This is a genomic window from Sporosarcina sp. P19 (assembly GCF_002743165.1).
Taxonomy (GTDB): domain Bacteria; phylum Bacillota; class Bacilli; order Bacillales_A; family Planococcaceae; genus Sporosarcina; species Sporosarcina ureae.
In genome coordinates this window covers 1-50,294 of the sequence record NZ_PDYR01000018.1, presented here as the reverse complement: position 1 = coordinate 50,294, position 50,294 = coordinate 1, and the positions used below count along the sequence as shown (strand labels likewise).

Sequence of the window (50,294 nt, the reverse complement as noted above, 5' to 3'; positions counted from 1 at the left end):
GGATCAGCGTGCGTCTTGAGACCCTGGACAGGTGCCTTAATTTCTGCAAAGTACACAGAAATACGGCAAAGCGAACCCTTCGTTGTTCGCTTGGCTCAAGCCACGCCCCTCGGAAAGTGTGCCTTTAGGAGTGCAGGGAAACGGGGTGAGATAATTATGTCACAGCCTCTTCTTACTGTGAATCATTAGTAAGTATCTCGTTCCCAAAAACGTTGCTGGGCAATAGCGAGTAGAAAGTTGTCGTTAAACGTAGCGTTATTTTTAGCGAATACACTATCTGGTGCCTCTTTTGCGTCAGACACAGTGAAAAGAGTGTTTCCGGTTTTGGCAACGCTAATCGGTTTATAGTGTCTAAATGCCTCATTTGGTTTATGGTGCGAGGATATAAACTGAATACGTTCTACTGAAAAGGGGTGTGAGTAGATTTATAGTATACATAGCTATGTACATTGTGTTTTTTCGGTTTGTCTGGCAGTTATGTATAGAAATTTAGCTATGCTTTAATATGAATTTAAGAACGATGGTAAAAATGCCAGACACAGTGACAATTCGGTATTGTCTTCGTGTCTGGCAGTAAAAATTATCTGTTATCTATCTTCTCGGGATATATATCATGTTGAAACAGTCTTTCTTTAGCCATTTGTTCAAAATATGTCCCAGGTTTTCCGTAATTACAATACGGGTCAATCGAAATTCCACCGCGTGGGGTGAACTTGGCCCATACTTCTATATATCTTGGCTCCATTAATTTAATTAAGTCTTTCATAATAAGATTTGCACAATCTTCATGAAAACCTGGATGGTTTCTGAAACTGAACATATAGAGCTTTAACGATTTGCTTTCTACCATTTTCACATCAGGAATATATGATATATATATGGTAGCAAAGTCCGGTTGGCCAGTGATTGGACAAAGGCTAGTAAATTCAGGAATATTAAATTTAACAAAATAATCATTGCTTTGATGTTGATTCTCAAATGTTTCTAAAACGTGCGGATCATATTCGTAGTTATATTTCGTATGTTGATTTCCAAGTAAAGTTAAATTGTTTTCACCGTTAACTGGCATGTTTCATTCCCCTTTTAATGTACTTCCGAAATATTTGGTTCATATATGTTGAACTTAATGACAACTTGTCTAATTCCGCCCGCAACAATTAACTGCATCAATACTTTCGCTACCCATTGACCTAGTATGGCATAAGGAACTAATTCCCACGGGACAAATTGAAGCCCGAGTGGACCGATACCGATGATCACAAATAAACTAGAGTCTAAAAATCCGGCTACAACGCCTGAGAATAATACTCTCTTTACAAAAGGTAATTTAAAGCGTGTGTAAATTTCAGTATCTGCAGTTTCTGAAACAATAAAACTAAGCGTACTTGCAAAGACGACCCATAGTGGATCTCCTAAAGAATAACTTGTAAGAGCTGATAATAAGAGTGCGACTCCAATCAATATGTAGGTTTGATGTCTTCCAAATCTATTTTGGACCATATCTCTCATAACAAGCGTCAATCCAATAAACAAGGTACCGTAAGGAATAATTAATGGACCAAGTTCAAGTGGTGCAAATCGTGCTGTAATTACGTTGGCAAGAATGATGGATAATAAATAAATCGCAATTCGGATCATGAGACGTGTTCCCCTTGTAAGTATTTCGCTAGTCCATCATTTCTTAGCTTACAAGCAGGGCATTCTTGGCAACCATCGGCAATCACGCCGTTATAGCAAGTTAACGTGTTTTCTCTTACATACTCCAGTCGATTCATTTGATCCGCTAATTCCCAAACTTGCGCTTTGTCTTTCCACATTAAAGGCGTGATCAAATCAAATTGATAGTCCATTGCTAAATTTAATGTTGTATTTAAAGAACGAATAAACGTATCCCGACAATCAGGATATCCACTGAAATCTGTTTCGCTTACACCCGTAATAATTGCATTTGCCCCAACAGTTTTAGCATAGATTGCTGCAAACGAAAGAAATATATGATTCCGCCCTTCTACAAACGTATTGGGTACTCTTCCTTCTTCTGCTTCAATTTGCATGTCGTTTCTGGTCAAGGCGTTTGAAGTTAACTGATTAAGAACGTCCATCTGAATTATTTTTTGTTTAACACCTAAGTCTTTCGCGATTTTTGTAGCACAATCAACTTCTAACTTATGTCTTTGTCCATACAAAAACGTGACGGTTTCTACTTCGTCGAATTCTTTCATTGCCCATAACAGGCAAGTGGTAGAATCCTGTCCGCCACTAAATACTATAACTGCTTTACTCACTCTACATTCCTCCATAGTTTTGTTTTTAGAGGGGATGGTTACGAACCCTCTGTAATAATCTTAGAATCGTAACTAAATATAGCTAAGACACGTATGATTATTAGTAGTTAAAATATACACTGGAATTGTACTTTTCACAAGTAGATTGAGAATTCTGTCTATTACTGGTATATTTAATAACACGTGATACAGATGTAGCTATATTACTATTTCATAACATTTTGTATGAATGCAATAACAAGGACAACGGTTTACAAGTAGGAAATTGATTTTTAGCTATACGTGTATACTAGAAACGCATATGTATGATAATGATGTCAGCGGGACGACAGCGCTATTTCTTTCCGATTAATTCAATAGGAGATACCGGTGCCACCATCCGTAATCGCCTGGGGGTATATGGTCAGTTGCATGAGAAGCAGCAGACAAATAATGAGTAAGAAATCAATTCGGACTGGGAATAAATCGACAAAAAACTTTTCAGAACGGAGTGTGCTCGATGTACGAATTAAAAACAAAAGAAACCGATAGTAGTGTCATCGAATTTATTGAGAACATCGATCAGCTTAAAAAACGTGAAGATGCTTTTAAATTAGTAGAAATCTTTACTGAAACAACGGGTTATAAAGCAAAAATATGGGGGCCTAGTATTATAGGGTTTGGAAAATATCATTACAAATACAGTTCTGGTCATGAAGGAGATGCGCCAATCGTTGGTTTTTCTCCGCGAAGCGCGAAAATCAGTTTATATTTAACACTTGGAAATGAACAGCGTGAAAAATTATTGAAAGATTTCGGGAAACACACAACAGGTACATCGTGTATATACATCAACAAAGTAGCGGATATAGAAATAGAGATATTAAAGAGCTTAATAGAACAATCTGCATTCTTTATAAAAGAACTCTATCCAAATCAAGAATAACTAGGTAGTGGCGTATTTGTAATAGGTGTCATTGCCATTGTTCAGGCATGTTGTTTTACAAGAGAACGGGAAAGGTGGAAGGTTTCCTTGACGATAGATGAAATGAGAAATGATTTATCGATCAAAGGGAGAAATGGGATCTCATTTCTCCTGTCTGCCAGTGTGATTTGGGTAATCATTACCGTTATATTTGTGCAGTCGATAGAAATTACTCAGAAAAATATATGGATGCTTTTTTCGACAGGTTTGATGTTCCCGCTCTCAGTTGGTATTTCACATGTGTTAAAGGCCGATTGGAAATATAAACATAATGCCTTAGGAAGTCTAGGGTTATATTTGAATCTAGCACAGATTATCTATTTTCCAATCCTTTTTTGGAGCATGTTACAAAGCCCACATAATGCAATGATGATCTTTGCCATTATTACAGGGGCCCACTTTTTCGCGTATGGATGGTTGTATAATGCAAAACCTTATTATATCGCGGCTCCGGTCATTGCGATAAGCATAATGTTTTTAGGTCTGTATACAAATGTAGACAATCTATGGCTGATCCCTTTTTCTATGGTAGGGTTTTTATTGATTTTAACCATTACACTTAATATGGACTATAGAAAGACAGTGAAGCGAGTGTAAGTTGTGTTTATGTAAGTAATATCCCACGCGCAATTGGAAATCTATATCTTTTCAATAAATCATTATATTCTGAATGCTCATATTTTATAGAATATGAAAAGACAGTTCCAATTTTGGAACTGTCTTTTTGCTCGGAAACTATTGTGGATGTCATAGATTTAATTACTGTAGTTACGAGCAAATCCCTTGTACTTTGTTCAATAAAGTATCCAGGCTATGGCTGCTTTTTACAACGCTTGGATGTGTAAATCCTAAAAATCCGGCCTTCTTATACATTACTATTCTTTTTACTTCAATTCTAAATAACAAAAATTTTCTTTGGGCAGTTTTCATCATATGTATTCCTCCGCAATATATATATTACGCTTCAAATCATGTAGCTGTTTTCTTGCTAGTATGGAAGCAACTTTCTTATCATATACAACACGAAATGAAAAGTATGTCGCATTTTGACTGACTTTTATATTGTTGTTGAATTGTGACATGAATGTGTATATTAATTGATAATTCAATCAAAAAGGAAGAAATTAAAACTCTTTGAATTGGGACTAATATACATTTAACATCACAAATAAGTACTGAAGATATAAACTATTGTGTTCTATAAGGTACGGATTACTTTTTAATGTGAAAGAGGGGGCTGAACTAGTTGCGGCTTTATCAAAACATAGAAGTTTTTAAATGTAACCAAGGAATACTATATGTAATTACTTAATTGTAATTGGATAAAAATCAATAAACAAAATCAGTGATTCAGATTAAAAAAATAGATAAATAAAAAGAGATTGCCTTGAAAAATTTAAGGCAATCTCTTTTGCGTTTTAATAACCGATTGTCGAATCAGTCTCCCAATCATGCCGAGTAGCTTGTCTGTGCTGTTTCTGCAGCTGGCGGATCCGTTCTTCGTATTGAATGTTCGCCTCATAATGGTAGGTGAGTGCAATCGACATATATAATTCGTTCAGTTGTGATACCGAAAGGCCTTTTGTCTGCTTCGCTATTGCCTCAACTTGTTCTGTAGACAATATCTTTTTACGATCCAGTTTTTCCATGTATAGCTTACGAACTGCCTGTGTCGGAGATTTGATTTCATATGTGCTGTCAAAGCGGCCTGCTCGGTTGATTAGGGCAGGGTCGATACGTTCGGGGTAATTGGTCGTCCCGATGATGAATAAGCCGTCACGGACATGCACACCATCCAGGATGTTTAGAAATGTGCTTCTCATATGTTCCGGCATGGAGTCAATGTCTTCAATTACGAGAATGGCGGGTGCCAGGCGTTCGACTGTATTGAACACTTCCTGTACCGAATGACTCCCTGTAAATTCCGTGATTTGCCAGTAGACGACAGGTGCGTCGGTTGTACCAGTGATAGAACGAACGAGCGTCGTTTTGCCGTTACCGGGAGATCCATACAGCAAAATCCCTCGTTTATACGGCAGACCGTATTCTTTAAAGAAAGCGCCGCCATCTCGGAAGAATTCATCTATAGAACGGAATAGATCGTTTTTTAAATTTTCATCTAGTAGGACGTCACTACGCTCAATTTGTGTGCCAGCGCCATACGTCTTTTTTTCTATGCCTTCTTCGGTGTCCACTAAATACGTAATATTCGTTTTCATCGCTTCCCGCTGTAATTGATTCAATGCTTCGATGAAATTTTTCACGTGAGTGGCAGATGGAGCGAATACAGTGTGTTCCGACCAAGTGGAACCTGTTGCGACATAATAGCTGATATTTGCGATAGCGATTTGATGTTCTGGAAAGTATAGTAACTGATTGTCGATGGTTTCAGCGTCTTGTAGAGAAAACGCAGTAGTAGATTCGTCTTGCTGGATCTTTTGTGTCGGTAATGTGGCGTATATATGACTTAATGATTCGTAAGGCAATTGTTTGCGATGAATTAACTCAGGGAGCATGGTTTCTGTGTAAGAAGCGAATTCATCTACTTGGATAATCTGCCAATCTGCAGGTGAACGTCGCTGAAGTGAGTCTAGAATTGCTTCAATAACAACGCCATAATATTGATAATGTGTCAGCTTTTCGTACTGTGCTGACTGAAGTGGAATTAAAAAAGATGGTTTCATTAATAGAACACTCTCCTTATAAATAAGTAGATCCTCCTTTTAAAGGAGGATCTATGATAATTATTTGGTTTTGATTTTACCTGACCACTGTTTAAATCCACCGCGTAGCTGATAGATTTCTGTACAGCCTTTCTTCTTCAAGAATAACGCAGCACGGCCTGTACGGCTTGTGTTTTGATCATAAAGATATATAGGTTTATCGGGGCGGATTTCCTTATAGCGTTGTGAAAACTGTGTAAATGGAATATTACGCGCACCTAAAATATGTCCAGCATCGAAATCTTTTGGTTCGCGCACATCGATCAATTGTGCTTTGCGATATCCTTTAATAAACTCTTCTTGCGTCAGACTGGTCAATGCTTTTCCGACCCGTATGTATGTAATGACGAAATACAAAATGATCGCGAGCACAGCTGCTCCCAAAATATAATAACTCAAAAAAACTTCCCCCTTTATCAATATCTCTATTATAAAGATTATGTGGCATCAGTTCAATCCTAATGATAAAATGAAATGCGTTATTGTTTTTTTCATTGACGATTTCCTATACTATAAGTGGAGTATTAAAGATGAGGGAGAATAGATTATGACAAAAGCAGTATGGCATTATGTAGACTCTGGAAAATGTAGTCCTTCCTTCAATATGGCGCTGGATGAAGCGCTTCTTGACTTACATAGCAGAGGAGAAATCGGACCCGTTCTACGCTTTTATGAGTGGGAACCCGCTACTTTATCTATCGGGTATTTCCAACGTATTGAAAAAGATATTGATATGGAGAAAGTGCAAGAATTGGGACTCGGATTTGTCCGTAGACCAACAGGGGGCCGTGGTGTCCTGCATGAACATGAGCTTACATATAGTGTAATTGTTAGCGAGCAGTATCCCAATATGCCAGAAACCGTAACAGAAGCATACCGTGTGATTTCTGGTGGATTGCTGCAAGGTTTCCGTAATCTTGGACTTCAGGCGGAGTTCTCGATTCCAGATAAAGACATCACGGAGCAATTACGAAGCCCGAAGAGCGGTGTTTGTTTTGATGCACCGAGCTGGTATGAACTCGTCGTCGAAGGGAAGAAGGTTGCTGGCAGTGCTCAAACACGTCAAAAAGGCGTGATATTACAACACGGAGCAATTTTGATGAGCTTGGATGTCGATAAATTAACATCTATTTTCACGTATTCATCACCTGCACTGAAAGAACGTGTACGTAGAACGTTGCCAGATCGCGCAATTGCGATTGACCGATTGACGGATCGAGAGATTTCAGTGGAGGAATGCAAACAAGCCTTTTCCAAAGGATTTGAAACGTCACTCGATATTGTATTAGAACCGTTAGAATTAACACCTGAACAGCTCGCTTTGGTTCATCAGATTGAAAAAGAGAAATATGCGAATAATGACTGGAATTTTAAAAAATAAAATTGGTCCTTTTGTTTTATTTTTTTTGTCAAAATGTCGCGATATCAATGATTTACTGTTTTGGAAGAGTAAATGGCGATTGATATAATATTCAATATGTAGTAGATTATTTAATAAGACAAACACTATATATAGTGTTTGTAGCGTTATGAGGAGGATGTTACATGGTTACGATGTCGAAGCAAGGCGAACCGATGCTCGATAAACAACAGTTGAATGAGGATATTGTGCAGTTCCCTCAAGTTCACCCGGTTACGGAGGATATGAAGCTAACTCATAGTGGAGTATCTCGTCTAGTAATGATCGATCGGTATTCATTTAAAGATATGGAAAAGAAGACACTTAAAGAGGGCGATTTTGTCGTTCTAACAGTGAGAGAAGATCCAAAGTTCCCCGCTCGAGGGTTAGGGTATATTATGACCCTTGATAAAGAGAACGGAAAAGCAGATATCTGGATCGAACCAGAATATCGTTCATCAATTGATGATATGGACGAGCAGCAAAAAGGTATTATCACACGTCCCCTTGATGTGTTAGAGAAGCCACTGGAAGTGTTTTACGAGCAAATTGCGAAACGTAATGCTACCGGACTTGCTTCTGTTGAAAAGACGGAAGATAGAAAAACGCAGTCGTATAACATGTTCTATGATCAGTTAAAGGCATTGAACTTCATTCCGGCTGGTCGTGTGCTGTATGGCGCAGGATCGGATACGGATGTCACATTCTTTAACTGTTATGTGATGCCGTTTGTACCCGATTCCCGTGAAGGGATTTCCGATCACCGTAAGCAAGTGATGGAGATTATGAGTCGTGGTGGCGGTGTAGGAACAAACGGTTCGACATTGCGTCCACGCAACACATTGGCGCGTGGTGTCAACGGTAAGTCATCTGGATCGGTTTCCTGGTTGGATGATATTGCGAAGTTGACTCATTTGGTTGAGCAGGGCGGATCAAGACGTGGTAAAAAGAAGTGCCTCGTCTATAAATAAACCTCGTGAATTGCTGGGATATCTTTATCGCTTAACATCCAATAAATGTAATAGGGGTGTTACTAGTGAAAAAATATGATGCTAAAGTTGAACAGAAGTGTCAAGTTTGTGGACTCGTATTCACACATAACAAGCAAGGAAGATTCACATCGCATCTTTTATCGAATCATTACTTAAGTTTAGATGAATATTTATTAATCCATTTCTATGATGAGAATGTTTTAAAGTGTTCTTACCAGTTTTGTAATAAGTTGGTTCAATTACGAAGGGGTGTTCCGAAAAAATACTGCAGTAGGTCATGTGGTGGAAAAGGATTACCTTTAGAATGCCATATATGTTTTAAGAAGTTTGAGGCATCAAATAGAAAAACAAAAACAAGCGGTCCGAAATGTGCCAAAATCTTAAAATCCAACAGCATAATTGACTGGCATAAAACTATGACCGCTGAAGATAAATTGAAGCATTTTGAAAAAATAATTTCTAAAACGGCAAAAACTCGTAAGAAAAATGGAACACCATCATGGAATAGTGGAAAGACTGGCATCTATACAGAAGAGACAATTGAAAAAATCAGAGCAGCTACTCTAAGACAATTAGAAAACCATTCATTTCAAAAAACAAAAATTGAGAAATTGATGGAGGCGTATCTGATATCTTAGAAAGTGAATTATAAATATTCATTTATTCTAGATAGAAGACAATTTGATTTTTTCTTAAGAGATTATAATTTGATTATTGAATGCGATGGGGACTACTGGCATGCAAATCCTAAATTTTATCCAAGACCTGCAATCTGGCAATTAGAAAGAATTCAAATTGATTTGCTTAAAGATCAAATTGCTAGAAGAAATGGATATGAGATAAAACGTTTTTGGGAAGATGACATTCTAAATAATTTTGAAATAGTGAAAGACATCATAAATGACTTGTTGGCTACAACGTGACTGGAAACGGTGAGCGTGAATGCTTGAAAACAACAAGTGGTTAAAGACAATCAGCAGCCAAGCCTCTAAAGCGAATGTTATGAGGAAGGTTCAACGACCATCGAAAGCATGCAAACAGCATAAGCGAGTAGAGTAGGGTTCAAGCGAACTCGAAGTGCGAGGACACCTCTAGAAGGTGTAAGATATGGTCTGAACTCTATGGTGACATAGAGAGTTGATGTAGCGTATCAACGTAACATAATGGCTCAAATGATCATGTTATCAAACTGGCATCCGGACATTTATGAATTCATCATCTCCAAAATGCAGAATCCGCGAATTTTGCGCTATTTGATCGAAAACACAGAAGATGAAATGATTAAAAAGCTGGCCAATGAGAAATTGAATTTCAAACCTTTGACAGCACAAGAAGAAGCGATGTATCAAGGCATCACAAACTATAAACAAATCCCAGGTCAAGGTGGTTTTAACGCAGCGATTATCCGTGACGCTGAGCTAAAGCTTCAGGATGGTGGAACGTACACCGTTCATAATTCGGAATTCCTGACAGGAGCGAATATTTCTGTAACCTTAACGGATGATTTCATGAAAGCGGTGGAAGAAGACGCGGATTACGACTTACGTTTCCCGGCAGTCGAAAATTACTCACCTGAACAAATGAAGTATTATAATGAACAGTGGCATGAAGTTGGCGACGTACGCGAATGGGAACGTCAAGGTCACGAAGTTCGTGTCTATCGCACGATTAAAGCTCGCGCACTATGGGATTTAATTAATATCTGTGCTACGTATTCAGCGGAGCCAGGCATTTTCTTCATTGATAATGCGAATGACGACACGAATGCGAAAGCGTACGGACAGCAAGTTGTAGCAACGAATCCGTGTGGTGAAGTTCGCCTCACGTTAAAAATTGCGGGATGAAGCGGGAAAGCTGAGATGCCAATCCGAACCGAAGGCTAGAAGTAAATTTTTAGTCAGGGGCAACGCATACCTGGTGATCCTGATTGATATTAATCAGACTATAATCCAGGCACGAGACCGCAACACTGTGTGATTACTTTTCAAAAAGGGTGATATTAAAATTGAACAGAGGATATGCAGGTTTTTATAAAGGTTTTTATTTAAGAAGCTCTTATGAGTATGCCTATGCTGTCTATCTTGATCAATTTAATATCTCTTGGAGCTTCGAAACTCAGACGTTTGAAGTGAATGGAAAGATTTATAAACCAGATTTTTTCTTTTATGATAAAAATGGAAAACTAGAGAAGATAGTTGAAATTAAATCTCGAAATAAAAAAGAGATTGAATTGGCAAAGGAAAAATTGAATTATATTGAGGTTCAGTATCAAGTAACGACAGAATTATTTTCTTATAAAGAGTTACTAAAAATGTATGAGGATATGCCAGTATCTTTGAATTCAGTCATCGAACATTGGATTAACTCAGATAATACTTCAATCCATAAAGGCGTTTCGGGTAGTTTGAATGCTCATTTTGGATTAAAACATACTGAGGAAACAAAAAAGAGGATAGGAGAACATACCAAGAACCTTTGGAATGGAGATACTCCTGCTAAGAAAAAGATGATTGAAGGATTACGTAAATCTGGTTTATCTCAAAAAGGGAAAATTAAAACTGAACGCGAAAAGAGATACTGCGCTCTATGTTACGATGAATTTATTGTTATGGTTACTTCTAAGCAAAGTTTTTGTTGTCAACACTGCTCAGGTCAATCGGCTATTCGCATAGCAACTGATGCTTATGTTGAAAGTAGAACTACTGTACATCGGAATATTAAGCAATATATAATTCATTGGACTAATGAAAATAGTGAAATTGTGCTATTAACGCCTTTTAATAAAATAAATTCGACTATTAAACCCCTAACCGACGAGATTTATTCTCGATTTGGTGTTAAAGATATGAGGGTTATCTCAAAGGCTGTTTTCGGTGAAGATAAAGGAAGAAAAGAATTGCTAAGGTTTATGAAAAAGTTATGCAGTGAAAATGTATGCTGAACTTACAGGAAGACAACTGTAAGAACTAGAGGATAAAAAGCCTTTAGGATAACAACTGGAACAACCACTTGCACCCTATTCTGTCTGTAATTTAGCTGCTGTCAATCTTGCGGAGATGGCAGACAAAAATACGAAGACGGTTAATTTTGAAAAGTTGAGAGAGACGGTACGGACTGGTGTACGTATGCAAGATAACGTCATTGATGCTACACCGTACTTCCTTGAAGAAAATAAAGTACAAGCTCTTGGCGAACGCCGTGTAGGTCTAGGTGTTATGGGACTTGCAGATCTTCACATCTACTGTGAAAAAGAATATGGCTCGCCTGAAGGAAATCAATTAGTGGATGAAGTATTTGAAGCGATTGCGACAACGGCTTACCGCGAATCGATTGAATTGGCGAAAGAAAAAGGAAGCTTCCCGTTCCTAATTGGTAAAACGGATGAAGAAACGAAAGCATTACGCCATGCTTTCATTAATTCTGGCTTTATGAAGCGCATGCCGGAAGATATCCGCCAAGCAATTGTGGAACATGGAATTCGTAACTCGCATTTGTTGACAGTGGCGCCGACTGGATCCACTGGGACTATGGTAGGAGTTAGTACAGGGTTAGAGCCTTACTTCTCATTCACATACTACCGTAGTGGACGTCTGGGTAAATTCATTGAAGTAAAAGCAGCGATTGTAGAAGAGTATTTGCAGGCTAATCCAGATGCAGATCCGAACAACTTGCCTGAATGGTTTATTTCTTCAATGGAACTAGCACCAGAAGCGCATGCGGATGTACAATGCATCATTCAGCGCTGGATCGACAGCTCTATCTCTAAAACGGTTAACGCGCCACGTGGCTATACAGTGAAACAAGTTGAGAGTGTGTATGAGAGATTGTATAAAGGCGGAGCAAAAGGCGGTACAGTATACGTCGACGGTAGCCGTGATGCACAAGTTCTGACTCTGAAAGCGGAAGATAATATTCCGGATACAGAAGAAGTAGTCGAAGTGACAGAACAGCCGAAAGTCGTGCTCGTCAATACTATTCAAGCATTGCGTTCTACAAACGTCACGATCGGTTCAGAAGTGGGCGACACATGCCCGGTTTGCCGACAAGGTACAGTGGAAGAAATAGGTGGATGTAACACATGTACGAATTGCCAAGCGCAATTGAAGTGTGGATTATAATTAAATAGTAGGAAATGTCCCGAATGCTTATATATGCATTCGGGCTTTTTATGTATAGAAAAGTAAAAGTTTGCAACTTCTTTCGCTTGAAATTTAATGTACTCATAATAAGTAGAATTATTTTAAAAAATCTATGTTGATATAATTTTCAAACTATTATATACTAAATTAAAAATTGTTTGATTTATTAGTAATCAATCAGACAAATACATTAAGAGACGAGAAAGAAGGGATTTTATGCTAACATTTTTATCATCTATCGTCTTGCTAATTATAGGTTACCTAACGTATTCGAAAGTAGTCGAAAAGGTATTTGTGATTGATGATGCAAGAAAAACTCCCGCCTATACACAGGCTGATGGGATGGATTACGTGCCGATGAGCTGGTGGAAAGGCTGGTTGATCCAACTACTGAACATCGCAGGGTTAGGTCCGATATTCGGAGCAATCGCAGGTGCTTTATATGGACCTGTCGCATTCATTTGGATTGTGTTCGGAAGTATTTTTGCAGGAGCTGTCCATGATTACTTTTCTGGAATGTTATCACTGAAACACGGTGGTGCACAATTTCCTAAAATTGTAGGAGAGTATTTAGGCGATATCGCTAGACGTTTCATCAATGTAATTTCAATTGTGTTAATGGTTCTTGTGGCGGCTGCCTTTACTGCGGGGCCGGCACAACTTATTTCATCCATTACACCGCTATCATTTATAGTGTCTCTTCTCATTATCTTTGGTTACTTCGTATTGGCAGCCATTTTGCCGATCAATAAAATTATAGGTCGTTTATATCCAGTGTTCGGAGTGGTTTTGATTGTTATGGCAGTTGGAATTGGTGGTGCTTTGTTATTTGGCCCTGAAAAAATTCCGAATTTAACTTTGCAGAACTTACATCCTGGAGAATTGCCGATTTGGCCATTGCTAATGGTGACGATTTCTTGTGGAGCGATCTCTGGTTTCCACTGTACGCAAAGTCCGATTGTTTCCAGAACGATGAAGAAAGAGTCGGAAGGCCGTAAAGTATTTTATGGCGCAATGATCGCGGAAGGCGTCATCGCGATGGTTTGGGCTGCAGCTGGTATGACATTCTTTGGTGGCACAGCGGGATTGCAAGGTGCACTAGCTGCCGGTGGTCCAGCAGGTGCGGTGAATGAAATCTCGAGCACATTGCTTGGGTCGTTTGGTGGGATGTTAGCTATTTTAGGTGTTATTATTTTGCCGATTACAACGGGTGATACAGCCCTTCGTTCAGCTCGGATGATTTTCACTGAAGCGACATCTAAGTGGTTGAATCCTAATAAAAAATGGGTAATTCTTGCTACGACGTTGCTGTTAGGTGTACCTATGTTCTATCTATCGACGATCGATTATTCGTTCTTGTGGCGTTATGTTGGTGGAACAAATCAATTAGTAGCGGCCGTTATGCTCTGGACCGCAACGTCTTTCTTAATAAGGGAACGACGGGCGCATTGGATTGCAGGAGTTCCTGCGATGTTCATGACCGCAGTCGTCGTGACGTATTGGATGTATGCTCCTGAAGGTCTGCATCTTGACTACGCTGTATCGGTAGGCACTGGAATCGTAGTATCAGGTGCGCTCGGTGTGTTTTACGTACTGAAAGTTATTCAATCGAAACAAGTCCCGGTTATTGTAAGCGAACAATAAAAAGAAAGGGCCTTTAGCGAATACGCTAAGGGCCCTTTTTACTCAATTATAAACGTTTGTAGAAAAGTAAGAGCCACGAGCATGTACAAAAATACATTCGAGGCTCTTTGTTAATTTTATGAAAGAAGGGGTTTCGGGTCATTCGTTTCTTCTGTATCTATCGCGATTTTAGGATTCAACACACCTACTCCGTGTTCTTCCACTTCCAATAATTTTTCGAAAGAAGCAATCGCAACTTCTACCTGTTTGTCGTCAGGCTCTTTTGTTGTTAGTAATTGCAACCAAAGTCCAGGGTACCCTAGATAACGAAGTACCGGTACGTTGCGCACTGCATTCGTCAATTGTAATACTTCAAATGACACGCCGAGCACTACAGGAATCAATAAAATTCGATTGAGGACGCGCAACCAAAGTGGATCGGTTGGAACTAAGAAGTAGATGAACATTCCAACAATTACCGTAAACAAAATGAAACTACTACCACAGCGATAATGCAATCGAGATTGTGACTGTACGTTTTCTACTGTCATTTCCATATTACTTTCGTAGTTATTGATGACTTTATGCTCTGCACCGTGATATTGGAAAACACGTTTGATCAATGGTGTCATAGAAATTAATCCAATATACGTTAGCAACAAGAACAGTTTAAAGAAGCTTTCGATCATAATTTGTGCCGTTTTGCTAGGTGCTACGGATTGGAATAACTCTGCTAAGAAAACAGGAACGAGTGTAAAGACGAACTTACCAAAAATAAATGATAGCACTCCGACAGCCGCCACTCCAAGAATCATTACGAGTTTCGACGTCTCTTCTTCTTTAGCATGTTCCTCTTCTTCACCAGGCATCACGTCGTAGCGATCGCTCGCAAACGTTAAATGCTTTGAACCATTACCGGCAGATTCAATTAATGCGACGATGCCGCGAATTAAAGGAATCTTTTTTAATTTAGTGCGTACAGGATGTGATTCTCTCGGTACGTGGTAGTACTCGATCGTATCATCTTTCCGACGAATTGCTGTCACCGTATCTTTCTTTCCACCGAACATTACACCTTCTATAAGTGCTTGACCTCCGTATGCTGGAGGAGTTTTCTGTTGGCTCATAACATACCCACGCTTTCTGTCGTAAGAAACGATATTCCCATTGTACTAAAAAAAGTGAAGTTGCACCATTGAGATGTTTAAAAATGTGTAAATAACCCGACACTGGAATGGGAGGTATGGTTATGAAAATTACTACAACGCATGTCTGGACAGCTATTATGGCTGCAGTACTATCTATCATTTCACTGAAATTCCTACAGGTTTTTAAATTTATAAAATGGTCGCCGATCGGCTGGACGAAAAAGCTTCATATGTTTACGACGTTTCCTGGTTGGCTCAAGTGGGTGCTGTTAGGGGTGATCTGCTTTTTGCTATTCTTTATCCTGTACTTTATTGCGCGTTTGACGTTTAAGGTACCACCGACTCTATCTTCACTGATCGTCACAATCATTGTGATTATATTCATTGAATGGATGATCCACGTTAAAGCGGATTTGACGATGACACAATTCATTAAAAAAATATCGATACCATTTGCTTGTCTGTTCGCGATGATCTTCCGTTTTGTCATTGGTACGTCTGTCTACATGAAAAAAACGTTCGGCTAGAACAGTATTAGTATGTCCTGCTATCTCATTGTGCTAGAATAGGAAGAAAAATGAGTGGGAGGGGATTAAATGGAACTGTTGCTCTTAAATGGTCCAAACTTAAACCGGCTAGGCAAAAGAGAACCGGATATTTACGGTGCGGAGACACTTGCGGATATAGAAGGCCGAATTCAGCGTATGGCAAATGAATCGGACATCACGCTCTCATGCTTTCAATCCAATATAGAAGGCGAGCTTATCAACTACATTCACGATGCAGGCGATCGGGAAATTGACGGGATCATCTTTAATCCGGGCGCATTTACACATTACAGCATTGCGCTTCGTGACGCGATCGCTTCTATTTCCGTTCCGGTAATTGAAGTCCATATCTCAAACATACATACTCGCGAAGAGTTCCGACACACGTCAGTCATTGCGCCTGTAGCGGCAGGACAGCTTTGTGGTTTTGGAACAGCGGGCTACGATCTCGCCTTCCAAGCGTTTTTGTTACAACGAGAGGAGAGACGATCTTGAAAATAGAGAATTTAAGAAAATTATTGAAAGAACAGCAACTCGATGCATTAGTCATCACAAATCCTTACAATCGTCGCTATATGACGAACTTCACGGGATCTGCAGGGGCTGCGATTGTTTCGCAAGAAGATGCAGTGTTCATTACCGACTTCCGTTACATGGGGCAGGCCAATGACCAACTGTCTGGTTATCGTATTGTCCAGCACACAGGCACGATGATTCAGGAAGTTGCGAATCAAGTGAAAGAAATGAAGATCGAGACACTTGGCTTTGAAAAAGAAGATCTTAGCTACAGCCAGTTTGAAGTGTATAATGAACATGTAAAAGCAAAACTAGTGCCTGTCGCTGGTTTAATAGAAAAGCTACGTTTAATCAAAACACCGGAAGAAATCACAGTATTAAAGCAAGCGGCAGCAATCGCAGACGCGGCATTCGTCTATATTTGTTCGGTCATTCAAGCGGGTAAAACGGAGTTAGAAATCGCCAATGAATTGGAATTTTTCATGCGAAAACAAGGCGCGACTTCCTCTTCATTTGACATAATTGTCGCTTCTGGTGAAAGAGGGGCTTTACCACATGGGGTAGCATCTGATAAAGTGATTGAGACTGGTGATTTAGTTACAATGGATTACGGAGCCCTCTATAATGGGTATATCTCTGATATTACGAGAACAGTTGCGATCGGTGAGCCTTCTGCTAAACTTCGTGAAATTTATGAAGTCACATTACGCGCCCAAGAACTGGGTGTAGAACAGATCAAGCCTGGCATGACAGGAATCGAAGCCGACGCAATTACACGCGACTATATCAAGTCTAAAGGCTATGGTGAAGCATTTGGTCATTCAACAGGTCATGGGATCGGCATGGAAGTTCACGAAGCTCCAGCCTTATCGTTCCGCTCTAAAACAGTGCTAGAACCGAATATGGCAGTAACAGTGGAACCGGGAATCTATCTTCCTGGTATAGGCGGCGTGCGTATTGAAGATGATATACTGATCACAGAAACAGGTAATGAACGTTTGACAAAGTCTACTAAAGAACTGCTTATTTTATAATCGCTTAAAATTGGAGGAATACGAATGATTTCAGTAAACGAATTTCGTACAGGACTAACAATCGAAGTTGATGGTGACATTTGGCGTGTTATGGATTTCCAACACGTAAAACCAGGTAAAGGTGCAGCATTCGTTCGTTCGAAACTGCGTAATCTTCGCTCAGGAAACGTCAATGAAAAGACATTCCGTGCGGGAGAAAAAGTAGAGAAAGCACAAATTGACAACCGTAAAATGCAGTATTTATATGCTGACGGAGATATGCACGTATTTATGGATAACGAATCATACGAGCAGATCGAACTATCTGAAAAGCAACTTGAATATGAACTGAAGTTCTTGAAAGAGAACATGGAAGTGCATGTTATCACGTATAAAGAAGAAGTACTGGGCGTTGAATTGCCTGTAACAGTTACGCTTGAAGTGGCTGAAACAGAGCCTGGGATTAAAGGCGACACAGCTAGTGGCGGTTCTAAGCCAGCTAAGATGGAAACTGGCGTTGTCGTACAGGTGCCATTCTTTGTTAACCAAGGTGACATGTTGATCATCAACACAGAAGAAGCGGAATACGTTTCCCGCGCATAATGAAATACGTATCAAGGGTGTCCCAGAAATGGGGCATCTTTTTTTGCGTGGAATTAAGTTTAAGGTCAAAAGCACATTCTTTAGACAAAGTAAGTTAGTGGAGAGTACGAGGGGGTTGAAGCGCCAGTTGGGAATGCTTTCCTTGGAAGCACATCTTTGCCCTTGAAATCCCCACACCAACTCCTCCCTAGCTCTTTCAATCCACAATGTCTTCTATACTTTTACATTTTTGCATATCTCCGACCCAAGCTTCATAGAGTGGACTATGGAGGAGGCGTAGCGGGATGGAACTGAATGATTTATTGCGCATCGCCGGCGTCGGATTGGTGATAGGGGTACTTCACGTGTTCTTCGAGCAAACAGGCAAGAAGGAGTTCTCATTTTTCCTATTTTTCTTAGCATACCTGTACATCTCGATCGAGTTGCTGATGTTCCTCAGAATATTCTTCACAGAGATCACGGAATTCTTTAGCTGGCTATCCATGGCGATGTAAATGGCAATTCTCTTTCAATTATTTGTCGTGTATCTCTTGCTACTTTTGCTTTCATTTGCTGCACCTGCCCTGCATCCTATTCTGTATACCGCACTATTCTTACTGGTCACGGTGTACGTACTGTTCACGGTCCTTGTACCTTTCGGGTCGACATTGTTAGCGTTGACGGATAAGTTACCGTCGCCTTATGCCACACTGCTAGTGGTGAGTGCAGGTCTGTATTATGTAGCGGAGGTTCTGTCGCTTCAAATGAAAGACGAGGGGTACGGGGCATACGGGCAGCTGTTTCAGACCAGCATGAAAGTAGTCATTATGACATTGTGGCTGCCGTATATCACGCAATTGATCGAGACGATTCACGCGTTCATTCCCTGGTGAACGAATCCTAACATTAATGAATGGACGAGGCATCTATGCTGAATTTTCTGCAGGAAAGTATTGCGGGTATCATCGGACCATTTTTCTTGTTGCTCATTATGTTGCTCATTGCTTCTCTTGTCGATTTCTTTCTTCCAGCGTTTCAAAAGTGGACGAGGTTTCTGTTGCTTATCCTCATTTTAGTGTTGTTAATTGAACCGGCTAGGGAAAGTTTCGAACAGATCCAAGTCATCACACATACGATTGCTTCTTTATTCCTTGGTATGTACCCGTTAATTGCGGCGATGATTTTGGCATCCGGTGCAACGTTTGGCGTCTTGAATTTCCAACCCGCTATGTTGTTATTTGCGCAAGGGGCTGTCGTTTTTGCAGATAAGTTCCTGTTGCCAGTGCTATTGACGGCGCTATTGTTCGACATCTTTACGCGGTTGGTGCCGGAAATTGCTTTCACGAGAATGGCGGATTTATTGCGTACGTCATTGCTTGCGTTTGTTTCTGCCATGGTTGCAGCGTATTCCATTTTCATTACAGCGGGTGGTGCGTTGTCTTGGACGATGAACGGAGCTTTGAATGAACCGTTAAAAGAGCTGATTAAGAATAATATTCCTGTCATTGGTTCATTGTTGACCGATACACTTGGATCGATCGGCCGTTATTCTTCCGGTGCCACGGCTTATATGAGTATTTGGCTGCTCGTATCCATCTGGACGGTTGCGCTATTGCCGGCGGTTAGGATTCTATGTATTGCCTTTTTATTCAGGTGGACGGCGGCAATCATCGAACCGTTTTCGCAAAAGGAAGTATGCGGGTTACTGGACGATATTGGCCGTACGTTGTTTGTGTTATGTGCCATTTCGTTTTTGCTGACATTCGCTTTCATCTATACGACGATTTTCATTGTGACGTTCATTAAACTCATGACGTTCGGGAAATGAGGCGAGTGTATGGAAGTATTTTTATTGGGACTGGCAAATTTGGTAGTCCTTGCTCTAATTATTCAATTGCTAGCGAGCTATGAGATGGAAAGACTGTTTATTCCTTTGTGTAAAGTAGCGATTGGCATATGGATTTTGCAATATATTCTACAATTCGCGAGTCATAAGTTACTGTGACGCTACATATTATGCAAATGTAGAATTCGTTTTAGTCAATTCACGTTGAGATGGTGATGGAACTATGGAAAAGCCCACAGGGAAACCCCGATTGATCATGATCGGTTTGATGGTTATGGTGTTTAGCATTTTATACATCACCAGTACGGCGAATGTAGGAGGGGAGAAACAGAAAAAAGAAGAGAAGCGCATGTTGTCAACACTTGAAGAAACACTTGAACAAATGGAAGGGCTAGGAAATGTGAAGGTTTATTTTCATTACGATGAAAAGGAAGAAGAGAGCCCATTAGCCAATTATTTCTCCGCTTCATCCGCTGGGAAGAGCCAATCACCTTTGCAGGGGTTGCTCGTCGTAGCGGAAGGAGCAGAGGATCCGGCTGTGCGAAACGGACTTTCACAACTCTTAGCTAACGTCCTACAATTGCCTGAACATCGTATCGTCATCGTGGAAATGAAGAAAAGGGGGAATCAACATGAAAGCCAATAAACGAACAGTTTGGTTTTTAACATTACTCAGTCTAGTCGCAGTGATTTCAATCTACTACGTGAAGAAGGAAGCACCGATGCCGTTTGACGGAATTGCGATCTTCACGAAAGAAACAAAGGACGCAACGAATCTACTCGAAAAGGAAGGCAAGTCGGAGGAAGTGAAGCCGGTCTTTGCTGAATCGTATATTTTCCAGGATATGCGTATGGAAGTGCGTAACGAACGCAGTGAGACGGTGCAACAGTTGACAGAAAAAATGACTTCTTCTGATTTCTCCGCTGAAGAGAAAAATGAAATTTTTAATGAAATTGCTGATTTACGAAAAGTAAGTTCCACAGAAGCGTTGATGGAGATGCAAATCGCAGCACTTGGTTATCCTGAGGTGTTTGTACGTGGAGATGGCGATCGTGTCAACGTCACTGTATTATCGAATGAAAGCCACTCACCGAAAATGGCGGATGAAATAACACAGTATGTCATGTCGAGTTGGGAAGGCGCGCAAACTGTCAAAGTAGATTTTGCAGAAACAAAAGAATAACGATAAAAGGAAGTCCATGTGGCTTCCTTTTTTTACGTAGAAAAATTAAACGTAGGAATAGTTATAGGATTTCATTCATATTTTACGCTAATGGGTAAACTTGATAATACTTGAGGGTAACACATTGGCGTTTTTTTGAATAAATTGTCACAAAATTTGCAAACAAACAGTATCTTTCAAGAATAATAGAATAATTTGTGTCTTTGCTATTCCATATTTACTGTAAAACGACTATCATAGAATATGGTAGCAAGAAAAATTAGTTAGGAGAATCAGATATGTTGAAAATTCAAGAAATCAGAGAAATTATTAAGCTGATCGATCAATCATCCATCCAGAAGTTCTCATTGGAATCAGATGGTGGCAAGATTAAACTAGAGAAAAATGACGGACAGGCCGTGACAACGGTTACAGAAACACCACAAACACCACAAGCAGCACCGACTCCAGTTCAAGCGCCAGCTCCAGTAGCACCTGCGGCGGTAGCAGCTCCAGCTCCAACAGCGGTACCAGAAGCTCCAGCAGCTGAAGTGGTGACTGACGAAACACTACACAAAATTACTTCCCCTATGGTTGGAACATATTATAAGGCTTCATCACCGGACGCAGAAGCATACGTTAAAAAAGGTGATAAAGTGACAGCTGAATCCATCGTTTGTATCGTAGAAGCAATGAAACTATTCAATGAAATTGAATCAGAAGTGAATGGTGAAATCGTTGAAATCTTAGTACAAGACGGTCAACTTGTGGAATACGGACAGCCTTTATTCCTTGTTAGAGAAAACTAAGGGGGAGTATCTAATGAAAAAAGTATTAATTGCAAATCGTGGAGAAATTGCCGTACGAATTATTCGTGCGTGTAAAGAAATGGGTATTAAAACTGTAGCTGTCTATTCTGAAGCAGATGCAGAGGCCCTACACGTTCAACTAGCAGACGAAGCAGTTTGCATCGGACCACGTCTATCGACTGACAGTTATCTGAACTTCTCAAACGTCATCAGTGCTGCAAAAGCAACTGACTGTGACGGGATCCATCCTGGTTATGGTTTCCTTGCAGAGAACGCGAGCTTCGCAGAACTTTGTGAAGAAGTAAATATCGAATTCATCGGGCCAACTGCAGCGGCCATTTCCAAAATGGGTACCAAAGACGTTGCGCGTAATACAATGGCGTCTGCAGGAGTTCCGATCGTTCCTGGTTCTGACGGCATTGTAGATGACGCAGACCATGCACTTGAAATTGCAAAAGAACTTGGATTCCCCGTGATCATCAAAGCAACAGCTGGTGGTGGTGGTAAAGGGATTCGTGTAGCGCGTGATGAAGACGAGTTAGTTAAAGGCGTTAAAATCACTCAAAAAGAAGCGGCTGCGGCATTCGGTAACCCAGGCGTCTATATTGAGAAATATATCGAAGTATTCCGTCACGTAGAAGTACAAGTGCTTGCGGACAAGTATGGCAACGCGATTCATTTAGGTGAGCGTGATTGTTCTATCCAACGCCGTATGCAAAAACTTGTCGAGGAAGCTCCATCTCCTGCGTTGAGTCCTGAACTACGCTCGGAAATGGGTGAAGCGGCTGTTAAAGCGGCTAAAGCTTGTAATTATCGTGGTGCAGGTACTGTAGAATTCATTTTTGATCATATTAATCAAAAGTTCTACTTCATGGAAATGAATACACGAATTCAAGTGGAACATCCTGTAACAGAAATGATCACAGGGATCGATTTGATTCAACAACAGCTAAAAGTAGCAGCAGGCGAAGAATTAGCGTTTAAACAAGAAGATATTCAATTCAATGGCTGGTCTATTGAATGCCGGATCAACGCAGAAAATCCGGAAAAGAATTTCATGCCATCACCCGGTAAAGTGACAATGTATCTGCCTCCAGGCGGCTTTGGCGTACGTGTTGACTCAGCAGTGTACCCAGGCTATACGATTCCACCGTTTTACGACTCAATGGTCGCAAAGCTGATCGTTCATGCGGATACGCGTGAGCAAGCGGTCGCTCGGATGAAACGTGCATTGGATGAGTTCGTAGTGGAAGGCGTCCATACAACGATTCCTTTCCACGCGAACTTAATGGACGACGAAATATTCCAGTCTGGTGATTTTGATACAAAGTTCTTAGAAAAGTACGATGTCATGAAATAATTGGAGGTGAAGTGTAATGGCTGATAAAACAAATGCATCGTTTGTCGGAATGACACCGTCTGGAGATGCTGCACTCGGACGAGTCCAACTCGCACCTGAAGTACTCGAAGTCATCATTGGCATCGCCACGTCAGAAGTAAACGGAGTGATTGCTACCCAAGGGAATTTCGCTTCAGGTGTTGCGGAGAAGTTGGGAAAAGTGATGTACGGAAAAGGTGTGAAAACCGAATGGGCAGACGAAGGACTAAAAATCGATGTGTATTGCATTATCGAGTATGGCCATTCCATCCCTACGATTGCGGCGAAGATTCAAAACGAAATTCGCCAAGCGATTTTGAATATGACTTCGCTTCAAACGCATGAAGTGAATGTTCACATAACGGGCATTCATTTCGAAGACTGAGCGGGTCTTATTGAATGAGCGTATAACCGAAGACAAACCTTTTAGTAGGTTTGTTTTCGGTTTTTTTGTTAGGGAACTTCGAGAAATACGTTAGGACCATTAGAGGTGGGGCGGGCATTGAGCGGTTACAAGCGGTGGTAGAGCCATTCGCGTAAAGTTATGAGCGGTTGCGGACATTGATTGAGCGGTTAGCGGTGACTATAGAGCGGGAGCGCATGGACTATGAGCGCTTAGACGAATGTATGAGCGCAACCTACTTCAGTTCTAAGCAGTTATCTACGACAAGCACTTCAAACTGCAATAAAAGTTGATCAACAGTGCTAAGTCGTATCGGAAAGTGTCAGCGAGGAACATCATTCAACGGTGCATCCATCCTCACCAGCTATCAACTACTCAAGTATTTATGAACATCTTGATCGAAAATGTAAACTGATGACATAAAATCGCTTGATTCCACTAGTTCTTTTCCTGCGTTTTGTGCTATCATTAGGTTTTGAAGATGAGCGGTAGAGGAGATAACAATTATGAAACGACGAGAAGCACGTGAAAAAGCAATTCAAACACTGTTTCAGCTGGACAATAGTGAGATGAACGTGGACGAAGCGATGGGTTATATCGTGGAAACACCACTGGATTCATTTTACGAACAACTAGTGCGAGGCACAGCGGAACACCTGACAGAAGTCGACAGTGAAATCACAAATAAATTGGAAAACTGGACCATCGATAGATTGCCAAAAATCGAAAGAACAGTATTACGATTGGCTGTCTATGAACTCCTTTATAACGAAGAAGTTCCGAATCGGGTCATCATGAACGAAGCGATTGAGCTATGCAAGACGTTTGGTGACGAGAAGTCAGGCCGTTTTGTTAATGGGGTACTTTCTAAATTCCAATAACCGAAATCGTCACTACTAGTAGCAAGCTTGAGCTCGATCAACTTTCATTACAAATAAAAAAAGTTTGGTGGGAAAATCATGTCTAGTAAAAAGATTGATGGAAAAGCAATAGGACAGGAAATCCGGAATGAATTAAAAGAAGAAGTAGCTTCTTTAGTCGCACAAGGGGTTCAACCTGGACTGGCTGTTATTTTAGTTGGGGAAAACTCAGCATCTGAAACGTATGTGAAAAACAAAGAGAAATCCAGCAAGGAAGCAGGTATGAAATCTGTGCTTACTAAATTGCCGGAAACAGTATCAGAAGAAGATCTTCTAGCTGAAGTGGAGAAACTCAACCTAGATGATACGATCGATGGTATTTTGGTGCAATTGCCATTACCGAAACATATTGATGAAAACAAAGTGATCCGCGCGATCAGCCCTGAAAAAGATGTCGATGGATTCCATCCGATGAATGTAGGGAAAATGTTGATCGGTCAAGAAACATTCTTGCCATGTACACCATACGGTATTATGCAGTTACTTGAGCGTTCCAATGTAGATATTGCAGGCAAGCACGCGGTGATTATCGGTAGAAGTAATATCGTAGGGAAACCGATGGGCCAACTTTTATTACAAAAAGATGCAACGGTGACGTATTGTCATTCCCGTACGGAAGATTTGAAGAAATTCACGCAACAAGCAGATATTTTAATCGTTGCAATTGGTATAGCTAAATTCATTACGGGTGACTACATAAAAGAAGACGCAGTGGTTATTGATGTCGGTATGAACCGTGACGAAAATGGTAAGCTATGTGGAGATGTTGATTATGAATCAGCTGAGAAGCAGGCTAGTGCTATTACACCTGTACCAGGTGGAGTAGGTCCAATGACGATTACGATGCTATTGAAAAATACTGTCGAAAGTGCGGAGAATAAATTAAAGGCACGTATGCAAAATAAGTGATTCTAAACGAGAGACGCTCTTCATGAGCGCCTCTCTATACATAAAAGGGCAGGTGACGGAAACATGTCCAATCAAACTTTTTTAACCGTTCAAGCGCTAACGAAATATGTCAAACGTAAATTTGACGCAGATCCACATTTACGAAATGTTTATGTAAAAGGAGAACTGTCGAACGTTAAGCTGCATCCGTCCGGACATATTTATTTTACTTTGAAAGACGATAAGACGAGAATTCAGGCGGCCATGTTCCGCTCCCGTTCCAATACACTTCAATTTAAACCTGAAAACGGTATGAATGTACTGATTACAGGTGATGTGACCGTGTTTGAAACGGCAGGATCCTACCAGCTCTACGTACAAACAATGGAGCCGGACGGTATAGGGGCGCTGTATCTAGCTTTTGAACAGTTGAAAAAGAAGCTTCAGCAAGAAGGATTGTTTGAAGAAAGATTTAAGCAATCTATTCCGCAAGTACCACAACGAATCGGTCTCATTACAGCTGAATCGGGTGCCGCGCTGCGTGATATGTACTCCACAATTAACCGGCGCTTTCCAATGGCGGAGATGCATTTGTTCCCGGCTCTCGTGCAAGGACGCACGGCAGTTCCTTCAATTGTAAAAGCGATTGAACAAGCGAATGAAATGGCAAATGTCGATGTATTGATTGTTGGTCGAGGCGGGGGTTCCATTGAAGATTTGTGGGCATTCAATGAAGAAGACGTAGCCCGTGCTATCTTCTCAAGTCGGATTCCGATTATCAGTGCAGTTGGTCATGAAACCGATACGACGATCGCGGATTTTGTGGCGGATTTACGTGCGCCGACGCCGACTGCAGCAGCAGAAATGGCCGTGCCGGATCAGCTTCAATTATTCCAACACTTGAAAAATCAGCAGCGTTCGATCTATCTAGCGGTACAGACCTTGATTAAACAGTTGAACAAGCGTTTAGAAACGGCTCAAGCTGCCTATCCGCTACAATATCCGGAACGATTATATCGACCGTTTATTGAGAAGCTTGACAACCTCGAAGATCGATTGCAACGCGGCAGTGAGGCAGTCATTCAAGGGAAACGGATGAACTTCGATCGTGTATATGCTGGTTTTCAGTACTACACACCAATTCGACGCATTCAGCTGGAACAACAACAGACGAAACAACTGGAAATGCGTTTACATCGTGCTGCAGAGCACACCATTAAACAACGTCAGCAACATTTTGTTTCGCTGATGCGCATGATGCAAGCCTTGAATCCGTTACAAGTAATGGAAAGAGGCTTTTCAATCGGTTATAAAGATGATGAAGTGATTAAATCCATAAAAGATGTAGCCAACGGAGATCGAGTGACGCTTCAATTAGCAGATGGGTCTATTACCACTTTAGTAGAAGGAATCATTCCAAAGGAGGTCGAGTAAGGATGGCAGAAGATAAAAATATGCAATTCGAGCAGGCAATGCACCAGTTAGAAGAAATTGTACAGAAGTTGGAGGCTGGAGAAGCGCCTTTGGATGATACGATCACATTGTATAAACAAGGGATGGAGCTCTCAGCCTACTGTCAGAAAAAATTACAGAACGCAGAAAAACAATTGATTCGCATGATTGATCAAGAGGGTAACGAATCCTCATTTGATCCGACAGCAGGTGAGCCGAATGAATGAAAAGTTACAGGCGTTTGTTGATGATATGATTCCTGAAATTGAACGTGAACTGAAAAACCAACTAGCGAAGTCTGATATTCCAGACGTTTTGCACGAATCCATGATGTATTCCGTAGAAGCGGGCGGCAAACGGATTCGTCCGTTATTGGTTTTGGCCGTTTTATTTGATATGAAAAAGGATTCGGCTGATGCGTTAAAAGTCGCGTCTTCTGTTGAATTGATACATACATATTCATTGATCCACGACGATCTACCGTGCATGGATGACGATGATTTTAGAAGAGGGAAACCTACTAATCATAAAGTGTACGGTGAAGATGTGGCGACGCTTTCAGGAGATGCAATGCAGGCAATGGCATTCCAAGCGCTCGCAGATCTTCAAGAAACACCACCGGCAGCAGCGATTGAACTCGTCGGATTACTGGCGAGAGCGTCGGGCGCACAAGGGATGGTCAAAGGCCAGGTCCTCGATATGAAAGGCGAACAGAAATTATTGCCTTTAGCAGAATTGGAAGAAGTTCATATTCATAAAACGGGCGCGCTACTCTCATACTGTATTGAAGCGGGTGCTGTGCTAGCAGAGGCTTCGGATGAACAGCGCGAGCAACTTCGCCGATTCTCTCACAACATTGGGTTGGCGTTCCAAATCCAAGATGACATTTTGGATGTGACAGCAACTACTGAGCAGCTCGGCAAACCAGCAAATAGTGATACTTCAAGCGAAAAGTCAACGTATCCTTCATTGCTTGGATTAGACGGGGCTCGAGAGCAATTACAAGCACGTCATGAAGAAGCAATCCATGCGTTACAGTCCATCGGCTTAGGGGAGTCTATGTTGCAATTGTTAGCAGATTACATTATTGAGCGAAATATGTAATTTGGAACCGTTATATTTGTGTCGCACGTTGTTACTGTTATAATGTAGAAAACAAACAGCAACTACTTTGTCTAATAAACAAGAAAAAGTGCGACGTACAAATAGAAAGACCTACTTACTTGATGAAGGTGTGTGATCATGATGGATCTAACAAAGATTACCAATCCATCTTTTATAAAAGAGCTCGATAAAGAACAGTTAGAGTCACTGGCGGCAGATATACGTCATTTTCTAATTGAAAATTTATCGGTTACTGGCGGGCATATCGGACCGAATCTGGGTGTTGTCGAATTGACGATTGCTTTGCATAAATTCTTCGACAGTCCAACCGATAAATTTTTATGGGATGTAGGGCATCAGTCATATGTCCATAAAATTCTTACAGGCCGAGCCGGCGAGTTCGATACTCTTAGAAAATATAAAGGATTGAGCGGATTTCCGAAGATGGCAGAGAGCATACACGATGTATGGGAAACCGGCCATAGTTCAACATCTTTGTCAGCGGCTATGGGAATGGCTGTTGCACGAGATATTAAAAAGGAAAAAAGTTTTGTCATTCCGATCATTGGCGATGGTGCGTTGACGGGCGGTATGGCACTCGAAGCATTGAACCATATCGGACACGAAAAGACGAATATTACAGTCATTCTAAATGACAATGAAATGTCTATTGCCCCGAATGTTGGTGCATTGCACTCGATTCTTGGGAAATTACGGACGGCTGGAAAGTACAATAATGTGAAAGATGAACTAGAATTCCTTCTACGTAAAATTCCAGCAGTCGGCGGTAGAGTCGCGACGGCTGCAGAACGTGTGAAAGACAGTTTGAAATATTTGGTAGTGAACGGCGTCTTCTTTGAGGAGCTTGGGTTCACATATTTAGGTCCGATTGACGGCCATGACTTTGTAGAGTTGGAGCGTTCGCTGCAATACGCAAAAAAAATGGAAGGGCCGGTATTACTTCATGTAATTACGAAAAAAGGTAAAGGCTATAGCCCTGCCGAGTTAGATAAAATTGGTACATGGCATGGTACAGGTCCTTATAAGATTGAAACTGGAGATTTTGTGAAATCTCCTGTGAAAGGCCCTGCTTGGAGTGCTTTAGTTTCTGAAACGGTACGCAAGCTTGCGAGAAATGACCGACGTATTGTCGCGATTACGCCTGCTATGCCGGTAGGATCAAAACTCGAATCATTCGCAGCAGAATTCCCAGATCGTTTCTTTGATGTAGGAATTGCGGAACAACATGCGACGACTATGGCTGCGGGACTTGCAGCAACTGGGATGAAACCATTCCTTGCGATTTATTCGACATTCTTGCAGCGTGCATACGATCAAATGTTACATGACATTACGCGTCAGAAACTTAATGTCTTTATCGGTATTGACCGCTCGGGACTTGTAGGAGCCGATGGAGAAACGCATCATGGTGTGTTTGACATTGCGTTCTTGCGTCATTTGCCGAACTTGGTCATTATGATGCCGAAAGATGAGAATGAAGGACAACACATGGTGAAGACAGCTATTGATTATGATGAAGGTCCGATTGCACTTCGTTTCCCACGTGGAAATGGATATGGTGTACCAATGGATGAGGAGCTTCATACAATTCCAATCGGCACATGGGAAGTATTGCAAGAAGGTGAAGATGCAACCATCTTGACGTTCGGCCCAACGATTCCTATGGCGTTCTCCGCTGCTGAACAATTAAAATCACAAGGCAAAAATGTCGCGATTGTCAACGCGCGTTTCATTAAGCCGATGGACACGAATTTATTGGATGAGCTATTTTCTAAAGGGAAACCAATCATTACAATTGAAGAAGCTGTGCTTGCAGGTGGATTCGGCAGTGGCGTGATGGAATATGCAGAACAAGTAGGTCATACGGGTACGATTTTCGAAAGAATCGGTATTCCAGATGATTACATTGAACACGGTAGTGTCGACAAACTACTCGTTGAAATCCATATGACACCGGATCACGTAGCAGAAGTTACCGCAGCGGCTATTCAGCAAGCAGCAGAAAGAGCGAGAGTATGAGTACATCTATGAAAAAAGAGAGAGTGGATTTGTTGCTAGTAGAGCGCGGATTAACAGAATCCCGTGAACAAGCTAAGCGATCCATCATGGCGGGGCTCGTTTACTCTGATACGGCAAGAATAGAAAAAGCAGGGGAAAAAATTGCAGTGGATGCCCCATTGACTGTAAAAGGTCCTGCGATTAAATATGTAAGTCGTGGTGGCTTGAAACTGGAAAAGGCGTTACTGTCTTTTCCTATTTCTGTGAAAGAAAAGATCGTTCTTGATATTGGAGCTTCAACAGGCGGCTTTACGGATTGCGCACTGCAAAATGGTGCGAAACATTGTTACGCACTGGATGTAGGCTATAATCAACTCGCTTGGAAAATCCGTCAGCACGAACAAGTGACAGTGATGGAGCGACAAAATTTTCGTCATGCGACCGTTGATTTATTTACGGAAGGATTACCCGAAGTCGCTACAATTGACGTCTCATTCATTTCGTTATCGTTGATTTTACCGGCACTAAAGAACATCATCGTACCAGGTGGGCAAGTGGTGGCGCTAGTGAAGCCTCAATTTGAAGCAGGTAAAGATAAAGTAGGTAAAAAAGGTATTGTCCGTGATCCAGCGATACATCTTGAAGTGTTGGAAAAAATCGCTGCGATGGCAGTGGCGGAAGGGTTTTCCGTTAAAAATGCTACGTATTCGCCAGTTACAGGTGGAGAAGGCAATATTGAGTTCTTGTATTATTTAGTAGCCGAGGACGAAGCGGTGGCTGATTTTACAACGGAAGATTTCAAGCAATTAGTGAAACAGGCACATAATGATTTAACATAACGCGCAATGAGTTGCGCGTTTTTTAGATGATTAGTATAATTTTGTTTAGGGACTCAACAGAATCGGAGTGAATAAATTTGAATAAAGGACAACGCCATCTACGTATTCGAGAAATTATTACGAACCATGAAATAGAAACACAGGATCAGTTGGTCGAGAGTCTGAAAGCTGCCGGTGCGGATGTCACGCAGGCAACGGTTTCGCGTGATATTAAAGAAATGCACTTGATCAAAGTACCTTCACCTTCAGGCAATTATAAATACAGTCTACCTCCTATCCATCGCTATAATACGGAAGAGAAATTGAAGCGTATGTTGGAAGATGCGTTTGTGGGAATTGACAGTGCAAGTCATTTTATTATGTTGAAAACGCTTCCCGGTAATGCGCAGGCAGTTGGATCGCTTGTGGACAACTTAGACTGGGATGAAATGCTCGGAACGATTTGTGGCGACGATACATGTTTGATCATTTGTCGTGAAGAATCTCAGACAGAATATGTAAAAGATAAAATATTATCCATGCTATAAGCGAGGTGAGGATTTCTTTGTTAAGCGAACTTTCGATTAAAAACTTTGCTATTATTGAACAACTTGAAATCGCATTTGACGACGGTCTAACGGTGCTGACCGGTGAAACGGGTGCTGGAAAGTCAATTATTATTGATGCTGTCCAGCTCCTCGCTGGCGGCCGTGGTTCACAGGAATTCATTCGCCATGGTGCGAAGAAAGCTGAGCTTCAAGGACTTTTCACAATCGACAAAAATATTGAAAGTGTAACGCAGAAGTTGACGGAATTTGGTATTGATACGGAAGAAGGCATTGTGATTTTACGCAGGGATATAAGTGCCAGCGGGAAATCTGTTTGCCGCGTCAATGGTAAACTTGTAACAATTGCTATATTGCGTGAGATTGGCGCCTTGCTAATCGATATCCATGGTCAGCACGAAAATCAGGAGTTAATGAACGAAAAGCGTCATATTCATTTGCTAGATTTCTTTATAGGTGAGCCGATTGAACGTGCGATGTCGACGTATACCGAGTTATATGATAAATATAAAAAACTCCAGCAACTCATTGCGGCTAAAACTCAAGATGAACAGCAAATTGCGCAGAAAATTGATTTATACAAATTCCAATTGGAAGAAATCGATGCAGCGAATTTGAAGGTCGGTGAAGAAGAAGAATTGGAGTCTGAACTTGTAAAGCTTCAACATTTTAATCGGTTATTTGATCGCTTGAATACTTCATATGAAGCATTGTCTCTAGAGTCGCATGGACTCGATTGGGTTGGCAATTCGATGAGCGATCTCGAAGAAGCTGCTTCGATTGATGAAGAGCTGAAAACGATGTCTGAAACAGTGAATTCTTCCTTTTATGCGCTTCAAGATGTTTCGCATGATTTAAAAAGGATGATCGATGGTATGGAATTCCAGCCAGATCGATTGGAATTTGTCGAAGATCGGTTAGCGTTATTTTTGACATTGAAACGAAAATACGGAAAATCGCTTGAAGATATTTTAATTTATCGCGATAAAATTGCTGATGCACTCGATCAACTTGTCAATCGTGACGAAAGATTGCATCAAAACCAAGAATTATTGGCACAATACGTAGAAGATCTTGAAATAGAAGCGAATGAATTATCGATTATCCGTAAAAAAGCGGCACTGTCTCTCGAAAAAGGGATTGAAAAGCAGTTAAAGCAGTTATATATGGAAAAGGCCACATTCAAAGTACAAATTCACCAAAAGCAACCTCGACAATTTGATGCCAATGGATTTGATGAAGTCGTATTTATGATTTCCACAAACTTGGGTGAACCGCTTAAGCCGTTGGTACGAGTGGCGTCTGGTGGCGAATTATCTCGAATGATGCTGGCGTTGAAAACGATTTTCTCTCAACATCAAGGTGTTACATCGATTATTTTCGATGAAGTGGATACCGGAGTCAGTGGACGCGTAGCACAGTCCATTGCGGAAAAGATATCCATGATCTCCAGTCATTCACAAGTGTTATGTATTTCGCATTTACCGCAAGTGGCTGCAATGGCAGATCATCATTATCTTATTAAAAAAGAAGTGCATGATGGACGAACAACTACCGCGATTCATGATGTTATGAAAACAGAACGTACGGAAGAATTATCTCGCATGCTTTCCGGTGCAGAAATTACTACGTTGACGCTTCAGCATGCCGAAGAACTTTTGCTTCTAGCTGATCAACGTAAGCAGGAATTCCGTAAATAAAGTATGAATTCACAACGTTTTCCATGGGAATTGGCACTGTTTATTTTACCCTTTCATACTTTCTCCTCGAAAGGACATACCAAAGGTATCTTTCGTTGAGGAGGTGAAACATGGGATGGAATAAATCTTTTAAAACGCTTTTAGCGCTTGTCCTGATGCTCTGCCTTGTGCCTGGAATTTCATTAGCAAAAGAAGAAACACTCATTCCGATGGGTGACTCCATCGGTATTCAAATGGATTTAAGTGGTATTTATGTGACAACTGACGTCAAGGTGGATCAGCAGGAATGGCTAAAAAAAGGGGATATAATTCGCCAGTTGAACGGTACGGAAACAAAGCAACTTGTTCATTTCGAACGTGCCTTGCAAAAAGACAGCGCTACGATGATGCTCGACATTTTGCGTAATGGGAAGCACGAAACTATTCAAGCAGATGGGTCGCTCATTAAGCGCGTCACGCCCTTCCTAAAGGATAGAACGGAAGGTACCGGGACATTGACATATGTCGACCCAGAAAGCGGCACGTATGGTGCACTAGGGCACCAGATCATTGATAGTACGTTGCAGTCTGCTCCATCTTTTGAAAAAGGAGCTATTTATTTATCTGAAATCAGCCAAATCAAGAAGAGCTCTCCAGGAATTCCAGGTTATAAAATTTCCTCCATTATTGATCAGAATAAATTTCTTGGGAATATTCAAATCAATAATGTGTATGGAATATTTGGTCATTGGAAGAATTCCTATAATAAAGTGTTGGCTGAACCTCTTGAAATTATGCAACCGTTTGAATTGACGATCGGACCTGCAGAAATTTACACCACGGTAGAAGGTTCTACTGTAGAGAAATTCACCATCCAAATTACGAAGATAGAAGAAGAACAATTCCACATCCTATTAACGGACCAGAAACTGTTGAGTAAGACGGGCGGGATCTTACAAGGCATGAGCGGGAGTCCTGTGATCCAAAATGGTAAGTTTGTCGGTGCTATTACGCATATGTTCGTGGACGAGCCCGAAAAAGGGGCTGCGCTTTTCGTGGAAACGATGAGAACGAATGAGAAGTGAAAGAGCAACCTGTGCGAAAGCACAGGTTGCTTTTTAGTATAGGTGTTCGATACAAAGAAAAGGGAAAAAAGTCGAAATAGGTAGAAAGCATCGTTCGGAAGTATCATTTTACATAAAAAAATAAGTAAATGTAGAATTTGGCAAATAGATGACTTACGATAATAGGAGAGAAACAGCGGGAAAAAGAAGTGGATCGTCGATATTATATCAGGGGGAATGGGTTATGGAAAATGTGAAGGTAGCAATTGCTGACGATAATAAAGAACTTGTGAAAACGATGATGTCTTATTTTGAAAAGCACGACGAAATAGAAGTAATTTGGACAGCGAATAATGGGCAAGTATGCTTGACGATGCTAGAAGAAGAGCGTCCGGATATTTTATTGTTGGATATTATTATGCCGCATCTTGACGGGATTGGGGTATTAGAGACGCTGAATGAAACGAATAAAATGGGGGATATGCAAATCATGATGTTGACGGCTTTCGGACAGGAAAACGTCATGTCACAAGCCGCAAATCTTGGTGCTTCGTACTTTATGTTGAAGCCGTTTGAATTCGACCGCTTGATCGGACAAATTTTTAAAGCTGCAGGAAAACCAAAAAATACAACGCCTTCGTTTGTCGTACAGGAGTCCACACAGCAGACAGGTGTCGTTACTCAGAAAGTACTCGATACAGCGATTACGTCAATGATCAAAGAAATCGGCGTGCCTGCTCATATTAAAGGCTATGCGTTTTTACGTGAAGGAATTCAGATGGTCTATAGTGATGTGGAGTTGCTCGGTTCGGTCACGAAGATTCTGTACCCGGATATTGCAAAGAAGTATAATACGACACCATCCCGTGTGGAACGTGCAATTCGCCATGCGATTGAGGTGGCGTGGAACCGTGGAAATTACGATTTAATTTCAAAAACGTTCGGTTATACAGTGCATCATTTGAAGAGTAAGCCGACGAATAGTGAATTTATTGCGATGATTGCGGATAAAATCCGTTTGGAGCATATGGTGAGCTGATTGAAGTGATAAATGGATAGAGAGTTTACGACAAACCAACTAATCGGGTGTATTAGTTGGTTTTCGTTTGTAGATAGGGAAGGATGACATTGGATACGCTGGGGACTGACAGTCTAGGTCAACGCGTTCTGACGAAGTCGCGCGATGTTTCATTTATCGGTTAAAAAGGGGAATAACTAGCGATTGCAAATTTGGTTGCGCTCATTCATTCGTGTAAGCGCTCATACTTTCTCTGCAATCGCTCATACTTTCTCTGCAATCGCTCATACCTTGCCATAAGCGCTCATATCTCACCCTAATCCGCTCTATACTCAGCTCTAAGCGCTCATACAGTTTATCTAACCGCTCAATACATAATAACTTCTCACTTGATTTTGAACGTAAATACGCTCACACAACAATTCAAGATGAAGTTAATGCAGTAGACGAAAGATAGGAATAAAGTCAGTATTTACTTCGATGCTTAAGAACATCGGAGAACGCTGTGAGAAAATGCTTATTTATGCAGTGTAATTACATAATAGCTATCTCAAGTGCGTTGTAGTCTTCTATACTAGTAATGAAAGAGGGAGGGATTTCGTTGTTAATTGAAAATGAATATTTTGAACTTCTGGAAGAAAATAACAAAATTATAATGAACACTAAGGAAGTAGGATATCCGCTCAAGTCATTTGACACACTGGCTTCTGATATTCCTAGATTAAAACTGAATTCATTCAAGGAGTTAATGAAAGCTCTTCAGACGGAAGGCCAGCATCCTATCGGTTCGTACTCCGCTCCTTGTGAAGTATATATATCACCTAGCAAAATGAAGGTAGAATTGTATATTCATGCAACAAATGAAGAGTTTCTTGCAAATAAAGAGCAGTTCCTGAAACAGGCGGAAGCAATACTCGACCAAAGAGAAGTACAATATGATAAAGAAAAACTGTTTAGCATACCATATCTACCAAGTAATCCAATCATCATTTCGGTAGGCAAAGAGCCTGTCAAAGGAGAAAATGCACGGGTTGAGTATATTGCGATGCCGGATCGTAAACCTAGTCTTCGGGATGATGGTTCTGTCGATCACTATGAATTGAATTTCGTGACACCGATTGTGAAAGGTGATTGGTTAGGTGAGAAGACGCCTGCTAAAGAAGGATTAGAAGGATATAACGTCTTTGGTGAACCGATAGCAGCTAAAAAAGGCGAGGATAGTAAATTAGTGTATGATCGAAAATCTGTTGGGGAGTTTGAGGAAGAGGGCAAAACGGTCTTACGTGCTTTGCATGGCGGTGCACTTGAGGAACTGAACGGAGCAATTAGTGTTGGAAAGCAATTGATCATTCCCGACGACGTCGGCACGAAAACCGGATCCATTACATTTGATGGATCAGTGCGTGTAATGGGAACGGTTTTGGCGGGCTTCTCAGTCAATGCGACAGGGGATATTTCCATCGAAGGAAAAGAAGGTGTGACAAACGCCAAGGAAATCTATTCCGAAGAAGGCGATGTCTATATTAAAGGTGGCGTATTTGGTGGAGGAGAAACTATTATCAAGGCGAAAAAGAATGTATTTGTAAAACATGCGAATAATTGCAAAATCTATGGGGAACGAGTGAACATCGGCCTCTATTCACTTGGATCTGAATTATACGGCGATCATATTTGTATTGATCAACATAAAGGTCGGATCATCGGTGGTGTTGCAGAAGCAATGTTTTCCATCGTATGTGCAACGGCCGGCAATAGTCATGAACGTCTGACGAAACTGATCGTCAAAGGAGTCAATAAAGAAATGGAGCTCGAAGAAATTCAGCAACTTGCAGAAAAACTCAAAGCGGAGCACGCGGAGCTGAAGAAAATTGAGTTGACATTTGATGAAATGGCGAGTATAAAAGCGAGTCTTCCTGCAGGCCAGTTGGATAGGCTAGAAAAGACATTGCAGGTAAAACAGCAAGAAATTGTATCGCTGGATCAGACGATTAAAAATAAATTGCAACTTGTGCAAGTAGCTAGCACGCCGAAAATTGAAATCACACGTGAAGCACACCCCGGTGTCCAGATCGTAATAGGCAATAAAACTAGCATGTTGAGTCGTGTAACGAAAGGCGTTTTCGAAATAACCAGCGAAGGAGTATTAAATGTCTGACAGTAAAATATTTGCCCATCGTGGCGCGTCTGGCAACTACTTTGAAAATACGATGCGTGCATTTTTAGGGGCTCTACAAAAAGGTGCGGATGGAATCGAGTTGGATGTCCAGCAAACGAGCGACGGACAACTAGTTGTTATTCATGATAATGATTTAGCACGTCTCGCTGGAATTGATCAGCGCATTGATCAATTGACATCACAGGAACTGCAACAGATTAAAATAGGTAAAAGCAGATACAGGCGAATGTTTGGCCATCCCATCCCGCTCTTATTTGATGTAGTTACTTTCTGTTCTGAACATAATTTGGCGCTTAATGTCGAATTAAAGGAAACGGTTTATGGGCAGATGGTTGCACTTGAGCAAATCTTGCATTACGTAGAACCGTTATCTGACGTACATCTCTCTTCATTCGATTATGAGACGTTGTGTATGGTAAAGGAATTGAATCCTGACATGGAAACCGCATTATTGCTTAGAAAAAAATCGACCGACTGGCAGAATCTTGATTCGTATGATGTCGATGCATTTCATTTTCACAAAAGGTTGTGGAAAGAGCCGTTTAAGAGACATCTGCTAGAAAGTGGTAAGATATTACGAATGTATGGGGTAACCGGTGCAGAATCTATTTTATGCACTACACCCGAGGTGACAGGTTGGATAACGGATTATCCGAAGCGTGTACGCAAAAAAATAAAAGGATCAAGGTAGTGCACCTTGGCCCTTTTATTTCAAATCTTTTTTAAATCTGTCAGCTGCTCGTCCAGTTCTGCGGTCTCGGCGTAATAAAAAGCCCGCAAAGAATCCAAGACCTCCGGCGAACAGTATAAAACCGCCTAAAAACTGCATCCAGATGAATGGAAATGGCGGAAAAAGATGTCCGAACAATGAATCGCGCATTAATTTTATTCCCAGAGCCGCTGCAATCCCTGGAATCAACAGTACAATAAACGCAGCAAGACGTATCATATCATTCAACCCCTTACCTATTTAATTTTACCGTGTGGTCATGGATTGTCAAGGACTCTGCCATCATGTACGATATAGGTAGATTGTTTGCAAAACACCTACAGAAATAATGACCAAAATGTGTCAAATTTGCATTTTTGTCGTAGGAAATTTAGAATCAATACCATACGCATGAAACTTTATGAATCTTTTACTAGCCTGGAGGGATACAAATGGAATTGTTTACGTACATGGAAGATCACGACTATGAGCAACTGGTGCTTTGTTATGACAAGACATCGGGATTGAAAGCGGTTATTGCAATTCACGACACAACACTTGGGCCAGCACTTGGTGGCGCACGCATGTGGACGTATGCTAGCGAAGAAGATGCGATTGAAGATGCATTGCGACTGGCTAAAGGCATGACATACAAAAACGCTGCAGCAGGTTTAAACCTTGGCGGTGGAAAAACAGTCATTATTGGCGATCCGAAAACGGATAAGAACGATGAGCTGTTCAGAGCATTAGGTCGTTACATAGAGGGGCTAAACGGACGCTATATTACAGCGGAAGACGTTGGGACTACTGAATACGATATGGACTTAATCCATTTGGAAACAAATTTTGTTACGGGTATCTCTTCAGGTGAAGGTACGTCAGGAAATCCTTCCCCGGTTACTGCACTTGGTATCTACAAAGGAATGAAAGCCGCTGCGAAAGAAGCATTCGGTGATGATTCACTTAAAGATAAAACTATAGCGGTTCAAGGCGTTGGAAATGTTGCGTACACACTTTGTGAGTACTTACATGAAGAAGGCGCAAAATTGATTGTTACGGATATCAATAAAGCGGCAGTCCAGCGTGCAGTAGAGGCATTCGGAGCAACGGCTGTTGAGACGGACGAGATTTACTCACAAGAAGCGGACATCTTTGCTCCATGTGCTCTCGGTGCAGTAATCAATGACGAAACGATTCCTCAATTGAAAGTAAAAGTCGTTGCGGGTTCTGCCAATAACCAATTGAAGGAACCTGAACATGGCAATCGCTTGCATGAAATGGGTATCGTCTACGCTCCAGACTACGTGATCAACTCAGGCGGAGTAATTAATGTGGCTGACGAATTGATTGGTTACAATGAAGCACGTGCACTGAAGCGCGTAGAAGGTATTTACGACACGATCCTAAAGATTTTCGCTATCTCAAAACGAGACGGCATTCCATCCTATCAGGCTGCCGATCGCTTGGCGGAAGAGCGCATTGCAAGAGTTGGCGCAACGAGAAGTACATTCTTGCGAAATGAAAAAAGTATTATATCAAAATAATAATCTAGTAGATGCGTCATAGCGGTAGGCAGGGTGTACCTGTCCACCGCTACACTCGCCTGTCTACATTTATTTGACTACTGTAAGTGAAAGGAGTCCTTTACGTTGAGTAAAGAATATGACGTAGTGATTTTAGGTGGCGGTACTGGCGGATATGTAGCAGCCATTCGCGCGGCTCAATTAGGTTTGACAACAGCAATTGTAGAGAAGTCCAAACTGGGCGGTACGTGTTTGCATAGCGGGTGTATCCCAAGTAAAGCTATGCTAAAAAGTGCGGAAGTCTATCGCGTAACACGTCAAGAAGCGAATGAATTCGGCGTGAATACGGGAGATGTCTCATTGGATTTCTCACAAGTACAAAAACGTAAAGGTAAAATTGTCGATCAATTGCATGCAGGTATTGAAGGATTAATGAAAAAAGGTAAAATCGACGTCTATCATGGGACGGGTAGAATACTAGGGGCTTCTATATTCTCTCCAATGCCTGGAACTATTTCCGTGGAAATGGACAACGGTAATGAAAATGAAATATTGATTCTGAAAAATCTCGTGATTGCTACTGGATCAAAACCAAGATCATTACCTGGACTCGAAGTAGATGAAAAGTCTGTAATGACATCCGACGGAGCTCTACTAATGAATGCGCTTCCATCTTCAATTACGATTATTGGTGGCGGTGTGATCGGCATCGAATGGGCTTCCATGCTAGTAGATTTCGGCGTAGATGTGACAGTCATGGATCGTCTGGAGCAGATATTGGCTACAGAAGATCGTGAAGTAGCTGTTGCGATGCATAAAGCGCTCGAAAAACGTGGTGTGAAATTCATATTAGGTGCAGAAATCTTGACGGAGTCATTGCAGAAAAACGATAGTGAGGTCACGATTTCTTATAAGCTAGGTGATGAAGAACAGTCCATCACGAGCGAGAAGATGATGGTGTCAGTGGGACGCGCTCCGGTGATCGATGATATCGGTTTACAAAACACCGATATCCAAGTCGAAAAGGGCTCGATTCAAACGAACAATCATTATCAAACAAAAGATGATCATATATATGCAATTGGTGATGTGATCGGTGGCCTTCAATTGGCGCATGTAGCGGAACACGAAGGATTGCATGCGATCGAACATATAGCAGGAAAACAGGTAGATCCAATTGATTACGATCTAGTACCACGTTGTGTTTACTCCTACCCGGAAACAGCGGCAGTTGGCGTGACGGAGCAACAAGCGAAAGATCGTGGGTTTGATGTGAAGATCGGCAAATTCCCGTTCAAGGCGAATGGTAAGGCATTAGTTAATGGTCATGCAGATGGATTCGTGAAAATCATTGTGAATCAGCAGACGGATGATATTATCGGTGTCCATATGATGGGGTCGCACGTAACAGATCTAATTTCTGAAGCGGGCTTGGCGATGGTGATGAATGCAATTCCTTGGGAAATATCTTCGGCAATTCATCCTCACCCGACATTATCTGAAGCGTTCAGTGAAGCGGCATTAGCGGTTGATGGGCTAGCCATTCACATGTAAAGGAGGAAATGGAATGAGTAATCGGCATATTGAATTGGGTTTGACAGATGAAGATGTGTTGCAGATGTACGAGACGATGCTGATGGCACGTCGTTTAGATGAGAGAATGTGGTTGCTGAACCGTGCGGGGAAAATTCCGTTCGTCATCTCCTGTCAAGGACAGGAAGCCGCACAGGTAGGGGCTTCATTCGCTCTGAATAACGAAAAGGACTGGATCGCACCGTATTACCGAGATATGGGAGTTGTCTTACATTTCGGTATGACGCCGAAAGATTTGATGTTATCGGCTTTTGCCAAGGCGGAAGACCCGAACTCCGGTGGACGGCAGATGCCAGGTCACTTTGGCCAACGCAAGAATCGTATCTTGACAGGATCTTCACCTGTTACAACGCAATTACCACATGCTGTCGGTGTAGCACTAGCCGCGAAAATGAATAAAGAAGACTTCATCACGTTCGTGACTCTTGGAGAAGGTTCTTCCAATCAGGGAGACTTCCATGAAGGCATGAACTTTGCCGGTGTGCATAAATTACCGACAGTGATTATGGTGGAAAATAATAAATATGCAATCTCCGTACCTCTTGATAAACAAATGGCATGTGAGAATGTCTCCGATCGTGCAATCGGTTACGGTATGCCAGGCTACACGGTAGACGGAAGAGATCCGTTGACCGTGTATGAAGTGGTAAAAAAAGCGGCAGACCGTGCTAGAAACGGAGAGGGTCCGACATTAGTCGAAGCGGTATGTTATCGACTGACTGCACACTCTTCAGATGATGATCAACGTCAATATCGTGATGCAGCAGAGCTTGAGGACGAAAGGAAACAAGATCCGTTATTGTCCTTCATTCATTATCTGAAAGAAGTTAATGTCTTGACGGATGAAAAGTATGATGAAATAGAAGAACGAGTGCAAAAGCAGGTCGATGAAGCGACAGAGTATGCGGAACTGGCGGAATACGCGAAGCCGGAACACGCACTACGCTACGTCTATGAAGAAAAGGGAGGCGAAGCATAATGGCCGTTCGTTCATTTATAGATGCCATCACCCTGGCAATGAAAGAAGAAATGGAACGCGACGACCAAGTATTCGTACTTGGGGAAGATGTCGGCCGTAAAGGCGGCGTGTTTAAAGCAACAACTGGGCTATACGATCAGTTCGGTGAATACCGTTCGCTTGATACGCCTCTCGCTGAATCCGCGATTGCCGGTGTGGCGATTGGTGCTGCGATGTATGGTATGCGTCCGATTGCAGAAATGCAGTTTGCTGATTTTATTATGCCTGCGGTCAATCAGATCGTCTCGGAAGCAGCGAAAATTCGTTATCGTTCGAATAATGATTTCTCTTGTCCTATCGTCATTCGCGCACCTTTTGGCGGTGGCGTTCACGGAGCTTTATATCATTCGCAGTCAGTCGAATCGATGTTCGCTTCGACACCTGGTTTGAAAATTGTCATCCCATCTACTCCTTACGATGCGAAAGGCTTGTTGAAGGCGGCAGTACGCGATGAAGATCCCGTGTTATTCTTTGAGCATAAGCGAGCGTATCGGTTAATCAAAGGGGAAGTTCCGGATGATGATTATGTATTGCCAATCGGTAAAGCGGATGTGAAGCGTGAAGGAGAAGATCTAACGATTATCACGTATGGTTTGTGCGTACATTTTGCACTTCAGGCTGCAGAACGTTTAGCTGAAGATAATATTTCAGTCCATATTTTGGATCTACGTACGGTCTATCCGTTAGATAGAGAAGCAATCATTGAAGCTGCTTCGAAAACAGGAAAAGTTCTATTGGTAACAGAAGATAACCTAGAAGGCAGCATCATGAGTGAGGTTTCGGCTATCATTGCAGAAAATTGTTTATTTGAATTAGATGCGCCAATCAAACGATTAGCAGGACCCGATGTACCTGCCATGCCATATGCCCCTTCTATGGAAAAGTTCTTTATGATGAATCCTGAAAAGGTCGAAAAGGCAGCAAGGGATTTAGCGGAATTTTAACTAAGGAGGCGTAAGGATATGGGCATTGAAAAAATCACTATGCCGAAACTGGGTGAAAGTGTAACAGAAGGAACTATCGAAAAATGGCTCGTCGCTCCAGGAGATACGGTAGCGAAATACGATTCCCTTGCGGAAGTGACGACCGATAAAGTGACAGCGGAAGTCCCTTCTTCATTCTCAGGAACGATCAAAGAAATCATCGCAAAAGAAGGCGATACAATCGAAGTAGGCGAAACGGTTTGTTTGATTGAAATTGAAGGCGACGCTGAAGCGCCAGTACAAGTTTCATCACCTAAAGCAGACGCACCAGCTGAAAAGCCTGCTGAGAAACCAGTACAGGAAGCACCGAAAGCGAAGTCACAGCCTGTGACGGGTGGCAAGGCAGCGGGACGATTTTCTCCTGCTGTGTTGAAAATGTCTCAGGAAAACGGCATTGATTTGGCACAAGTAAGCGGTACAGGACGCGAAGGACGTATTACACGAAAAGACATTCAGGCATTCATTGAAAGTGGCGGAGCACAGTCGCAAACAGCACCACAAGAAGTTGCTGTTCAAGAAGAATCGCAACAACGAGTGGCATCTTCCGATCAACAGTCAGCTCCTGAACAAGCTGTGTCGTCGAATGTGAAACTCGAAAACGGCGATATCGAAATTCCGGTAACGAGTGTACGTCGCGCGATTGCAAACAATATGGTACGTTCTGTAACGGAAGCGCCGCATGCGTGGATGATGATAGAAGTAGATGTAACAGAACTCGTGCTATTGCGAGATAGCGTCAAAAAGGAATTCAAAGAAAAAGAAGGATTCAATTTGACGTACTTCGCCTTCTTTATCAAGGCTATTTCACAAGCGTTGAAGGAATACCCGGAAATGAACTCGATGTGGGCAGGCGATACGATCGTCATGAAAAAAGACATCAACATCTCGATTGCGGTGGCAACGGACGATGCGTTATATGTTCCAGTCATCAAAGAAACGGATGAAAAGACGATCAAAGGCATTGGTCGCGAAATTCATGAGTTGGCAGGAAAAGTACGTAACGGTAAGCTGAAGTCGACAGAGATGCAAGGCGGTACGTTCACTGTTAACAATACGGGCTCATTTGGCTCCGTCCAGTCAATGGGTATCATCAATTATCCGCAGGCCGCTATTTTACAGGTGGAGTCGATCGTCAAGCGTCCAGTTATTATGGACAATGGCATGATGGCTGCACGCGATATGGTCAACCTCTGTCTGTCGCTTGATCACCGGGTGCTTGATGGACTCGTTTGTGGACGTTTCCTTGCACGTGTGAAAGAGTTGTTAGAAGGCATGGCTAAAGATAAGACATCTTTATATTAATATTTGGCAACCTCCAAACTTGGTTTTGGAGGTTGTTTTTTGGTTTTTTTGGAGGGAAAGCAGTGAGTGTAGGGTCTTGTGGATAGAAGTTGATCACTTATTAGCTATAAAGTACAGTTCTAGTTTGAAATCAAGTGGGCTACTAATTACGTAATGAGCGGCTAGACAAACTTTATGAGCGCTTACACGAATGAATGAGCGCAAACGAATTGGTTTTCACTAGATTTTCCACTTTTCCAATTAAAAGATGTTTAATGTATCCGATTCACTCAAATAATTCAATAGTTCACGCATAAAAAGTCATTAAATTGTATGAATATAACGATATTAGACGGAAACTTCTGATTTCCCCCTTTCTTCATAACGTACTCTGCGGTACACTAGAATTATTAATGGTTTAAAAAAGGGGAAGGAGCACCATTATGCCTATACATAATATGAAAACATTTACATTCACAGCCCCCAACTTTACTGAATGGAAAGAAGCGGCTGTTTTATCACTTAAAGGAAAGTCTTTTGACTCGTTGTACACAAAAACGATTGAGGGCATTGAACTCAATCCACTTTATACTAAAGAAGACTTGGACCAATTGGAAGTTTCACGCGTAACGAAACCTGCGTTCGGCTGGACTATTGCACAACCTGTTAGTGCAACAAATGGGGAACAGTTTGTCGAGCAGATGAAAGAATCTTTGGCGCGGGGAAATGAAGCAATCGCTTACAACGGACTGAAGCCTTTAGTTTGGGCGGAACCGGACATTAAGCAAGTAGCTGAACTGATTACGCACTACCCAATTCTATTCACTGAAGTGCAAAGCAATGATCCGATATTGCAAGCCTTTACTTATATAGAAGATGCAAAGCGCAAAGACGTTACAGGAATTTGCATCAGTGCGTCTTCGGTAATACCTGAGGGATTCCCAGGAGTCCGCACAAAGGGTGCCGATTTATGGACAGCGCATCATGAAGGGGCGGACGCGGTAACAGAACTCGCGCTAGCACTTTCAATCGCAGCTGAACTTGCGGAAGAATCCTCTTCGTTTGAAGAATTCACAAACGCCTTCTATGCACGATTTGCTGCTGACACACACTTCTTTATGGAAATTGCGAAGTTCCGTGCGTTCCGCGTGTTGTGGAAATTATTTAACGAAGCATACGGCGTAGAGAATGCGAAGCAAGTGCCTTTGCTAGGTATTACCTCATTGCGTTCATACTCGAAACTCGATCCGTATGTAAACTTATTACGTGGCGGCAACTCAGCATTCTCAGCCATTTTAGGTGGCGCGGATTGGCTGACGGTATTACCACATGATGTTTTGACGGGAACGTCACCAAGTTCAAATCGTTACGCTCGAAATATTCAATTGATTCTGAAGGAAGAAACACATATCGATCAAGTTCTTGATCCTGCAGGTGGTTCATACTTCATTGAATCGTTGACTACTGAATTAATTCGTAAATCATGGGCGAAGTTTCTTGAGATTGAAGAGAATGGCGGTTATCAAGCCTTCTTGCAGTCTGGTGAATTAAGCAAGCTTTATGCGCAGCGTCAGAAAGAAATGGCGACAGGCAAGAAGACGTTGATCGGCACGAATGTGTATGCGGAATTGACGGACGTGAATTATGCGAATGAATCAACTGTGACTGTGTCGAAACGATTGGCTGAACCGTTTGAACATATTCGTTCTAAGAAAAAAGAGGAGTTACCGAAAACTGTATTACTAAACTTTGGTGCGTTGAAAGATTATAAACCACGTGCAGATTTTGTCAGTGGATTCTTGGCAGTTGGTGGCATCGAAGCGACGTGGAGTCCTTCTTTCGAGAAAACCGATCAAGCGCTCAGTTGGATCGATGAGCAACAGCCGGATTATGCAGTGATTTGTGCATCGGCTGCTGATACAGAAGAGGCTGTAACCAACTTCTTAGCTTCGTATAAAGGAAATTGTTTAATCGATACAGCGGGTAAATATCCATCAGAAACAGCAGATCAGTGGCTTGCAAATGGACTAAATGGGTTCATTTTCGCAGGACAGGATAAAATCGAAAAGTTGAATACTATTATTACGCAAACTAAAGGAGGCCGTTCCGTTGAGTAAACCTGATTTCCGTAAAGTGAATATAGAGCAATCACTCAATGAACTCTCACAGCACGCATTGTCAAAAGAGAATTTTTTAACGAATGAAGGAATCAATGTAGCGCCTGTCTATACAGCAAAAGACATTGAAAACACAGAGCATTTGAAAGACTTCCCGGGTATCGCGCCAAACACGCGTGGACCGTATCCGACGATGTATGTAGCGCGTCCTTGGACCGTTCGTCAGTATGCTGGATTTTCTACAGCGGAAGAAAGTAACGCGTTTTACCGCCGGAACTTGGCGATGGGGCAAAAAGGACTTTCTGTTGCGTTTGACCTTGCGACTCACCGTGGGTATGACTCTGATCATCCTCGTGTAACAGGTGACGTAGGTAAAGCGGGTGTAGCCATAGACTCTATTGAAGATATGAAGATTTTATTCGCAGGTATTCCGCTCGATCAAATGTCGGTATCGATGACAATGAATGGTGCGGTATTGCCGATCATGGCATTTTATATCGTAGCGGCTGAAGAGTCTGGTGTAAGTCCTGAAAAACTTTCTGGTACGATTCAGAATGATATTCTAAAAGAGTATATGGTACGTAATACGTATATCTTCCCACCGGCTATGTCGATGCGGATCATTGCGGATATTTTCTCTTATACATCTGAAAATATGCCGAAATTCAACTCGATTTCGATCTCGGGTTACCATATGCAAGAAGCTGGAGCAACAGCGGATATCGAGCTTGCGTATACACTTGCAGACGGCTTGGAATATGTTCGGACAGGTTTGAAGGCGGGGATCGATATCGATTCATTCGCACCTCGTTTGTCATTCTTCTGGGCGATTGGCATGAACTACTATATGGAAGTAGCGAAAATGAGAGCGGCACGAAAAATCTGGGCACAAATGATGCAGTCGTTTGAACCGAAGAACCCGAAGACACTCGCATTGCGTACACACTCCCAAACATCAGGCTGGAGTTTGACGGAGCAAGATCCGTTCAACAACGTAACACGTACATTGGTCGAAGCAAACGCATCCTCCATGGGTCACACGCAGTCATTGCACACGAACGCATTGGATGAAGCGATCGCATTACCGACAGACTTCTCGGCTCGTATTGCACGTAACACGCAGTTGTTCTTACAAGAGGAGACGATGATGACGAAAGTAATTGACCCTTGGGGCGGTTCATACTATGTGGAGAAATTAACGGAAGAGTTAATGGAGAAAGCATGGGAATTAATCGGTGAAATTGAATCACTTGGTGGCATGGCGGAAGCGATTGAAACCGGCTTGCCAAAAATGAAGATTGAAGAAGCTGCAGCTAAGCGTCAGGCAAAAATTGATTCGAAGGCGGAAACAATCGTCGGCGTTAATAAATATCGTTTGGATACAGAAGATGCAATTGATATTTTAGACATCGACAATACGATGGTACGTCAAAAGCAAATTGACCGTATTAACGATATGAAGGACAAGCGTGATGAGAAAGTAGTTCAAGCGACTCTTACGGCAATCAAGGAAGCGGCGAAGAGCGGTGAAGGGAACCTGCTTGCATTGGCAGTTGACGCAGCAAGAGCGCGCGCAACCATCGGTGAAATATCGGATGCGATTGAATCCGTATCCGGCAGACATAAGGCGGTGATCCGTTCAGTGAGTGGTGTATATAGCGCGAACTTCTCAAATGAAGAAGAAATTCAAGAAGTGAAAGATATGACAGATGAGTTCCTGGAAAACGAAGGGCGTCGTCCACGTATTTTGGTCGCGAAAATGGGTCAGGACGGACATGACCGTGGAGCGAAAGTGATCGCGTCGTCATTCGCTGATTTAGGCTTTGACGTAGATATTGGTCCTTTATTCCAGACACCTGAAGAGACAGCTTTGCAGGCGGCAGAAAATGATGTGCACGTCATCGGTGTGAGTTCACTAGCGGCAGGTCATAAAACATTGGTGCCGACATTGCGTGAAGAACTGAAAAAAATCAATCGTGAAGATATTTTAGTCGTAGTAGGTGGCGTTATTCCGGCACAGGATTACGATTTCTTGCGCAAGAATGGTGCGGCCGCAATCTTTGGTCCGGGTACAGTCATTCCAGTGGCAGCTCAAAAAGTCATTGAGGAGATTTACAGACAGCTCGGCTATGAGGAAGTGACGGATTGACAGAAAAACAAAACGGACGAGATGAATCAGCAATGCATGTGATGCGCGGAATAGAATCCACACATGATGGATTTGTTGCCTCTTCACGTAAACGCTTTGTTAAGAAAGATCCATCTCATAAAAATTTAGATGTATTGCAACAGGAAATAGAAAATGGTTCTCGTTTGTATTTGGCACGAGGTATTACGTTGCTGGAAAGTACGAAGCCTAGCGATAAGAAGGTCGGTCAGGAAGTGTTGACTAACCTTCTGCCGAAAACGGGCAACTGTATCCGGATTGGGATTACAGGTGTACCGGGTGCCGGAAAAAGTACATTCATCGAGGCGTTTGGTCTAATGCTTGCGGAAATGGGTCATAAAGTGGCGGTGCTTGCGATTGATCCCAGTTCGACATTGACTGGTGGAAGTATCTTAGGTGACAAGACCCGTATGGAGGAGTTGGCGCGGCATAAAAATGCTTTTATCCGTCCTTCTCCGTCAGCGGGAACACTTGGTGGTGTGCATAAGAAATCTCGCGAAACGATGTTACTTTGTGAAGCGGCGGGTTATGACGTCATATTGATTGAAACGGTAGGGGTTGGCCAAGGTGAAACGATTGTCCGCGGTATGGTCGACTATTTCTTATTGCTTGTGTTGACTGGCGCTGGTGACGAGCTGCAAGGAATGAAAAAGGGGATCATGGAGCTGACGGATGGTGTTGTGGTGCATAAGAATGACGGTGCCAATAAGCCGCTCGTTAAAAAAACGGTGCGTGAATATACTCGCATCATGCACATGCTGCAACCTGCATCTCCCGAATGGACGTCGAGAGTACAACCGGTTTCTTCTATAGAAAAGACCGGCTTAGAAGCGGTATGGGAAACGGTTTTGGAATTCGAAAAAGAAATGAAGGAAAAGAATCATTGGGACACAAGACGTCAGCATCAGACTCGTGATTGGTTCCATTCGATGATCCGAGATCACTTGATTGATTCATTTTTCTCGGAGTCAGGACGAAAAACGCAGGTGAAGGCACTTGAGGAAGAATTGCTAGACGGACATTTAACTGTAACAGGAGCAATTGATCGATTGTTTTCTTCTTAATTCCTGTAGGGATATGCTATGATTGAAGAGGATAGTCAAATTATGATCAGGGAAGTGTCGTAGCGGAACTGATGAGGCTATCACAATTATAGAGTACAAGAGAGGAGATATTGTAAAATGACTATGAACTTTGATTTTTACATGAACGATATGACGAACCAAGCGAGATCCGAAATGGAAGCGAGCGGCTACAAACAGTTGAAAACACCTGAGGACGTAGAGGAAGCATTTAAGCAACCTGGTACGACATTAGTAATGATCAACTCGGTTTGTGGATGTGCTGGCGGAATTGCACGCCCAGCAGCTGCACACGCAGTACATTACGACAAGCGTCCTGATCACTTAGTAACAGTATTTGCTGGACAAGACAAAGAAGCAACTGCACAAGCACGTATGCACTTCGGTGAAGATCACATCCCATCTTCTCCATCATTCGCTTTGCTAAAAGACGGCAAACTGATCGGTGAAGTAGGACGTTTTGAAATCGAAGGACATGACCCAATGTCAGTAGTTGTCAATCTTCAAGAACAATTTGAAGAGCACTGTGAAGAACTGTAATTAACTAAAGCGGAATGCGCCGTCTAGTCTCGACAGACGCTGGAGG

Annotated in this window: 51 protein-coding genes and 3 pseudogenes; 45 read left to right on the top strand and 9 right to left on the bottom strand. The window is 41.9% G+C overall.

Annotated features, from left to right (window positions below; genetic code table 11):
* Nucleotides 1–185: 185 nt before the first annotated feature.
* The 4 genes from CSV74_RS17145 to queC form a co-directional block, all read right to left on the bottom strand.
* Nucleotides 186–386: a hypothetical protein gene (locus tag CSV74_RS17145; protein ID WP_369823732.1), complete on the bottom strand. Its 201-nt coding sequence runs from the start codon at nucleotides 384–386 to the stop codon at nucleotides 186–188.
* A gap of 194 nt (nucleotides 387–580) precedes the next feature.
* Entirely contained in the window at nucleotides 581–1,069 is a 489-nt protein-coding gene (gene queF / locus CSV74_RS15095; RefSeq protein WP_099692300.1) for a preQ(1) synthase, read from the bottom strand.
* 14 nt (nucleotides 1,070–1,083) lie between these two features.
* The gene (locus CSV74_RS15090; protein ID WP_099692301.1) at nucleotides 1,084–1,635 is read right to left on the bottom strand and encodes a VUT family protein; all 552 of its coding nucleotides are present in this window, start codon (nucleotides 1,633–1,635) and stop codon (nucleotides 1,084–1,086) included.
* Nucleotides 1,635–2,300 carry a 7-cyano-7-deazaguanine synthase QueC gene (queC, locus tag CSV74_RS15085; RefSeq protein WP_099692299.1) on the bottom strand — a complete coding sequence of 222 codons (666 nt, stop codon included), beginning with the start codon at nucleotides 2,298–2,300 and terminating at the stop codon, nucleotides 1,635–1,637. The genes CSV74_RS15090 and queC overlap by 1 nt, the downstream gene beginning before the upstream one ends.
* A gap of 484 nt (nucleotides 2,301–2,784) precedes the next feature.
* On the opposite strand from queC, the gene CSV74_RS15080 reads away from it, so the two are divergent.
* Entirely contained in the window at nucleotides 2,785–3,210 is a 426-nt protein-coding gene (locus tag CSV74_RS15080) for a DUF1801 domain-containing protein (protein WP_099692298.1), read from the top strand.
* 87 nt (nucleotides 3,211–3,297) lie between these two features.
* Nucleotides 3,298–3,846 (top strand): DUF7010 family protein, encoded by a 549-nt coding sequence (locus CSV74_RS15075; RefSeq protein ID WP_099692297.1) that lies wholly within the window; start codon nucleotides 3,298–3,300, stop codon nucleotides 3,844–3,846.
* A gap of 171 nt (nucleotides 3,847–4,017) precedes the next feature.
* Here CSV74_RS15075 and CSV74_RS15070 read toward each other — a convergent pair whose 3' ends face one another.
* The 3 genes from CSV74_RS15070 to CSV74_RS15060 form a co-directional block, all read right to left on the bottom strand.
* Complete coding sequence (locus CSV74_RS15070; protein WP_369823731.1) at nucleotides 4,018–4,179, bottom strand: Spo0E family sporulation regulatory protein-aspartic acid phosphatase; 162 nt, start codon at nucleotides 4,177–4,179, stop codon at nucleotides 4,018–4,020.
* Between the two features lie 488 nt (nucleotides 4,180–4,667).
* Nucleotides 4,668–5,933 carry an ATP-binding protein gene (locus tag CSV74_RS15065; protein WP_099692296.1) on the bottom strand — a complete coding sequence of 422 codons (1,266 nt, stop codon included), beginning with the start codon at nucleotides 5,931–5,933 and terminating at the stop codon, nucleotides 4,668–4,670.
* A gap of 60 nt (nucleotides 5,934–5,993) precedes the next feature.
* Nucleotides 5,994–6,344 (bottom strand): rhodanese-like domain-containing protein, encoded by a 351-nt coding sequence (locus tag CSV74_RS15060; RefSeq protein WP_369802795.1) that lies wholly within the window; start codon nucleotides 6,342–6,344, stop codon nucleotides 5,994–5,996.
* Nucleotides 6,345–6,519: 175 nt separating this feature from the next.
* Between CSV74_RS15060 and CSV74_RS15055 the strand changes: the two genes are divergently transcribed.
* The 8 genes and pseudogenes from CSV74_RS15055 to CSV74_RS15020 all read left to right on the top strand — a co-directional run bounded on the left by CSV74_RS15055 (nucleotide 6,520) and on the right by CSV74_RS15020 (nucleotide 14,146).
* Nucleotides 6,520–7,353 carry a lipoate--protein ligase family protein gene (locus tag CSV74_RS15055; RefSeq protein ID WP_029054544.1) on the top strand — a complete coding sequence of 278 codons (834 nt, stop codon included), beginning with the start codon at nucleotides 6,520–6,522 and terminating at the stop codon, nucleotides 7,351–7,353.
* A 164-nt stretch (nucleotides 7,354–7,517) separates the two neighbouring features.
* Nucleotides 7,518–8,333: pseudogene (locus CSV74_RS15050) on the top strand (ribonucleotide reductase N-terminal alpha domain-containing protein); the annotation flags it as partial.
* A gap of 74 nt (nucleotides 8,334–8,407) precedes the next feature.
* Nucleotides 8,408–9,001 (top strand): hypothetical protein, encoded by a 594-nt coding sequence (locus tag CSV74_RS15045; protein ID WP_099692294.1) that lies wholly within the window; start codon nucleotides 8,408–8,410, stop codon nucleotides 8,999–9,001.
* Between the two features lie 3 nt (nucleotides 9,002–9,004).
* On the top strand, nucleotides 9,005–9,286 hold the full coding sequence (locus CSV74_RS15040) for a DUF559 domain-containing protein (RefSeq protein ID WP_143560781.1): 282 nt from the start codon (nucleotides 9,005–9,007) through the stop codon (nucleotides 9,284–9,286).
* A gap of 237 nt (nucleotides 9,287–9,523) precedes the next feature.
* Nucleotides 9,524–10,177, top strand: a pseudogene (locus tag CSV74_RS15035) (vitamin B12-dependent ribonucleotide reductase); the annotation flags it as partial.
* Nucleotides 10,178–10,368: 191 nt separating this feature from the next.
* Nucleotides 10,369–11,304: a restriction endonuclease gene (locus CSV74_RS15030; RefSeq protein WP_099692292.1), complete on the top strand. Its 936-nt coding sequence runs from the start codon at nucleotides 10,369–10,371 to the stop codon at nucleotides 11,302–11,304.
* Between the two features lie 58 nt (nucleotides 11,305–11,362).
* A pseudogene (locus tag CSV74_RS15025) lies at nucleotides 11,363–12,481 on the top strand (vitamin B12-dependent ribonucleotide reductase); the annotation flags it as partial.
* 237 nt (nucleotides 12,482–12,718) lie between these two features.
* Nucleotides 12,719–14,146, top strand: a complete 1,428-nt coding sequence (locus CSV74_RS15020; RefSeq protein ID WP_099692290.1) for a carbon starvation CstA family protein — start codon at nucleotides 12,719–12,721, stop codon at nucleotides 14,144–14,146.
* Between the two features lie 116 nt (nucleotides 14,147–14,262).
* Here the strand turns inward: CSV74_RS15020 and CSV74_RS15015 are convergent, their stop codons facing one another.
* Complete coding sequence (locus CSV74_RS15015) at nucleotides 14,263–15,252, bottom strand: DUF1385 domain-containing protein (protein ID WP_099692289.1); 990 nt, start codon at nucleotides 15,250–15,252, stop codon at nucleotides 14,263–14,265.
* Between the two features lie 122 nt (nucleotides 15,253–15,374).
* Between CSV74_RS15015 and CSV74_RS15010 the strand changes: the two genes are divergently transcribed.
* The 26 genes from CSV74_RS15010 to CSV74_RS14890 all read left to right on the top strand — a co-directional run bounded on the left by CSV74_RS15010 (nucleotide 15,375) and on the right by CSV74_RS14890 (nucleotide 37,926).
* Nucleotides 15,375–15,800 (top strand): hypothetical protein, encoded by a 426-nt coding sequence (locus CSV74_RS15010; RefSeq protein ID WP_099692288.1) that lies wholly within the window; start codon nucleotides 15,375–15,377, stop codon nucleotides 15,798–15,800.
* 69 nt (nucleotides 15,801–15,869) lie between these two features.
* The gene (gene aroQ / locus CSV74_RS15005; protein WP_099692287.1) at nucleotides 15,870–16,316 is read left to right on the top strand and encodes a type II 3-dehydroquinate dehydratase; all 447 of its coding nucleotides are present in this window, start codon (nucleotides 15,870–15,872) and stop codon (nucleotides 16,314–16,316) included.
* Nucleotides 16,310–17,371, top strand: coding sequence for a M24 family metallopeptidase (locus tag CSV74_RS15000; RefSeq protein ID WP_304442379.1), 1,062 nt, complete (start codon nucleotides 16,310–16,312; stop codon nucleotides 17,369–17,371). Before aroQ ends, CSV74_RS15000 begins: the two co-directional genes overlap by 7 nt.
* Nucleotides 17,372–17,395: 24 nt before the next feature.
* Entirely contained in the window at nucleotides 17,396–17,953 is a 558-nt protein-coding gene (gene efp, locus CSV74_RS14995; protein WP_029054551.1) for an elongation factor P, read from the top strand.
* Between the two features lie 284 nt (nucleotides 17,954–18,237).
* Entirely contained in the window at nucleotides 18,238–18,447 is a 210-nt protein-coding gene (locus CSV74_RS14990) for a hypothetical protein (protein WP_029054553.1), read from the top strand.
* Nucleotides 18,448–18,825 (top strand): stage III sporulation AC/AD family protein, encoded by a 378-nt coding sequence (locus CSV74_RS14985; protein ID WP_083030713.1) that lies wholly within the window; start codon nucleotides 18,448–18,450, stop codon nucleotides 18,823–18,825.
* A gap of 35 nt (nucleotides 18,826–18,860) precedes the next feature.
* On the top strand, nucleotides 18,861–19,760 hold the full coding sequence (locus CSV74_RS14980) for a stage III sporulation protein AE (protein ID WP_029054555.1): 900 nt from the start codon (nucleotides 18,861–18,863) through the stop codon (nucleotides 19,758–19,760).
* A gap of 9 nt (nucleotides 19,761–19,769) precedes the next feature.
* The gene (locus tag CSV74_RS16690; protein ID WP_155979529.1) at nucleotides 19,770–19,937 is read left to right on the top strand and encodes a hypothetical protein; all 168 of its coding nucleotides are present in this window, start codon (nucleotides 19,770–19,772) and stop codon (nucleotides 19,935–19,937) included.
* Nucleotides 19,938–20,001: 64 nt separating this feature from the next.
* Nucleotides 20,002–20,424 carry a hypothetical protein gene (locus tag CSV74_RS14975; RefSeq protein WP_029054556.1) on the top strand — a complete coding sequence of 141 codons (423 nt, stop codon included), beginning with the start codon at nucleotides 20,002–20,004 and terminating at the stop codon, nucleotides 20,422–20,424.
* Nucleotides 20,411–20,962 carry a SpoIIIAH-like family protein gene (locus CSV74_RS14970; RefSeq protein WP_099669246.1) on the top strand — a complete coding sequence of 184 codons (552 nt, stop codon included), beginning with the start codon at nucleotides 20,411–20,413 and terminating at the stop codon, nucleotides 20,960–20,962. The genes CSV74_RS14975 and CSV74_RS14970 overlap by 14 nt, the downstream gene beginning before the upstream one ends.
* Nucleotides 20,963–21,240: 278 nt before the next feature.
* Entirely contained in the window at nucleotides 21,241–21,750 is a 510-nt protein-coding gene (gene accB / locus CSV74_RS14965; protein WP_099692285.1) for an acetyl-CoA carboxylase biotin carboxyl carrier protein, read from the top strand.
* A 13-nt stretch (nucleotides 21,751–21,763) separates the two neighbouring features.
* A complete protein-coding gene (gene accC, locus CSV74_RS14960) occupies nucleotides 21,764–23,110 on the top strand; it encodes an acetyl-CoA carboxylase biotin carboxylase subunit (RefSeq protein ID WP_029054559.1) in 1,347 nt (448 codons plus the stop codon).
* Nucleotides 23,111–23,126: 16 nt separating this feature from the next.
* On the top strand, nucleotides 23,127–23,513 hold the full coding sequence (locus CSV74_RS14955; protein WP_099692284.1) for an Asp23/Gls24 family envelope stress response protein: 387 nt from the start codon (nucleotides 23,127–23,129) through the stop codon (nucleotides 23,511–23,513).
* 524 nt (nucleotides 23,514–24,037) lie between these two features.
* Nucleotides 24,038–24,412, top strand: a complete 375-nt coding sequence (nusB, locus tag CSV74_RS14950; RefSeq protein WP_099692283.1) for a transcription antitermination factor NusB — start codon at nucleotides 24,038–24,040, stop codon at nucleotides 24,410–24,412.
* Between the two features lie 78 nt (nucleotides 24,413–24,490).
* Nucleotides 24,491–25,360, top strand: coding sequence for a bifunctional methylenetetrahydrofolate dehydrogenase/methenyltetrahydrofolate cyclohydrolase FolD (gene folD, locus CSV74_RS14945; protein WP_099692282.1), 870 nt, complete (start codon nucleotides 24,491–24,493; stop codon nucleotides 25,358–25,360).
* 63 nt (nucleotides 25,361–25,423) lie between these two features.
* Nucleotides 25,424–26,773, top strand: a complete 1,350-nt coding sequence (gene xseA, locus CSV74_RS14940; protein ID WP_099692281.1) for an exodeoxyribonuclease VII large subunit — start codon at nucleotides 25,424–25,426, stop codon at nucleotides 26,771–26,773.
* 2 nt (nucleotides 26,774–26,775) lie between these two features.
* The gene (locus CSV74_RS14935; protein WP_029054564.1) at nucleotides 26,776–27,018 is read left to right on the top strand and encodes an exodeoxyribonuclease VII small subunit; all 243 of its coding nucleotides are present in this window, start codon (nucleotides 26,776–26,778) and stop codon (nucleotides 27,016–27,018) included.
* Nucleotides 27,011–27,895 (top strand): polyprenyl synthetase family protein, encoded by an 885-nt coding sequence (locus CSV74_RS14930; RefSeq protein ID WP_099692280.1) that lies wholly within the window; start codon nucleotides 27,011–27,013, stop codon nucleotides 27,893–27,895. Before CSV74_RS14935 ends, CSV74_RS14930 begins: the two co-directional genes overlap by 8 nt.
* A gap of 141 nt (nucleotides 27,896–28,036) precedes the next feature.
* On the top strand, nucleotides 28,037–29,935 hold the full coding sequence (gene dxs / locus CSV74_RS14925; RefSeq protein WP_029054566.1) for a 1-deoxy-D-xylulose-5-phosphate synthase: 1,899 nt from the start codon (nucleotides 28,037–28,039) through the stop codon (nucleotides 29,933–29,935).
* Nucleotides 29,932–30,753 carry a TlyA family RNA methyltransferase gene (locus CSV74_RS14920; RefSeq protein WP_099692279.1) on the top strand — a complete coding sequence of 274 codons (822 nt, stop codon included), beginning with the start codon at nucleotides 29,932–29,934 and terminating at the stop codon, nucleotides 30,751–30,753. The genes dxs and CSV74_RS14920 overlap by 4 nt, the downstream gene beginning before the upstream one ends.
* Before the next feature lie 77 nt (nucleotides 30,754–30,830).
* The gene (gene ahrC, locus CSV74_RS14915) at nucleotides 30,831–31,280 is read left to right on the top strand and encodes a transcriptional regulator AhrC/ArgR (RefSeq protein WP_029054568.1); all 450 of its coding nucleotides are present in this window, start codon (nucleotides 30,831–30,833) and stop codon (nucleotides 31,278–31,280) included.
* A gap of 17 nt (nucleotides 31,281–31,297) precedes the next feature.
* The gene (gene recN / locus CSV74_RS14910; protein ID WP_099692278.1) at nucleotides 31,298–32,998 is read left to right on the top strand and encodes a DNA repair protein RecN; all 1,701 of its coding nucleotides are present in this window, start codon (nucleotides 31,298–31,300) and stop codon (nucleotides 32,996–32,998) included.
* Nucleotides 32,999–33,108: 110 nt separating this feature from the next.
* A complete protein-coding gene (locus tag CSV74_RS14905; protein WP_099692277.1) occupies nucleotides 33,109–34,062 on the top strand; it encodes a SpoIVB peptidase S55 domain-containing protein in 954 nt (317 codons plus the stop codon).
* A gap of 223 nt (nucleotides 34,063–34,285) precedes the next feature.
* Nucleotides 34,286–35,080, top strand: coding sequence for a sporulation transcription factor Spo0A (spo0A, locus tag CSV74_RS14900; RefSeq protein WP_099692276.1), 795 nt, complete (start codon nucleotides 34,286–34,288; stop codon nucleotides 35,078–35,080).
* Nucleotides 35,081–35,660: 580 nt separating this feature from the next.
* Complete coding sequence (locus CSV74_RS14895; RefSeq protein WP_158231817.1) at nucleotides 35,661–37,214, top strand: flagellar assembly protein A; 1,554 nt, start codon at nucleotides 35,661–35,663, stop codon at nucleotides 37,212–37,214.
* Nucleotides 37,207–37,926 (top strand): glycerophosphodiester phosphodiesterase, encoded by a 720-nt coding sequence (locus tag CSV74_RS14890; protein ID WP_099692274.1) that lies wholly within the window; start codon nucleotides 37,207–37,209, stop codon nucleotides 37,924–37,926. The genes CSV74_RS14895 and CSV74_RS14890 overlap by 8 nt, the downstream gene beginning before the upstream one ends.
* Nucleotides 37,927–37,941: 15 nt before the next feature.
* Here the strand turns inward: CSV74_RS14890 and CSV74_RS14885 are convergent, their stop codons facing one another.
* Complete coding sequence (locus CSV74_RS14885) at nucleotides 37,942–38,184, bottom strand: DUF2627 domain-containing protein (RefSeq protein ID WP_029054574.1); 243 nt, start codon at nucleotides 38,182–38,184, stop codon at nucleotides 37,942–37,944.
* A gap of 212 nt (nucleotides 38,185–38,396) precedes the next feature.
* Here CSV74_RS14885 and CSV74_RS14880 point away from each other — a divergent pair, with 212 nt between their 5' ends.
* The 9 genes from CSV74_RS14880 to CSV74_RS14840 all read left to right on the top strand — a co-directional run bounded on the left by CSV74_RS14880 (nucleotide 38,397) and on the right by CSV74_RS14840 (nucleotide 50,248).
* Complete coding sequence (locus CSV74_RS14880; protein WP_037562042.1) at nucleotides 38,397–39,488, top strand: Leu/Phe/Val dehydrogenase; 1,092 nt, start codon at nucleotides 38,397–38,399, stop codon at nucleotides 39,486–39,488.
* A 105-nt stretch (nucleotides 39,489–39,593) separates the two neighbouring features.
* Nucleotides 39,594–41,021, top strand: coding sequence for a dihydrolipoyl dehydrogenase (lpdA, locus tag CSV74_RS14875; protein ID WP_099692273.1), 1,428 nt, complete (start codon nucleotides 39,594–39,596; stop codon nucleotides 41,019–41,021).
* A 13-nt stretch (nucleotides 41,022–41,034) separates the two neighbouring features.
* Nucleotides 41,035–42,039 carry a thiamine pyrophosphate-dependent dehydrogenase E1 component subunit alpha gene (locus CSV74_RS14870; protein ID WP_099692272.1) on the top strand — a complete coding sequence of 335 codons (1,005 nt, stop codon included), beginning with the start codon at nucleotides 41,035–41,037 and terminating at the stop codon, nucleotides 42,037–42,039.
* On the top strand, nucleotides 42,039–43,022 hold the full coding sequence (locus tag CSV74_RS14865) for an alpha-ketoacid dehydrogenase subunit beta (protein ID WP_099692271.1): 984 nt from the start codon (nucleotides 42,039–42,041) through the stop codon (nucleotides 43,020–43,022). The genes CSV74_RS14870 and CSV74_RS14865 overlap by 1 nt, the downstream gene beginning before the upstream one ends.
* Nucleotides 43,023–43,040: 18 nt before the next feature.
* Nucleotides 43,041–44,363 carry a dihydrolipoamide acetyltransferase family protein gene (locus CSV74_RS14860; protein WP_099692270.1) on the top strand — a complete coding sequence of 441 codons (1,323 nt, stop codon included), beginning with the start codon at nucleotides 43,041–43,043 and terminating at the stop codon, nucleotides 44,361–44,363.
* 422 nt (nucleotides 44,364–44,785) lie between these two features.
* Entirely contained in the window at nucleotides 44,786–46,459 is a 1,674-nt protein-coding gene (locus CSV74_RS14855) for a methylmalonyl-CoA mutase family protein (RefSeq protein ID WP_099692269.1), read from the top strand.
* A complete protein-coding gene (gene scpA, locus CSV74_RS14850) occupies nucleotides 46,452–48,608 on the top strand; it encodes a methylmalonyl-CoA mutase (RefSeq protein ID WP_029054581.1) in 2,157 nt (718 codons plus the stop codon). The genes CSV74_RS14855 and scpA overlap by 8 nt, the downstream gene beginning before the upstream one ends.
* Before the next feature lie 32 nt (nucleotides 48,609–48,640).
* A complete protein-coding gene (gene meaB, locus CSV74_RS14845; RefSeq protein WP_029054582.1) occupies nucleotides 48,641–49,690 on the top strand; it encodes a methylmalonyl Co-A mutase-associated GTPase MeaB in 1,050 nt (349 codons plus the stop codon).
* Nucleotides 49,691–49,807: 117 nt separating this feature from the next.
* On the top strand, nucleotides 49,808–50,248 hold the full coding sequence (locus CSV74_RS14840) for a BrxA/BrxB family bacilliredoxin (protein WP_099669266.1): 441 nt from the start codon (nucleotides 49,808–49,810) through the stop codon (nucleotides 50,246–50,248).
* Nucleotides 50,249–50,294: the final 46 nt, after the last annotated feature.

Coding starts and splice junctions, on each gene's coding strand:
- meaB (WP_029054582.1), top strand. CDS start 48,641: ATGCATGTGATGCGCGGAATAGAATCCACACATGATGGATTTGTTGCC.
- CSV74_RS15015 (WP_099692289.1), bottom strand. CDS start 15,252: ATGAGCCAACAGAAAACTCCTCCAGCATACGGAGGTCAAGCACTTATA.
- CSV74_RS15020 (WP_099692290.1), top strand. CDS start 12,719: ATGCTAACATTTTTATCATCTATCGTCTTGCTAATTATAGGTTACCTA.
- CSV74_RS15070 (WP_369823731.1), bottom strand. CDS start 4,179: ATGAAAACTGCCCAAAGAAAATTTTTGTTATTTAGAATTGAAGTAAAA.
- xseA (WP_099692281.1), top strand. CDS start 25,424: ATGTCCAATCAAACTTTTTTAACCGTTCAAGCGCTAACGAAATATGTC.
- CSV74_RS14990 (WP_029054553.1), top strand. CDS start 18,238: ATGGAACTGAATGATTTATTGCGCATCGCCGGCGTCGGATTGGTGATA.
- CSV74_RS14975 (WP_029054556.1), top strand. CDS start 20,002: ATGGAAAAGCCCACAGGGAAACCCCGATTGATCATGATCGGTTTGATG.
- CSV74_RS14890 (WP_099692274.1), top strand. CDS start 37,207: ATGTCTGACAGTAAAATATTTGCCCATCGTGGCGCGTCTGGCAACTAC.
- CSV74_RS14870 (WP_099692272.1), top strand. CDS start 41,035: ATGAGTAATCGGCATATTGAATTGGGTTTGACAGATGAAGATGTGTTG.
- CSV74_RS14930 (WP_099692280.1), top strand. CDS start 27,011: ATGAATGAAAAGTTACAGGCGTTTGTTGATGATATGATTCCTGAAATT.
- CSV74_RS14935 (WP_029054564.1), top strand. CDS start 26,776: ATGGCAGAAGATAAAAATATGCAATTCGAGCAGGCAATGCACCAGTTA.
- folD (WP_099692282.1), top strand. CDS start 24,491: ATGTCTAGTAAAAAGATTGATGGAAAAGCAATAGGACAGGAAATCCGG.
- CSV74_RS15080 (WP_099692298.1), top strand. CDS start 2,785: ATGTACGAATTAAAAACAAAAGAAACCGATAGTAGTGTCATCGAATTT.
- CSV74_RS14970 (WP_099669246.1), top strand. CDS start 20,411: ATGAAAGCCAATAAACGAACAGTTTGGTTTTTAACATTACTCAGTCTA.
- CSV74_RS14865 (WP_099692271.1), top strand. CDS start 42,039: ATGGCCGTTCGTTCATTTATAGATGCCATCACCCTGGCAATGAAAGAA.
- nusB (WP_099692283.1), top strand. CDS start 24,038: ATGAAACGACGAGAAGCACGTGAAAAAGCAATTCAAACACTGTTTCAG.
- CSV74_RS15010 (WP_099692288.1), top strand. CDS start 15,375: ATGAAAATTACTACAACGCATGTCTGGACAGCTATTATGGCTGCAGTA.
- CSV74_RS14885 (WP_029054574.1), bottom strand. CDS start 38,184: ATGATACGTCTTGCTGCGTTTATTGTACTGTTGATTCCAGGGATTGCA.
- accB (WP_099692285.1), top strand. CDS start 21,241: ATGTTGAAAATTCAAGAAATCAGAGAAATTATTAAGCTGATCGATCAA.
- CSV74_RS15055 (WP_029054544.1), top strand. CDS start 6,520: ATGACAAAAGCAGTATGGCATTATGTAGACTCTGGAAAATGTAGTCCT.
- dxs (WP_029054566.1), top strand. CDS start 28,037: ATGGATCTAACAAAGATTACCAATCCATCTTTTATAAAAGAGCTCGAT.
- CSV74_RS14855 (WP_099692269.1), top strand. CDS start 44,786: ATGCCTATACATAATATGAAAACATTTACATTCACAGCCCCCAACTTT.
- CSV74_RS14955 (WP_099692284.1), top strand. CDS start 23,127: ATGGCTGATAAAACAAATGCATCGTTTGTCGGAATGACACCGTCTGGA.
- aroQ (WP_099692287.1), top strand. CDS start 15,870: ATGGAACTGTTGCTCTTAAATGGTCCAAACTTAAACCGGCTAGGCAAA.
- CSV74_RS14980 (WP_029054555.1), top strand. CDS start 18,861: ATGCTGAATTTTCTGCAGGAAAGTATTGCGGGTATCATCGGACCATTT.
- queF (WP_099692300.1), bottom strand. CDS start 1,069: ATGCCAGTTAACGGTGAAAACAATTTAACTTTACTTGGAAATCAACAT.
- accC (WP_029054559.1), top strand. CDS start 21,764: ATGAAAAAAGTATTAATTGCAAATCGTGGAGAAATTGCCGTACGAATT.
- CSV74_RS15065 (WP_099692296.1), bottom strand. CDS start 5,933: ATGAAACCATCTTTTTTAATTCCACTTCAGTCAGCACAGTACGAAAAG.
- CSV74_RS14880 (WP_037562042.1), top strand. CDS start 38,397: ATGGAATTGTTTACGTACATGGAAGATCACGACTATGAGCAACTGGTG.
- CSV74_RS14920 (WP_099692279.1), top strand. CDS start 29,932: ATGAGTACATCTATGAAAAAAGAGAGAGTGGATTTGTTGCTAGTAGAG.
- CSV74_RS14905 (WP_099692277.1), top strand. CDS start 33,109: ATGGGATGGAATAAATCTTTTAAAACGCTTTTAGCGCTTGTCCTGATG.
- CSV74_RS14840 (WP_099669266.1), top strand. CDS start 49,808: ATGACTATGAACTTTGATTTTTACATGAACGATATGACGAACCAAGCG.
- efp (WP_029054551.1), top strand. CDS start 17,396: ATGATTTCAGTAAACGAATTTCGTACAGGACTAACAATCGAAGTTGAT.
- CSV74_RS14985 (WP_083030713.1), top strand. CDS start 18,448: ATGGCAATTCTCTTTCAATTATTTGTCGTGTATCTCTTGCTACTTTTG.
- CSV74_RS16690 (WP_155979529.1), top strand. CDS start 19,770: ATGGAAGTATTTTTATTGGGACTGGCAAATTTGGTAGTCCTTGCTCTA.
- spo0A (WP_099692276.1), top strand. CDS start 34,286: ATGGAAAATGTGAAGGTAGCAATTGCTGACGATAATAAAGAACTTGTG.
- queC (WP_099692299.1), bottom strand. CDS start 2,300: ATGGAGGAATGTAGAGTGAGTAAAGCAGTTATAGTATTTAGTGGCGGA.
- CSV74_RS14860 (WP_099692270.1), top strand. CDS start 43,041: ATGGGCATTGAAAAAATCACTATGCCGAAACTGGGTGAAAGTGTAACA.